The following is a 55,856-nucleotide window of genomic DNA, read 5'->3' as shown; positions in this document are numbered from 1 at the left end:
AGATGCCGCGCAGCAGGCCAAGCTGCGGTCGTGGCTTGAGACGTGCAGAGGCGTGTACAACTACGCTTTGCGCGAACTCAAAGACTGGATTGCTTCCCGTAAGTGTCCCATAGACAGATGCTCACTGGAGAAGGAGTACATCATTCCTGCCGATGAGCCATTCCCGTCTTATCATCGTCAGCAAAATAACCTACCCAAAGCAAAGAAGCAATTCCCGCATTTGGCCAAGGTGCATTCTCAGGTCTTGCAGGCTACGATTCGCAGGCTGCATGATACTTGGGAGGCATTCCAGAAGCGGGGATATGGGTTTCCCCGTTTCAAGAAACAAGGCCAATTTAAGTCTTTTGTGTTTCCCCAGTTCAAGGACAATCCCATCTCCGGCAGCAGTATCAAGCTACCAAAGATAGGAAAAGTGCCTATCAACTTGCATCGTCCTATCCCAGATGGGTTCAAGGTCAAGCAGGTGAGGGTACTGTCCAAGGTAAGAGGGACGCAATGGTATGTCGTCGTTACCATCGAATCGGACATATCGGTTCCCGATGCTCCGGTTCACGGTCGTGCGATTGGGATTGATCTGGGATTGGAACGGTTTTTGACGGTTTCAGATGGTAGCTTCCAGGAGCGACCCAAGTTTTTTAGGTCGATGCAACGCAAGCTGAAATTGCTGCAACGCAGAGCGGCACGAAAACAGAAGGGGTCACGAAACTGGGAGAAGGCACAAATCAAAGTTGCCAGAATGCACCATCGGATTGCGAACCGTCGTAAAGATTTCCACCTGAAGACGGCTCATAAGCTTTGTGACCAAGCGCAAACCATCTTTGCAGAAGACCTCAATGTCACAGGCTTGACACGGGGAATGCTGCGAAAAGGTTGTGTTGATGCCGCCTTTGGACAATTTCTGTCTCTGTTGGAATGGGTGTGCTGGAAACGTGGAGTGTACTTCGCTAAAGTCAACTCCAACGGGACTAGCCAAACCTGTCCCAAATGTTTTGCTACTGTCAGCAAAACGTTGACAGCAAGGGAGCATCATTGTCCTGAGTGTGGGTATCGAACTCATCGTGACCATGCAGCAGCAGAAATGGTTTTGCATCGTGGACTAGAGAATGTAGTAGCCCAGGGACTCTGGGGAACGGAAACAGCCTGCCAAGTCGTTCTGTCGGGGGTCTATGACCTAGATAAGTGGCGTGGGGCAGGAATGCCTAACCGTGAGGTTAGGAAGCCCGCGCTGTACCCGTAGGGTCAGCGTCGGGAGGATGTCACTCTCTGCTTCGCTTTCCCCAATGTCTTCTCCCCATTCACTGGCGACCTTGCTATCTGATCCAGGGGATCCCTTGCCGATCCAGACTCCATCAACGGTCTCGGAATTGGCCGGAATCTTAAAGGAGTGCCAAGGGCGGAAAGTGCTGCCGCTGGGGCAGGGGAGCAAGTGGGGCTGGGCCCACTCTGTGGAGCCGGTGGATCTGGTTCTCAGCACACGTGGCTTACGCCGGCTCATCGACCATGCAGCCGCCGATCTCACCGTTACGGTGGAAGCCGGTATGACTTTGGCGGAACTGCAACCCATTTTGGCGGAGCGGGGGCAATGGTGGCCGGTGGATCCCCTCTATCCGGAGCGGGCTACCCTGGGGGGCATTATCGCCACTGCCGATACGGGTTCTCTGCGCTGGCGTTACGGCGGGATCCGCGACTTGCTACTGGGCATAGCCTGGGTGCGGGCGGATGGGGAGGTGGCCAAAGCGGGCGGGCGGGTTGTCAAGAATGTTGCTGGCTATGACCTGATGAAGCTGTTCACCGGATCCTTGGGCAGCCTAGGAATTTTGACCCAGGTGAGCCTACGGCTTTACCCGTTGCCGGCAGCTCAGTCTGCTTTGCTGGCCATAGGATCTTTGCCGGAGCTGGAGGTCCTGTGTCAGCAGGTGCTGACCGGCCCGGTTAACCCTGTGGGGGTGGATCTCTGGCTAAGGGCAGAGGGATCCCAGGTTTGGCTCAGCTTTCATGGATCGGAGCGAGCAATCGCCCAACAGATGGCCCAAACGCGGCGGCTGGCCCCTGCAGGGCTGACTTTGCAGGAAGTGAATCCCGGCTCTCTGTCCCTGCCTCAACCCGGCTCAGGGGCGGTGCTGGCCAAGTTCGGGTGCCTGCCCAGTCAGAGCTTGGCAACATTGGAGCAGTTTCAAACCCTATTCCCTGGGGCTCAGGTGCAACTGCACCGAGGCTGTGGGCTAGGGCGGGCTTGGCTGGTTCAGCCAGAAGTGGGATCCCTAATGCAACTGCAACGCTACCTCAAGTCCGCAGGCGGATTTCTCCTGCTTCTGGAGGCGCCGCCAGCTCTGAAGAGGGCTCTTGCCCATGACTTTGGCCCGGCTGCCAGCCTAATGCGCAAGCTGAAGCAGCACTTCGACCCTGCCGGCACCTTTAGCCCCAGCTTGATATAAACATCGCCCTCGCCACCGCTGCTTCCTCGGGATCCCTCTGGCCAAACGTCTTGTTCCGGTGCATGATAGATCTATAAGAAATTGAAACATTTCTTAACATCATTTCTCAGTATCTCAGCGTCAAAGCTAAGAGAGGGATCAGCATGAGCATCGAGTGGCAACGGATACTCCGCGTTGGGGTGGGCTTTTGCCTTGGGCTGTTGATTGCGGTGGGCGGGGGATCCCTGACCTGGGCGCAACCTGCCCTGCCGGTGGTGCCGATGGAGCTGCCTCAGCCGCCCGTGCCGGTCTTGGACTTGGCGGATCAGTTGACCAGCAATCAGGAAGCTCAACTGGCCCAGCATCTGAACAAGTTAGAGCAAGACACCGGCTGGAAGCTGCGGGTGCTGACTCAGTTCGACCAAACACCGGGTCGTCAGGTGAAGGAATACTGGGGCTTGAATGAGCGCAGCGTTCTGATGGTGGCGGATCCCAGGGGGGGCAACTTGCTGGCGTTTAATGTGGGGGATGCTGTGCGCGAGATCTTGCCACGTACCTTTTGGATTGAGCTGCAATCTCGCTTTGGCAACCAATTCTATGTGCGGGAGCACGGCACCCAACGCGCCATCCTGGAGACCGTTGATGTCTTGGATCGCTGCTTTCATCAGGGGGGCTGCCGTGTGGTGCCCGGCCTGCCTCAAGAGCAGTGGATCCTAACGCTGGTGACCTCGATTTTGGGCGGGATTGTCTTCGGGTTTGCCGGCAAGCCCCGCCATGCGGAGGAGCTGTTTAACTGGCGTTGGGCCTTGCTCATTTCTCCCCTGTGGTTTATTTTGTTCGGGGCCTTCGGTATCGGGCCGGTGGTCACACGCACGCAGGATTGGATCCCGGTGTTGCGCAACGTCTTGGGGTTTTTGGCAGGGGCTTTGGTGATCTACCTGGCTCCCATTGCTCGCCCGGCAGTGGATCAGCAGTAGCTGACTCGTGAAGTCGGCTGGGCGTCCTTCCCTGCGAGCCCCAGTTCGCAGGGGACAAATGCTAGAATCGGTGAGCAGAAATTGCTGGTGTAGCTCAGTTGGTAGAGCACTCGACTTGTAATCGAGCGGTCGTCAGTTCGAATCTGACCATCAGCTTTTGTTGCTATAGAGCTGGGCTCTGCCGTCTCCTCTCGCTGAAGCAGAACTCAGCTTCTACACTGGTGGTTAGATTGGCATTAGCGGGATCCCTGGGTCTTGTTGACAGGAGGCCAAGGCCGATCCCTGCTCAGTTTGGCATACCTACTCAGCCGATTGGGTTGTTCTCCTGATTCTCCTTGGATGTCTATGTCCGGTCTCCCAGCCGCTACGGTTCGTCGATTGCAAAAGCTGCCCCAGGTGCCCTCCGTGTGGGAAGGGGATCGCCACAAGCTCTCAGGATCGCCACCCATGGGATCCCAGACAGAGGGGGAGTGCATTCTTTGGGTAGATGGCGCTCAGGGCGTGGTACGGGCCATGGAAGTAGTGCCCGCCGATTCTGGCTTTGAGCCGATGGTGCGAACCTTGATTGTGGCCATGGAGCGGCCCCATGCTGCCTCACCTGCTCGCCCCCAGAAGATCATCGTGCGGGATCGAGAGGTGCAATTTTTCTTGCGCGGCATCCTGCACGAGCTGGACATCAAGGTGGAATGCCAGCCGGAATTGCCTCTAATCGATGAGATCCTGCAGAGCTTTGAAGAGGCCAACGAACGGATCCCTCCCCCTCTGCCGGAACACTATGTTGAGTTGCTGGCCGGCAAAGCCCTTACCCTCTGGCGAGATGCTCCCTGGGATTACCTAGAGGATCACCAAATCTTGGCCATCGACCTAGATCACTGGGACATCCAAACCCTTTATCTCTCGGTGATGGGGCGGTTGGGCATGGAGTATGGGGTGCTTTTTTATCGCTCGCTGCCCTCTCTTAAACAGTTTCGCCAGGATGCGGGCCAGCCGGATACTCCCGAAGAGATGGAGGAAGCCTTCCTCAGACAAGATTGTCTCTATCTCACATTCCAAGCTCGCAATCCTGAACTTAACGAACTGCCGGATCTGGACTTGGCAGATTTGGATCCTGAGGAAATTGAGCCGAACTTCGGCACCATTCACCCCCTGGAAGGCTTGCGCGTGACTTTGCAGGAGGATGAGGCGGCGGCCTTATCGGTGGCCCTGGAAGCCTTGCATCGCTTCTTCAAGCAGTACCACCGCAAGCTGGAAGATGACTTTCGACCCTATCAAGGCCGGTACCGCATTCCCAATCCCCAAGAGAAGGGGACAACCATTTCGGTGCAGGTGCGCACCCTGCCGGACGTGGCCGAAGAGCTGCTGCAGCTGGAAGGGGAGGAGGAAGAACCTGCCCAAACCCTGCTGCGGGATGATTTGGTGCCCGAGGGCGCGCAGATAGGTCTGGGGGTCTTGCCGTGGACAACGGTGGAAATGCTGCGTCGCACGGGGCAATGGCATCCCCTCCCCCAAAGCAAGCTGGTGAAAAATGGAGAAGGGCTGCCGGTGGTGATTGTGCGCACCTCTCGATCAAAAGCAAAGCAGCTCATCGAGAATTTGCGTGGGGAAGGTGGGCCGCAAGGCGTTTGTTTCAACACAGGGGTGGATCCCTTCGATGGCGATCGCTACGACTTGGAAATTGTGCAAACGGGCAATCGCGATCTGCACCTGTTTGGAGAGTTTCCCGAAGATGATCCCGTTCACTCCATGGCTCGCAAGCGCTGGGAGCGGCGTTGCCGGGATACGGGTGGCTATTGCGGCTTGGTGGTGGCGATGGGGGTGAATTCTACGCGTCCAGAGCTGCAAGTGCGCCACATTCTGGCCTTGTTTGAGATGCAGGCTTTGAACCCAACGGGACTGGGACTGGGGCCGATGGTGCGGATTAGCCGACAATTGCACTTGCCTTGACCGTCCAGATGGAGGCAGGTTAGGTGCTGCTGGTAACCTGAGCAACTTTCTCCCAGCCGGGATCCCCTCTTTCTATCTCTGGCAGGTTTACCGGGCGGTGATTCGGTTTTTCCAGGGATCCACGCTATCTTGGCTCTGGTTCTCTCCTGGGTGCTGACCGGCAAAATAGCTCGACAAAGCATCTCGACAAAGCATCTCGACAAAGCATACAGTGGCCCTATCATCTGGGGGCTCTGGTATTGACCCTCAGTTTGTGGCAAGTGCTTGGAGTTTAGGGCAAGGGATCCCAGGTATCCTGCCGCCGCAGAGTAGCTTGTCGCAGCCGGGCCAAGTTGGCCGATCCGGTGCAAAAGGCAGCAATACGTAGCTCCTCGATCACGGCACGAAAGGTGTCCACCACCGCCTGCATCTGTCCTTGGGAGACGGCGTGTAAAGCGGGGGCGGCCATACCCACCACATCGGCTCCCAGACGGATAGCTTTGGCCGCGTCGATGCCATTGCGGATGCCACCGCTGGCCACCAGGGGTAAGTCCGGCAGCAGGCGACGAATTTCCAGCAGGGACAAAGCCGTTGGGATCCCCCAATCCCTAAAGCTGTGGGCGATGCGTTTCTTGAGAGCATCTGGTTGGCGATGGGCCTCCACCTCGCTCCAACTGGTGCCGCCCGCTCCCGCCACATCTAGGGCCGCCACACCGCATTCGGCCAGCCGCTGGGCTACCTTAGCACTGAGGCCATTGCCCACTTCCTTCACCACCACGGGCACCGGCAACTGCGCCACCAACTGTTCGATGCGGCCATACAATCCACGCCAGTCGGGATCCCCTTGGGGTTGAACCGCCTCCTGGAGAGGATTGAGGTGCAGAATCAATGCATCCGCCTCGATCATCTCCACCGCCCGTCGCGCCTGCTCCAACCCATAGCCGTAGTTGAGCTGAACGGCACCCAGGTTGGCCAGCAGCAAAATATTCGGGGCCACTTGGCGCACCTGGTAAGTCCGGGCCAGCTCTGGATGTTCCAAAGCTGCCCGCTGGGATCCCACCCCCATGGCAATGCCCAACTGTTGGGCAGCGGCGGCCAGTTGTCGGTTTAGCTCATGGGCAGCCTCTGTTCCCCCCGTCATGCTGCTGATGAGCAGGGGTGCCTGTAGGCGTTTTCCCAAGAATTCGCAGCTTAGGTCGATCTCCGGCAACAGCAGCTCCGGCAGCGCCACATGCTCAAAGAAAAACCGCTCAAAGCCGGTGCGGATCCCTTTGGCAGCCACATCCTGCTGCAGAACAATGTCCAGGTGATCCTGTTTGCGCTCGGAAATGGGGGGTAGAGAATCGGCCATCATGTCAGCAGTGCGGAGCACCTTGGTCTTGGTAGAGATTGTCAGTCTATAACGCCGCGCGCTGCCAAAAGCGAACAGCATTGCCCGTTCGCGCTAGCGGGACGGAGTCCAAGGTGACTCGCTATCTACTGGGACAGCAGTGCGGTTCCCGGTAGGGTGCCGGAGGCATAGCACTGTCGCGTCAGCGGTGCGGAGCACTATGATGTGGGCGGGATCCCAACCGGACAGCCATGCAACCCTTGCACATCTTGCTGGCAGAAGGCAACCCTCATCTGTGCAGCTTGCTGTGTTGGCATTTGCAACAGGCCGGACACCAAGTTTGGGCAGCAGAGACCCTTCGCCAGGCAAAGACCCTGCTGCAACACCAGCCCATTCACCTGCTGATTTTGGATGCGGAGCTGTCCAACCGCGGCGGGCTGCAATTGTGCCGGTGGGCCCATCGCCAATGTGATCTGTTAATTCTGCTACTCTCCCACCGGGGATCCGAGGCGGATATCATCGCCGGCCTGGAGGCAGGAGCGGACGATTACCTCACCAAGCCCTTCAGTATGCAACTGCTGGATGCCCACCTTCTAGCCTTGGCTCGGCGGCGACAGCGTCATATTCCTCCCACCTTTCTGCAGTATGGGGATCTCAAAATTGACCTGGTGCAACGGCGCGTCGCCTTGGCTGGGGAAGAGATCGACCTCACGCCCCAGGAGTTTAGCCTGCTGATGGTGCTGGTGCAGGCGGACGGGGATCCCGTCTCTCGTCTAGAGCTACTAGAGCGAGCATGGCCGGATTCCACCGATAACCCTCGCACCGTCGATACCCATATCCTCTCGTTGCGCAAAAAGCTGGAACGGGATCCGCGCCAGCCCAGCTTGATCCACACAGTGCGCAATGTCGGCTACTGCTTCGGTCTCAACCCCCCGCTGCCTCAGGAACAGAAAACCGTTTCAGTGGCTGCAGGCGTTTCGGGATCTGGGCCTCAGCGGCAGCGTCGTGGAGTCGCAGCGTCAGGGGAGGCACCTGCAAATCAATCAATCAAATCCCGCTAGGCAGATTGCGCAGGATCCCAGTCGGGATTGCTCAGTTGCAGCAGAGACCGGCGCACCCGCTGCTCCAGAGCCAGGTTGTGATGTTGGCGGCTGACCTGCAAAGCTGCCTGCAAATCCGAAAAAGCTGTCGCTTTATCCCCCATATTCCAGTAGGCCAGCCCTCGTCCGTACAACCCATACTCGTCGGAGAGGTCGATGCGGTTCATGTCCGCTTCCAGGCGAAAGGCCCGCTCGTAGTCGTCCAAAGCAGCTTTGATCTCCCCCAGCGCATAGAGAAGGTTGCCCCTGATGTAGAGAACGTTGGGCTGTTGGGGTTCTATTTCTAGGCTGCGGCTGAGGTCGGCAATGGCCTCGTCAAAGTAATCACCACAGGCGTAGGTCACCCCCCGCTGGTAGTAGTGGGCTGGGCTGGGATCCCAGTCAATAGCCTGCGACCAATCGGACAAAGCCGCCTCCCATTCGCCCAGGTAGCTGTGCAAACGGGCCCGCTGGGAATGGGCAAGCGCTGAGGTGGGATCCAAGCGAATGGCTTCATCCAGATGAGCTAGGGCCAAAGGCAGGGATCCCTGTTGCATGAGCAGGTTGGCCAAGCTGAGGTGGTGGGGGACATTGGGGTGTAGGCGCACCAGCTCAGCAAACTCCGCCGTTGCTCCCTGGAGATCCCCCTGAGATTGACGAATCAGCCCGCGATAAAAATAGGGTTCTGGTCGCCGCGGGGCCAACCGGATCGCCTGGCCGAAATCCTCCAGGGCCTGGGGAACTTGGCCGAGGGCAAAGTAGGCTTCTCCCCGCAAAATGTAGGCGTTGGCCAGGCAGGGATCCCGTTGCAGAGCCAAGCTGAGCTGTTCAATAGCCCCCAGCAAATCCCGGTTCAGCCACCGTTCTCGACCACGGTTGTAGGCCAAGATGGCCGGACGGGTAAAGGCAGAGATGGCGGCTGCACCCACCAGGCCCATCACTGCCAAAAGACGATCCTGCCGCCAGCTGGCCATGCTCCCCAGCAACAGGGCAACCGCAATCAAAAGGCGCAAACCGGCAGAGTCGTGGGCTCTGAACATACTGCTCTGCACCGCTGTTACGAGCGTATCCTGTTTTTTTAATCTGCTCGCGAGCTTCTCTCTGATTCTGCCCGATTTGGCAGCGAAAAACGCCGAACAGCTCAAGCCCAAAAAGCTCCCGTAGCTCACTTGGATCAAGAGTAGAAAGGGGATCCCCGTGCTCCTCCCAACCCTTTAGCTTGTGGGGGTGTGGGGGTAGCTAAGCCCCGCACTGTACCCGTAGCGTCAGTGTCGGGATACAGAGACCCCCACATGGTGTATGATGAGAGTAGTTGCACAAAACGGCTTTGCCGGAATCTGGTGCAGCTAGGCGGTGGGACATCCCGTGTCTGCTCGCAGAGGGTTCTTGCGTAGGCTCCCCGATGAAGCGAGAAGCCCACACTGTACCCGTAGGGTCAGTGATGGGAGTATGTCACGCCCAGAGCATCAACCGCAGCTCATAGGGATCGTGCATATCGGGGTGAAAGGGCAGCAAGCGGATGGCTAACCCTTGCAAGCCGCTGGCCTCATAGCAAATCTGGCCGGAAAAGATGGCCCGATCCTCCAGCGTCTCCACATAGCGCAGGGAGATTGCCTGTCCTTTCTGAATCTGGCCATCATCCTTGACCGGCCCCTGATAAGCTTGCACAATCACATCCTGAGGTTGCAGGGATCCCAGCCGCACTTCCACCGTCACGGTGAGGGGATCCCTGGCCATCACCACTTGGTCATCCTGTGCCAAGGCAAGGCCGGCAGCGGCAGCTTTCTTCGGGGTTTCGATCTGGACGTTGAGAACCTGGATGTTGTACCAATGCTCCTGCAGGTGGTTTTGCCAACGAACGAACTGGCGGGCCGACTCGAAGTGGTCACGGCGCATGCGGTCGAAGTAGTTGCTGAGAGGAATGTAGGCTCGCTGGACGTACTCCAACACCATGCGCTGCGTGCTGAACTGGGGGCAATTGAGGCGAATCGCCTGCTTCATGCGCTGGATCCACTGATGGGGTAGGCCATCGCTGCCGCGCTGGTAGAAGAGAGGGGCAACCTCTTGTTCCAGCAGGTCGTAGAGGGCATTCGACTCCACCTCATCTTGATAGGCGCGATCCTCATACTCCTCACCGCGGCCAATGGGCCAGCCGGTCTGGTAATAGTCAGCCTCGTCCCACCAGCCGTCCAAAATACTGAGGTTCTGTCCACCGTTGGCTGCCGCCTTCATGCCACTGGTGCCGCTGGCCTCCCGGGGGCGCAAGGGGTTGTTCAGCCACACATCCACCCCGGCCACCATCAAGCTGGTGACATACATGTCGTAGTCCTCAATGAAAACCAAGCGCTGGCGAAACTCCGGCTGCCGCGACACCTGCACGATCTGGCGGATCAGCTCTTTGCCGGGTATGTCGCGGGGGTGGGCCTTGCCGGCAAAGATAAACTGCATCGGGTACTGAGGATGGTTGAGCAAAGCCTTGAGCCGTTCCAGGTTGTGGAACAAAAGGGTGGCCCGCTTGTAGGTGGCAAAGCGGCGGGCAAACCCAATGGTAAGCACCTCCGGGTTGAGGGCCTCAGAGGCCCGTTGGATCTCAGCCGCTGAGGCAGCCCGTTTCTGGAGCTGTTCCATCAAGCGCTCGCGGGTAAAGTTAATCAGGCGGGAGCGGCTGCGCTCGTGGGCCCGCCACAATTCCCCATCCGGAATCCGATCCACCTTTTGCCAGAGGGGATCCGAAGGAGGAGCCTCTGCCCAATCCGGCCCCAGGTAGCGGTCGTAGAGGGCTTGGTTCTCCTCCCCCACCCAGGTGCGGACATGTACCCCGTTGGTGATGGAAGTAATCGGCACTTCTTCCAGCGGGATCCCAGGCCACAGCCGGCTGAACATCTTGCGGGAAACCGCCCCATGCAGCTTGCTCACACCGTTCACAAAAGAGGCCATGTTGATGGCCAGCACTGCCATGCTGAAGGGAGATTGGAAGTCGCCGGTATTTTCCCGTCCCAAAGCCAAAAAGCGCTCCCGGCTCAGGCCCATCTGGCTGTAGTAGAAGCCGAGGTAGTAATCGATCTTGTCGGGCGGGAACAAGTCAATCCCGGCGGGCACCGGCGTGTGGGTGGTAAACATCTGGCTGGACTTGGCCACCTGCCAGGCCTCTTCAAAGCTCAGCCCCTGCTCCACCATCAACAGGCGAATCCGCTCTACTGCCAAAAAGGCGGAGTGCCCTTCGTTCATGTGGTAGACGGTGGGATGGATGCCAAGGGCGCGCAAAGCCCGCACGCCGCCGATCCCCAGCATGATCTCCTGGTGGATGCGCAGATCTTGGTCGCCACCGTACAGCTCATCGGTGATGTCTTGGTCGTACTGGCTGTTGGGCTCGATGTTGGTGTCCAGAAGATAGAGGGGCACCCTCCCCACCGTCACCTTCCAAATGCGGGCGAACACCTTGCGGTTGGGATAATCCACCTCAATGCGAATTTCGCGGCCCTCCGCATCTCTCTGCAGCTCCAGGGGCATGTTAAAGAAATCGTTAACTGGGTAGCGTTCCTGCTGCCAGCCGTCGGGGTTGAGGTACTGGCGGAAATACCCCTTTTGGTAGAGCAAGCCCACACCCACCAGGGGCAAGCCCAGGTCGCTGGCCGCCTTGAGGTGATCCCCGGCCAAAACCCCCAAGCCGCCTGAGTAGAGGGGCAGACAATCGGCCAAACCAAACTCGGCCGAAAAATAAGCGTAGCACTCCCCTTCCACCGCTTGGGCCGAACGATACTTGCGGTACCAAGTGTCTTCCTGCAGGTAGCTCTGCAGTTGTTGGCTGGCCCGTTCCAACTGGGCCAAAAAGCCGGGATCCTCCGCCAACTCATCCAGCCGTTCCTGCCGAATCCGGCCCAGAAGAGCCACCGGGTTGTGGCTGCAGGCATCCCACAGATCCGGATCCATGCGCCGGAATAGGCTGCGGGTTTCTACGTTCCAACTAAAATGCAGGTTGTAAGCCAACAAGCGCAGACTTTCCAGCGGAGTAGGCAGGTAGGGAGTGACCTTAAACGTGCGTAGCGGCTTCATAAAGACTGGGAGGAGCGTTGTTTCCACTGTCAGGCTACCTTGCCCTCAGGCTGAGGGCGTGGCTTTTTAACTTGAATGTCGATTTGTAATCCAGTGGATGCCGAGCTGTAATCCAACGGCTGCTCGAACTCCCTCAGGGCTCTATTTGGGATGGATCCGACTGCGCCCCTGGCCGATACGATCGCTGCCATTGCCACTGCGGTAGTGCCTGAACAGGGCAGCGTGGGGATTGTGCGCCTTTCCGGGTCACGAGCCCTTCCCATTGTCCAAGCCATCTTTACCCCTGCCCGCCGCAACGCAGTCTGGGAGAGCCATCGGCTCCTCTACGGCTGGATCCGCGACGAGAAAGGCCAAATCCTAGACGAAGCGCTGGCTGTTTGGATGCAGGCCCCCCGTTCTTACACCCGCGAAGATGTGGCAGAGCTGCATTGCCACGGTGGCATCATGGTGGTTCAGGCCACGTTGCAACAATGCCTGCGGCAGGGGGCGCGGTTGGCCCAGCCGGGGGAGTTTAGCCTGCGCGCTTTTCTGAATGGCCGCATTGACCTCACCCAGGCCGAGAGTGTGGCCGATCTGGTGGCGGCCCGCTCCCCTCAGGCGGCCCGGATGGCCCTAGCAGGCTTGCAGGGTAAGTTAGGGGGATCCATTCGCGCCCTGCGCCAGGAGCTGCTGGGTTTGTTGGCAGAAATTGAGGCTCGCCTCGACTTTGAAGAGGATCTGCCCCCCTTGGATGTTGCCGCTTGGCAGGCCCGGCTCCAAGCTATACAAACCCAGATCCAAGCTCTGCTGGCCACAGCAGAACGGGGACAACTGCTGCGCACCGGGGTGAAGGTGGCCATTGTCGGGAGGCCCAATGTGGGCAAGTCCAGCCTGCTCAATGCTTGGTCAGGACAGGATCGGGCCATCGTCACCGATCTGCCCGGCACCACCCGCGACGTGGTGGAATCCCACCTGGTGGTAAAAGGGATCCCCGTTCAACTGCTGGACACTGCCGGCATCCGCGCCACCGAAGATCCGGTGGAACGGCTGGGGGTGGAGCGCTCCCAACGCCTAGCCCAGGCTGCCGATGTGCTGGTGCTGGTCATCGACGCCCAAGCGGGCTGGACGGCTGCCGACGCCGCCATCTACGAGTCGATCCGCCATCGCCCCCTCATCCTGGTGATCAACAAAACCGACCTCGCCCCGCCAGAGGGGATCCCTCTCCCCCCCGAGATTGCCCACCGCGTCCCCGCCGTTGCCGCCCAAGGGAAAGGGATCCCGGAGCTGGAAGAAGCCCTGGAGCAGCTTGTCACCCAGGGACGTCCCCAGCCCAATCTGGAGATAAGCCTGAACCAGCGGCAGGCCGCTGCCCTCCAACAAGCCCAAGCCAGCCTGGAACAGGTGGGGCAGGCCATCCAAGCTCAGCTCCCCCTGGACTTTTGGAGCATCGACCTACGGGGCGCCCTGCATGCCCTTGGCCAGATCACCGGCGAGGAGATCTCGGAATCAGTGCTGGATCAGATTTTCAGCCGCTTCTGCATCGGCAAGTAACTCTATAGACTCCTCCTAACTCATACTCATTTTGAGTTTGTGTTACTATGGGCTCAGTTGGGAAGCCGAAGCGGATCCCCGATAATGGAAACACAATTAGGAGATTAGGCATGGTTACCGCCGAGAAAACCCGTTTGTACCCCACCCGGATCGACTTGCCGGCAGAGGCCCGCACGCAACTGGTGGAGCTGCTCAACCAGTCCTTGGCAGACACGTTGGATCTGAAGACGCAGGTGAAACAGGCCCACTGGAACGTTAAAGGCATGCACTTCATCGCCTTGCACGAGATGTTCGACACTTTTGCCAGCACCCTGGAAAACTACGTGGACATGCTGGCGGAACGGGTTACGGCGCTGGGGGGCATCGCCCGCGGCACGGCTCGCATCGTTGCCCAAACCTCCACCTTGCCGGAGTACGATCTGGCCGCTGAAGAGGGTCGGGATCACCTGCAGGCTTTGGCAGCCCGTTACGCTCACTATGCAGCTTCCGTCCGCCGCAACATTGACCGCACCACCGAACTGGGGGATGCCGACACAGCAGACCTGTTCACCGAGATCTCGCGCCAGATTGACAAAGATCTTTGGTTTATCGAGGCTCACCTGCAGGCGTGACGCCAGCGAGGCCAGTCACAGGCAAGTGGATCAAGCAAAATGGGCGTTAACGTTCCCCTCCTGTATTTGGTGGCTCTGGCCAGTATCCTCGGCGTGGCGGGCTTCTTTGTCCTGCGGGAGGTGCTGCGGGTACGGGCCCAGGAAAAGGTCATCCGTGAGCTGCAGCCCCGCCTGAGCAAAGGCAAGGGATCCCCGCAGGAGCACTACGAGTTGGGCAGCGTCTATTTGCAAAAAGGCCTCTACGACCAGGCGGTTGCCCAGCTCAAAAAAGCCCTAGAAGTGGCCGGGGAGAACATTCCCCCCGTCTGCAACGCCCTCGGTTTTGCCTACTTCAGCCAGGGGCAGTACGACTTGGCCATCCGTTACTACAAGGATGCCGTGGCTGCGGATCCCGGTTATGTAACTGCTTGGAACAATCTGGCCCATGCCTATGAGAAGAAAAATCTCTATGGCCCAAGCCTGGAAGCTTACGAAACTGCCCTGAAGTTGGATCCCCGAAATGCCATTGCTAAGCGGCGCTCGGAGTCTCTGCGCAAACGGTTGCAGCCCAGCCCCTGAGGATCCCATCTGCAATTCCATCCGCAGAAATACTCTTGACCGCAGCACAGTTGTCCATAGGAGTTGGCTCTAAAGACTCCATCCTGCCTGTGCAGGCACTTCCTTATCCTCTCAAAAGAAGATTGATAATACTGAAATCTTGAGCGCAAATGTAAGATCCGGTATCGTGTTGCCTGGGCTGGTATTATGTCTTAAATAAAACGAGAGGCCATTTCATGGATTCGCAATCGGTAGCACCTGTGGTTTTGGTGATCCTGGATGGCTGGGGTTATCGGGATGCTCTCGATGGCAACGCGGTGCTGGCTGCGGAAACCCCTGTCCTGGATAGCCTTTGGGCTGCCTATCCCCACACCCTGCTGCAAGCTTCGGGTCGGGCCGTGGGCCTGCCGGCAGGACAGATGGGCAACTCTGAAGTCGGGCACCTGACCTTGGGGGCAGGGCGGGTGGTGCCGCAGGAATTGGTGCGCATCAGCGACGCGATAGAGACAGGATCCCTCTTCCAGGATCCCTTGTTGATGCAAGTTTGTCGCCAGCTCAGAGAGCGAGGGGGCCGTTTTCACTTCGTTGGCCTTTGCTCCGAGGGGGGGGTTCACTCCCACATCGACCATCTCTATGGGTTGCTCAAGCTGGCGGCCCAGGCTGAGATTCCGGCCTATGTCCACGCCATCACCGATGGCCGCGACACTTTGCCCCGCGATGGTGCCAGGGTTCTGGCCGCCCTGGAAAAAGAGCTGCAATGGCTGGGCAATGGCGTCATCGCCACCCTGAGCGGACGCTACTACGCCATGGATCGGGATCGCCGTTGGGAGCGCACCCAAAAGGCCTACGAGATCATGACCCAAGACGGCCCTGGCCGTGGACAAAGCGCCGCGGAGGTGATGGAAGCTTTCTATGCCCAGGATCTCACAGACGAGTTCATCCCGCCCACCCGCCTGGCTCCGGGGGCTGTGCAGCCGGGAGATGCGGTGCTTTTCTTCAACTTCCGCCCAGATCGCGCCCGCCAACTTACCCAAGCCTTTGTCTGCCCAGACTTTTCGGGTTTTCAACGCCCCTTGCTGCCGGCTCTCACCTTCATCACCATGACTCAGTACGAGGCGGATCTGCCGGTGCAGGTGCTGTTCAAGCCCCAGAACCTGAATCACCTGCTGGGCCAAGTGGTGAGCGAGGCCGGCCTCAAGCAATTGCGCATTGCCGAGACGGAAAAATACGCCCATGTCACCTACTTCTTCAACGGCGGCATCGAGCAGCCCTTCCCCGGCGAAGATCGCATCCTGGTGCAAAGCCCGCTGGTGACCACCTACGACCAGGCGCCGGAGATGTCGGCAGTGGAAGTGACCGACAAGGCGATAGAGGCCATCGCCCGCCGCGAATACAGCCTGGTGGTGCTCAACTATGCCAACCCCGACATGGTAGGTCACACCGGCAACTACGAAGCCACCATCCGCGCCCTGGAAACGGTGGATCGCTGTTTGGGCCGGCTGCTGGCGGCAGTGGTAGATGCGGGAGGCACTACTTTGATCCTGGCGGATCATGGCAATGCAGAGCTGATGTGGGATGAGAACGGCAACCCCTGGACGGCCCACACCACCAACCCCGTTCCCTGCATTCTGGTGGAGGGGGAAAGGCGCAAAATCCCCGGCTGTGGCGGCGATGTCAAGTTGCGCTCCAACGGCACTTTGGCTGATGTGGCCCCCACCCTGCTGGAGATCTTGGGCCTGCCTCAGCCCCCCGAAATGACAGGACGTTCGCTTTTGCAGCCGGCAGAATACACCATCCTCCAGCGGCAACCCAGTCCTGTGGGGCGGTAGGTGCCAGGGATCCCTTACTCCGTCACTGGGATCCCTTCTTGGGCCAGCCATGCTGTTAGCTCTCCCCAGTTGCGATAGACAGCCAGAACCCGTGAGCGCTCGGGGTGATAGGGGGCAGCCAAGCGCTCCAACTGCAAAAAGCGGGCCTGGGGAGGGATCACCGCCGCTTCGGGATCGGGGGGAGTGGGTCGGCGCAAGGAGCTGCTGTAGCCGCGGTAGATCAGCACCAGATCAGACTCTCCCTCGCTTTCCACCTCAACCCGCAGCACCTCTTGCGGGTGGTCTTGGCTATAGCGCTCCAAGGCCAAGGGCCAAGGCAGGGCCCTCATGCTTCCAGTTCCCCCTTATCAGTTCCGGGTCGCAGCCGCCAGACAAAGTAGAGGCTGTAGAGCAGGTAGGCCACCAGCCCCCAGGCCCCCACGCTCCCCAGCAGCTCCGGCGATACATTGGGATGGAAGATCTCCCGAAACCCCAGCGGTGGCCCAAACCAAGCCCGGCACTCCTCTGGCAGAGAAGTGCGGAAAGCACAGGGCACAAAGGCCCCCGAAAAGAGGATCCCGGCCCCCATATAACCAGTCAGGCCCCACCGCCAGAGCAAAAAGGCTCGCGCCGCCCAGGTTCTCGACTGCTCGAGAGCAGCACTCCAGTCCCGCCAAAACCAAAGACAAACCAAGATCAACAGCCGCGCCATTGCTCCACTGAGAAAGCTGACGGGCAGGCCCCCAATCATCAGGTACACCGTCACCGCCAAGAGGCTCGATACCCGCCAATAAACGATCAATAGCTGAATCAAGGGCCGCAACCCCACCGCAAAAGCCCAAATCAGCAGCAGCAATGGCATCACCACCGTCAGCGCCACTGCCAAGCGGTAGTCCAGCCAGATTGCATCCACCAGCCAACTCTGGGGAGTCATCCTCACCCTCTGCCACTCCTGCCCCTTAGTATATGAAACCTGGGGGATCCAGGACGGGACACAGAGAGTTACGGAATGTTAACGCCTGCTGACCATCCCCAGCAAAACTTTACACCAGACAGCTTTCAGAAAGTTTTCCATTTTGCCGCTACCGATCCCCGAAAGTGGTAGATTCTTAGCTAGCTCCTCAGAGGAGCATGACTCTAGTCAATAATAAGCTCAACTATACTGAAAATAGTGTATAATATGTTCAGTACAGATTACTACCAGTTGATCTTTCTGTTTACTTTCGAGTCTGCCAACATGGTAGCCAAAGCAAAGCAGAAAATTGGTAGTAAGACGACACGGAAACTGCGCTTTGGGTATTCTACTCAAAGCTTTGCGGGATACCGCCATTCTGTTTGGAAACAAACAGAATGCTATCGCTGCATAGTTGAACAGTGATGTTCAGCAGTGTTCAGCGTAAATGTATCAGTATCCCTGTCGTTCGGAAGGCCAGCTGCCTGTCTGAGCGACCAGCGGAGTCTCCTTCAGACCTTGGCCCAACTTAATCTCATTAAGTATTGTTACTTAATCGTGTTATCTTGGGTTAAGGTCAAACCTTGAGAGGCATGACCTCAAAACCATGGCCCGTTCTTCCAGACTCCTCTCTCACAGTTCTACCCGTTGGAAGGCGACCCAGTGGAAGCCCAGACCACTGCCTCCCTTGGAGAATGCACCTCCTTCTCCGAAGCGGGAGGAAGAGACAGGGGATCCAGTTGCGTCAGAGCCACCCCTTGCCCTGGGGAAGCCCGATTTGGCGAGGAAGGTGAAGGGTGGAGCTAGGGGGGCAGCAGTTGCTGGCAGCGGGAGCTATGAAGCGCTGCAGCTGTGGCTGGTGCTGGTTACCTTGGGGGTAAGTCTGGCCATTGCCGTGGGAGTGGCCCTGGTTTACTCTCTGGGGGTAGCTGCCAACTACTTGCTGGGGGCGGTTGTTGGCGTGGTTTATCTGCGCATGCTGGGCCGCGGCGTAGCGGAGCTGGGCAAAAGCCGCAACCGTTTGGGGGTGACGCGTTTGGCTCTGTTTGTCGGGCTGATCGTTTTAGCCACTCAGGTGAAGTCTTTACAGATATTGCCCATTTTCCTGGGGTTCATGACCTACAAGGTCACCCTGCTCATTCATCTTGTCCAGACCTTGACCCGTTCATCTTCTTCTGTGTGATGCCCATGAACCTGTCCTTCTCCTCTCCTCCTCTTTTGGCAGAACTCGAGGTCGGCCATCACCTTTACTGGCACCTGGGCAAATTCACGGTTCACGGGCAGGTTTTGATCGCCAGCTGGATCGCCATTGCCCTGATCTTGACGGTGGTCATTTTGGGCACCCGTCAACTGCAGCGGGAGCCGGCTGGCCTGCAAAACTTTGTCGAGTATGCCCTGGAATTTGTGCAAAGCATTGCCCGAGCCCAGATTGGCGAGAAAAACTTCCGGCCCTGGGTACCCTATGTCGGCACCTTGTTCCTGTTTATCTTTGTCTCCAACTGGATGGGCAACCTCTTCCCGTGGAAGCTGATTCCTCTGCCGGAAGGGGAGTTGGCCTCCCCCACCAACGACATCAACACCACTGCCGGGTTGGCGCTGCTCACCAGCATCATGTATTTCGTGGCCGGCATCAGCAAGCGGGGGCTGTCTTACTTCAAAAAGTACATCGAGCCTACCCCGATTCTGCTGCCCATCAACGTTTTAGAAGATTTCACCAAGCCCCTTTCCCTGAGTTTCCGTCTATTCGGCAACATCCTGGCAGAAGAGCTGGTGATTGCGGTGTTGGTGTTGCTGGTGCCCTTGTTTATCCCCGTGCCGGTGATGGTTCTGTTCCTGTTTACGGGGGCAATTCAGGCTTTGATCTTCTCAACCCTCTCGGCAGCTTACATTGGAGAGGCGCTGGAAGGTCATGGAGGAGGGGATCACCGTGATTGAGGCCGCTGTTCGGTCGATCCACCTTGGCCCTTTTCGGGAAAATCATCTCAAGGGGGTCAGCGCAAGGGATCCCTTCTCTGGTAAGGTTTGTTGGGGCCGACAAGTTATGCTGAAGGCCGCCGACAAAGGGGTGAGCGAGGTCGATTTACTGAGCCCGGATCATCCCAAGGCTGAAAAGCGCTGTTGCTTTTGTATCGATGGTTTGTGAATGACAAGGAGCATCTCATTATGGATCCGTTAACCTCTGCTGCTTCTGTTTTGTCTGCTGCTCTGGCCATTGGCCTGGGATCCCTGGGTCCCGGTCTGGGTCAGGGGAATGCTGCCGCTGCCGCCATGGAGGGGCTGGCCCGTCAGCCCGAAGCGGAAGATAAGATCCGCGGCAACTTGCTGGTCAGCTTGGCTTTCATGGAAGCTTTGACCATCTACGGCTTGGTGGTGGCGCTGGTGCTTTTGTTCGCCAACCCCTTTGCTTAACTCTCATTGGGGGCGGACTGCATTGATTTACCCATCCGCCCGCCCCCTCACCCAGCTCCATCTCAGACTCAGTTCCTGTTGGGGTTGCAACGTCATGTTCTTTCCAACCTTGTTGGCTGTTGAAGCGGCTGAAAAAGGTGGTCTTTTCGATCTGGATGCCACCCTGCCCCTGATTGCCATTCAGTTTTTGCTGTTGGTGGCAGTGCTCAACTCCCTCTTCTATGAGCCGGTTACGCGGGCTATCGACAGCCGCAACGACTACATCCGCACCACTCAAGCGGAAGCCCAAGAGCGGTTGGACAAGGCGGTGTCGTTGACCCGACAGTATGAGTCTGAGATCAGCCAGGCCCGCTTGCAAGCCCAGCAGGTGATCGCTGAGGCAGAGGCTGCAGCTGCTCGCATTCGTTCCGAGAAACTGGCTGCCGTGCAGGCAGAGATCCAGCAGAAGCTGGAGGCGGCGCGGCTACAGGTCGAGCAAGAGAAGCAGGCAGCCCTCGAACAGCTGCAGCAGCAGGTGGATGCCATTGCCGCCCAGATTACCCAGAAACTGTTGGGCAGTGCTCGTTAGATCGCTGGTTGGAAGTACTTTTGGAGGAGCTTGCGATGCCTGTGTGGAGTTGGGTGGCCGGTTGGATCTTGGCTGTGGCCGAGACCACGGAGCTACTCCCAGAAGCCAAGGCAGGAGAGGGGGATCTCTTGGCCAAGATTCTCGAGAGCAACCTGATCAACATCGCGATCATTCTCACCTTGCTGTTTATCTTGGGTCGCAAAGTGGTGGGAGAAGCCCTGGCCAAGCGGCGGGAGGGGATCCTAGAAGAACTGCGGCAAGCGGAGCAGCGCAAGCGGGAAGCCATCGAGAGGCTGGCGGAGGAGCAGCAAAAGCTGGCCCAGGCTCAGCAGGAGGCTGAACGTATCCGCAAGCAGGCGGAAGCCAACGCCGAAGCCCGTCGGCAAGAGTTGTTGGAGCAGGCGGAGCGGGAAGTGGAGCGGCTGCGGGCCAATGCTGAGAAAGAGTTGTCCAGCGAGCAGGAGCGGGTTTTTCAGGAGTTGCGTCGGCAGATCGTTCGCCAAGCCCTGAGCAAGGTGGAGCAGGAGTTGCCGCAGCACCTCAACGAAGAGGTTCACCGCAGCCTGATCGAGAAAGGGATCCAAATGATTGCCCGCTAACTCTCAAGGAGGAGAAAGGTATGATCAGCAGCACAATGGCTGAGAAGGTGGTGGATCCCTATGCCGAGGCTCTCATTGCTCTTGGGTCAGGCCAGGGATTGCTGGACACTTTTGCCGCCGATATGCGCTTTATTGCCGAGGTTTTGCGGGCTACGCCGGAGCTGGGCCAGTTTCTCGCCAACCCGGTGATCAAGGCCGAGGCCAAAAAGAACCTGCTGCAGCAAGTATTTGCCGATCAGATCCACCCTCTGCTGCTGAATGCGCTGAAGTTGTTGACCGACCGCCGCCGTATCATGTTTCTCGGGACTGTTTGCCGGCGCTTTTTGGATCTGCAGCGGAAGCTCCAGAACATCGTCCTGGCCGAGGTGACGACGGCGATACCCTTGACGGAAGCTCAGCAGCAGTCAATTCGCGAGCGGGTGATGGACTTCACCCAGGCCAGCGGTGTGGAGTTGCAAGCCACTCAGGATCCGGAGCTGCTGGGAGGGGTGGTCATCAAGATTGGATCCCAGGTGATCGACCTCAGCTTGCGTGGACAGTTGCGCCGGCTGGCCTTGCAGTTGGCCTAAGTTGTTTTTTGAGGATCCCTTCCCGTTACCTTGAGAGGACTGCTATGCCTACCATTCGCCCAGACGAGATTAGCACCATCATCAAACAGCAGATCGAGCAGTACAACCAGGAAATGCAGGTCTCCAACGTGGGGACAGTTCTGCAGGTGGGGGATGGCATTGCCCGCATCTACGGTTTGGATAAGGTGATGGCCAGCGAGCTGCTGGAATTTGAGGATGGCACCACCGGTATTGCCCTCAACCTGGAAGAAGACAACATCGGTGCCGTGCTGATCGGCTCCGGGCGAAATATCCAGGAGGGATCCACCGTCAAATCTACGGGCAAAATCGCCAGCATCCCCGTGGGGGAAGCCCTCTTGGGCCGCGTGGTGGATCCCCTGTGCAACCCCCTCGACGGCAAAGGCCCGATCCAGTGTACGGAGTCTCGCCTGATCGAATCTCCGGCACCTGGCATTGTCGATCGCCGCTCTGTGTACGAGCCCCTGCAAACCGGCATTACCGCCATCGATGCCCTGATCCCCATCGGGCGGGGGCAGCGGGAACTGATCATCGGCGACCGCCAAACCGGCAAGACCACCGTTGCGGTGGACACGATCCTGAACCAAAAAGGGCAGGATGTGATCTGCATTTACGTGGCCATTGGTCAGAAGCAGAGCACCATCGCCCAGGTGGTGGGCATCCTGACCGAGCGAGGGGCTATGGACTACAGCATTGTGGTGGCTGCCGGCGCCGATAGCCCGGCCCCGTTGCAGTGGCTGGCCCCCTACTGTGGCGCCACCATTGCTGAATACTTCATGTACCAGGGCAAACACACCCTGGTGGTCTATGACGACCTCTCCAAGCAGGCGGTGGCTTATCGGCAAATGTCGCTGCTGCTGCGCCGTCCACCCGGTCGGGAAGCTTATCCTGGGGATGTGTTCTACCTGCACTCGCGGCTATTGGAGCGAGCCGCCAAGCTGAGCAGCCAACTGGGAGAGGGATCCATGACGGCGCTGCCGATCGTGGAAACCCAGGCCAATGACGTGTCGGCCTACATTCCCACCAATGTTATCTCCATCACCGATGGGCAGATCTTCTTGGAATCGGATCTGTTCAACGCTGGCATCCGCCCGGCCATCAACGTCGGGATTTCCGTCAGCCGCGTCGGCTCGGCAGCTCAGACCAAGGCGATGAAAAAGGTGGCTGGCTCCATCAAGGTGGAACTGGCGCAATACCGCGATCTGGAGGCCTTTGCCCAATTTGCCTCTGACCTGGATGAGGCTACCCAAAAGCAACTGGCCCGCGGCCAACGGCTGCAGGAGTTGCTGAAGCAGCCACAGTACTCTCCCCTGTCTCTGGATCAGCAGGTGGCCATTATCTATGCGGGGACGCGAGGCTATTTGGATGACATTCCGGTGGAGAAGGTCTCCAGCTTCAAACAGGGCCTTTTGGCTTACCTGGGCACCACCCATCCCAAGTACGGCGAGATCGTCCTCTCCACCAAGCAGCTCACCGACGAGGCAGAAGAAATCTTGAAAACGGCCATCACAGAGTTCAAGCAGAGCTTCGTGGCCAAGGCGGCCTAGGGTGACGCGGATCTCTCCTGGCCCGGATCCCTGTCGACCACCAAAATAGAGGGAGTAGGTTATGGCAAACCTCAAGCGCATCCGCGATCGCATCAAGGCGGTGAAAAACACCCGCAAAATTACCGAGGCCATGCGGCTGGTGGCAGCAGCTCGGGTGCGGCGCGCCCAAGAGCAAGTGATGGCCACCCGTCCCTTTGCCGACCGACTGGCCCAGGTTTTCTATCGGCTGCAGACGCGGCTGCGACTGGAGGATGTCAACTTGCCTCTGCTGAAGCAGCGGCCCATCCAGACGGTGGGGCTGTTGGTGGTGGCCGGGGATCGGGGCTTATGCGGAGCCTACAACGCCAACGTGATTAAGCGCACCGAGGAGCGGGTTCGCGAGCTGCAGGAGACAGGGCAGCAGGTGCAGCTTTACCTGGTGGGCCGCAAGGCGGTGCAGTATTTCCAGCGGCGCTCCGCTCCCATCGCCAAGACCTACGTGAATTTGTCGCAGATCCCCACGGCGGCTGAGGCTGCCCAGATTGGGGATCAGCTCCTGGCGGCCTTCTTGTCGGAGAAGGTGGACAAGGTAGAGCTGCTCTACACCCGCTTTGTCTCTTTGATCAGCTCCCGTCCGGTGGTGCAATCCCTGTTGCCCCTCGATCCGTCGCGGTTGGCCACTCAAGACGATGAAATTTTTCGTCTTTTGGTGCGGGGCGGAGAGTTTACTGTCGAGCGCAGCAAAGTCATCGCAGCGGTCTCGGCCCCACCTCAGGACATGATCTTTGAGCAGGATCCCGTGCAGATTTTGGATGCACTGCTGCCGCTGTACCTGAACAACCAGTTGCTACGGGCCTTGCAGGAGGCGGCGGCCAGCGAATTGGCAGCTCGCATGACGGCCATGAACAACGCCAGCGACAATGCCAGCGAGCTCATTCGCACGCTGGGTCTTGCCTACAACAAAGCTCGCCAGGCGGCTATTACCCAGGAGATCCTGGAGGTGGTGGCCGGAGCGGAGGCCTTGTAGGGTTCTCAAAGGAGATCCCCTGAGGAGCCGAGGTTGCGTTGCCGCGCCATCTGGGAGTTGAGCAGAACCACCGGCAAAATCCCCACTAAGACAATGGCCAAAGCCGGTGCCCCTGCCTCCGCGAGACGCTCATCGGCTGCCAAGCGGTAGGTTTGCACCGCCAAGGTGTCGAAGTTGAAGGGCCGCAGCACCATCGTGGCCGGCAGCTCCTTCATCACATCCACAAATACCAGCAGCATGGCCCCCAAGAGGCCACCGCTCATCAAGGGCAAATGCACCCGCCAGAGGGTACCCAGGGATCCCTGTCCCAGGCTGCGGGCTGCCTCATCCAAACTGGGGGGAATGCGCAGCAGCGTGGCCTCAACGGTGGCCAAAGAAACGGCCAAAAACCGCACCAGGTAGCCGAACACCAAAGCCGTGAGGGTGCCACTGATCACCAGGCCAGGTGGCTGTTGCAGCACCACCTGCCGCAGGTAGCTCAGCAGTTGATCCAACCACCCTAGGGGAATCAGAACCCCCACTGCAATCACCACCCCAGGCAGCGCATAGCCCAGAGAAGACAACTGCACTGCCAGCCGCAGGCCCCACGGGGATCCCGCCCGTCCTAGCCCCTGCATGCGCAGCCCGTACAGCACCACCACCGACACGGAAACGGCAATGACAGCCGTGATGGTCGATAGCAGAAAGCTGTTCTGGGCGTAGCTCCAAAAGCGGCGACCCAGCTCCCCCTGGCGCAGGGTCATATTGAGCAGAATCAAGGCCGGCACGACGAAGCCCAGCCCAATCGGGATCCCACAGGCTAGCCAAGCCCCCACCGCCCGGATCCCTTGTAGGCGGTAACGGGTTGGGGTGGGTTTGAACCCTTGGCGATAGTAGCGCGCCCGCCGGCGGGAGACCTGCTCCATCGTTATCAGCAGCAACACCAGCAGCAACAGCAGCGCCGAAAGCTGAGCCGCCGCCACCAGATTGCCCAGGGCCGTCCAGGTGCGGTAGATGCCGGTTGTAAAGGTATCTACCCCGAAATAGCTGACGGTGCCGAAATCGTTGAGGGTTTCCATCAAGGCCAGCAGACAGCCGGCCACGATCCCCGGTCGGGCCAGCGGCAAAGCCACCTTGAAAAAGCTGGCCCAAGGCCCGTAGCCCAAGGAGCGGCTTACCTCTAAGCAGGCCACCGATTGCTCCTGAAAGGCCAGCCGGGCCGAGAGGTAAACATAGGGATAGAGGGTGAGGATCAGCAGCAGGATCGCCCCCCACAACGAGCGAATGTTAGGGAACCAGTAGTCGCCGATCCCCCAACCTGTTACCCGCCGCAGCCAGATCTGGAAACCGCCGGTTACCTGCAAAAAATCGGTGTAGGCGTAGGCCAACACATAGGTGGGGGCCGCCAGGGGCAGCACCAACATCCACTCCAGCCAGGCCCGCCCCCAAAACTGACACATGGTCACCAGCCAGGCAGTGCCACTGCCCACCAGGATGACCCCCGCCGCCACCCCTGCCATCATCACCAGGCTATTGCGCACATAAAGCCCCAAGACCGTATCGGCCAGGTGCTCCCAAACCTGCCGCTCGTCCGCAAAAAGGCTGAGCAACACCGTAAGGACAGGAACGAGAATGAGACCGCTGAGGGTCAGAGTCAGAAGCGCCCAGCCGTTCAGAGGAAAGAAGCCACTTCCCGGCAGAGATTTGCTCAACAACTTCAACCTCATCTCTTTGTCCATCTCAACAGGCGGGAGCTACCTCTTGAGCAACTCCTGGGGAAGAAAAGGGGATCCTCCAGGGATCCCCAACCAAGTTTTCTCTCAAAACAAGCTCTTGGGCAGCTTAACGAAATAAACGATGTTCTCGTCTTGCTTGTTACCAAGGTAAGGCATAGTTTTTTCTTGAACCGCGCCCTTTTCCGAGACGATGCCAAAGTCGTCGTCGTTAACTATCGCTAGGGTAGTTGAGTTGAGAATGGCCAACCCCTCGGGCTTGTCGTGGGGATAATTGGGGATCGACATAATGTCAAATACTTCTTCTTTGTTTTCTGTGTTCAAAAGCAGATCCCGCTTTGGAACAGGAGCCTTTTCGGGAAGGTTTTCAATTGCCTTTGCCGGGCTATTGGTGTAGAAAGAAGCTAAAGAAAGCAGGAGCAAGAACAAGCCTGCTGTTCGCAGTTGTTTCATTTGGCAAACCTCCAGAAGCTTTTGAAAAAGAAAGACAGGACGCCTGAGCGGCCTCGAACGGAAGCAACGCCGTCCTAGAGTATCGACGCTTGGCCAAGAACCGTCAAGCTGCTTAACGTTCACGGCGTCAAGCAATGAAAGGCTGCACTCAGGGCCTGTCCTGGAGGCCTGATCTACTTCCAACCGGCCCGATCCATTACCTTTAGGGCATCAGGGGTGACGCGGCCAATGCTGGCAGCGTTGATCGTATCTTCCTTAAAGGTGCCAAAGCTGGCCACCAACGAGTCGATCTCAGCCCCAGGCAGTACCGGGTACTCATTGTTGCTCTGGGCAAAAATGGCCTGCGCCTCTGGCCCGGAGAGAAACTCCAAAAATTGGATGGCCGCTTCTTTGTTGGGAGCTGTTTTCAGAATGCCGGCCCCGCTGATGTTGACGTGGGTGCCACGATCCTGCTGGTTGGGGAAGAAGACGCCGATTTTCTCGGCTACGGCGCGCTCTTCTGGATTGTCGGATTTGATCAAACGCGGCAAATAGTAGGTGTTGGCCAAAGCCACGTCTCCCACCCCGGCGGCCACGGCCTTGATCTGATCTATGTCTCCCCCTTCCGGCGGACGGGCAAAGTTGGCCACCAAGCCTCGGGCCCATTGCTCCGTTTCCGGGATCCCGTGGGCCAAGATGATCGAAGCCGTCAAGGATTGGCTGTAAACGTTGCTGGAGGAGCGGGTGAGCACCTTGCCCCGCCATTTGGGGTTTGCCAAGTCCTCATAGGTGGACAACTCCTTGGGATCCACCTTGTCTTTGTTGTACATGATCACCCGCGCCCGCTTGGTGAGGCCAAACCAGTACCCCTCTGGATCCCGCAGAGACTCGGGAATATTTTTGGAGAGCGTCTCCGACTGGATGGGTTGAAACCAGCCCTCGTTCTGAGCCCGCCACAACCGGGCAACATCCACCGTCATGAAGATGTCGGCGGGGCTGTTGGATCCCTCGCTGCGGATGCGCTCGATGATCTCATCGGCTTTGCCCTGCACCCAATTCACGGTAATGCCCGTTTTCTGCTGGAAAAGTTCGTACAATTTCTCGTCTGTGCTGTAGTGTCGCGAGGTGTAGAGGTTCACTTCCCGATTGGCGCCATGGGCCGGACGCAGAAGAGACCCTGCTGCCAGAGCCGCAGAACCCAGCGTGGCTCCACTGACAAATTGCCGTCGCGATAAGCGCATACCCAACTCCTAAGTTCAAAAACATCTCAAGAGACACAGCTCCACCGGCCAGGCTCTCTCTGAGAAAGCACCGGAAAGCCAAGCCCAAAGGACAAAGACAGTCCCCGCAAGCCTCACTCTGTTGGCTCTTATCTTGGGCCAACCTTATTGAGACTTTTATTCAAGAACTTTGCCTTGAGGCAATGATAGGAGATCTCAAGTACCAGGTCAAGCTCTTGGGAGTTGTTCTCACTTCTCACCCTTTGGGATGAAACTGGGTGGCTTCCCCTTGTCCTCGACAGCGCCTGAGATGGCCAGCAACGCAGCCGGTCTTGTTGAGCAACGGGTCTCTACCCAGGGCTTTGCGGTCAGCGGTATTGACAGCACTCGCGAAAGCTGAAGAGGCTTCGGGTATAAAGGGAGCAGGGTAGATGACAGAGCTATGGTGAGCTCCCTTTCGAGATCGCCTCATGCACAGGTGCAAGAGAATAGCAGGGATCCAGGTGTCTCTATCCTGGTCTGCGGCTACAACGATTTGGTGGAGCTCACTCTCCAAGCCCTAGAAGCTTTTGGACATCGCGCTGTAGTAGTTGCTCCCGATCTGCCCCCTCATTTGGAAGAGCAGTGGCAATACCTACAGGCGGATCCCCGCCAGCCGGGGGTGTTGCAGCGGGCTGGGATCGAGCGGGTCAAGGTGGCGCTGCTGCTGGAGGACGATGACCAAGCCAACTTTGAGCTGGCTTTGCTGATTCGAGATCTCAATCCACAGGTGCGTGTCGTCTCCCGTCTGTTCAACCACAGCCTTGCCCGCTATCTCGACTCGGCTTTGCCGCAGCATTTTTCCCTATCGGTGGCGGCTTTGGCTGCCCCGGCTTTTGCCCTTAAGGCCGTTTCCGACGAATTTGTTGGCTACTTTGAGCTGCCCCAGCTGGAAGCCCAGCCGGCCACGCTTCCGCCAGAGCTGGCAGATCCGGCTTACTTTGTCTCAGACCGAGAGACCACCCTCTGGAACGTGGTAGAGCTGACCATCGGATACAACTCCCGCCTGCTGCATATGCCCCTCTCGGAGCTGGAGGAAACTTTTGGGGCGCGGGTGCTGTTTCATTACCCGGTGGATGGGCTTTCTGACTTTTCCAAACAGCGAGTTTTCGACGACTTTGACCACGAGGCAGAGCTGCTGGAGGGGGATCGCGTTTTGGTCATTTGCGATCCCAGAGCCTACCTGCAACTGTTGGAACGCAACGGGCGACGGGGCTCCTCACGGGCACAGCGCTGGGCCAGCGGCCAGATGCAGGACAAGCGACAACAACGGCAAGGCAGGTCGTTGGGGCGGGGATCCCTTGGGTCTTGGCTGCGCAGAGGAGTGCAGGGACTCCTACAGGTCAAGCCCATCGTGCGCACCCTCACCTTCACCTTGGGGGCCATGCTGGTGCTGGGGGTGATCAACTTCAGGATGATCGGCAAACCCCTCATCGATGGGCTTTTGCTGACGATCGTGGTGCTGACAGGGGGCTACGGGGATATTGAGGCTTTTCAACAGCCGGAAACACCGCTGGGGGTGAAGGTGCTGGCGGTGATGATGACCTTGGTGGGGGCTGCCCTGGTGGGGTTGATTTACGGCTTGGTGACCGACAAATTGGTGAGCAGTCGCTTTGGCTTGGGTCGGGCTGCCCGTATGCCCAAAGAGGATCATGTGGTGATCGCAGGGTTGGGGCGGCTGAGCTATTTGGTGCTGCAGTTGTTGCGGCAGATGGGCTACGAGGTGGTGGTGGTGGATCCCAATAGCGAGAACCCTCTCTTGGAGGCAGCGGAACGGGAGGGAGCGGTGGTGGTTCGTGGGGATTATGCCCTGGCAAGCACGCTGCAGCAGGCTCGCATTCAAGGCAGCCGCTGCCTGATCTGCACCACCCCTGACGATCTCACCAACCTGGAGACGGCCCTGACGGCCCACAGCCTGCAGCCGGGGATCCGCACCATTTTGCGGGTTACCGATCCCGAATTGGCGGCTCGCATGCAGCGCCACATGCAGACCCTGGGGATCAGCTACAGCGCTACCGGGCTGGGGGCACGGGCTTTTGCCACCGCAGCACTGGTGGGATCCGTCTACGGCACCCTGGCTTGGCAGGGGGAAACTCTGCTGGTGACGCTGCTGGAGGTCTCGGCCGATTGCCACTACCTGGGGCTATCCTTGCGCCAACTGGCCCAGGACTATGACCTGGTGATCTTGCTGCATCGCTCCCGACCGGGGAAACCCTGTGTTTTTCCCAAGATCTGGCAAAAAGAGGGCAAGACCCTGTTGAAAGAAGGCGATCAACTCTATGTGATGGGAACGGTGGGATCCCTGATTCGCTTAACCCAAGGACGGCCTCTTCCCCCAGAGCTGTATCAGGTGCGCCTCCTAGAGTATCGCAACCCCTATTTTGAAGATGAGATCCTCTCGGCTTTATCGTTCTACGCACGCCTGCCCAAGACGGCCCTGAAACCCCTATTGGGCTGTCTGCCGGCGGTGGTGAGCCCGCCCCTTCCCCGTGACAAGGCGATCAAGTTGGCCCGCCAACTGCGCAAAATGAGCACTGAAGTGCAGGTGTTTGCCCAGGCGCAGCCTGCCCATTGGATCCCTGCAGCCATGAACGAAAACAGCGAGAGTAATCTGAATTGATTTGGACACTGTTCTGTTTATTGGTCTATTCTGCACTCCGTAGTCCAAAACATCTCGTTATGGGCAGTTGGACATTCAGGAGATAGGCTTTTCGGCTGCAAGTCGCACAAAGCGATTTTGGTTGTAGAGCTGCTGAGCCACCACCGCAAAACCCACCCTCTCCAACAACCACGCCAGGTCTTCGGCGCTGAAGCGATTGTGCTCGTAGAAGTGGGTAAACTGATCCAGCAGCGTTTCCAAAGGCGTGTCCGACTGGAAGAGTTGGGCCTCTGTATCGGCATCGAAGTAGAGGCTGAGCGGGGCGCGCACCCAATCCACCAGCAAAAATCGCCCCCCCGGCTTGAGCAGACGCAACACCTCCTGCAACAAGCGCAAGGGCTGCACCATCTCGTGCAACACCACCACTGCCTGAGCTGCATCGATGCTGTTGGCCGCAAGCGGCAAGTGAGGGTCGTGCAGGTCGGCCTGCAGCAGCTGGATTCCAGGGATCCCCTTCAAATCTGCCGCCGCTCGCTCCAACATGTAGGGCATCACATCCACCCCGATGAAGTGTCCTCCGGGATAGCGTTGCGCCCACTGACCCAGAGCAAACCCCGGCCCGGTTCCCAGATCCAACAAGCGCGGTGCAGGAGGCAGACAGGGCTCGATGTGCATCTGCCAGAACTGCCAAAACGCCTCGTTAAAGCGCCCAGGAGCTGTTGCCAGCATGCGCTCGCAGAAGCTGGGGCCACGGTGGTGCTGGTAGAGAAGCTGAAAGGTATCGAGGCCGGTCTGGGGCATGGCTGAAGATTGTTGAGAAAATTGCTAGAGGGATCACCAGAATTCGCTGATGGGCTGAAAAGAGCATCGGGGGATCCCCAAAAGTAAGGCCTAATGTCGGCCTAACGAGCAGTGGGAGCGCTGGAAAAGTTGGCAATGCCGGTCTCCAGGTCGCTAAAGCAGGTCAATACCTTTTCCATAGAGGTGAGGTTGAGGACGAGGGCCACATTTTCCGGCACGCAACAGAGGCTGAGGTTGCCCCCAGCAGCACGGCACTTGCGCAAAGCAGAGATCAACACCCCCAGCCCAGAGCTGTCCATAAAAGTGACCGACGACATATCGATCAACATATTGGTGTAACCGAAATCTAAAACCTGCTGGAGCAATTGCCGAACTTCTGAGGCGGCCTTGGCGTCAAAACGACCTTCCAGGGGCACAATTGCCAGTTTTTGCCCTTGCGGAGTCTCAGCAGTACGGATGCGCAGCTTGAAATCCATCGTTTCCAGTGAAGACCTCATGCCCCACCTTAACACCATCCGCTACCGCCCACCAGGAAATCTTGTGAAGATCCCCAGGGACAGCGCGGCTCCCTCCAAAAACATCTGCCCTCTCGCCCCCAGCTCCTCTCCCAACAAGCCAGAGGGAAGCCGTGTAAACCCATGAAGTAAGAGCCGCCCCAGAGCTTAGCAGGAACTCCATCCCCCGCAGGGAAGGGATCCGGCCTCGGCCACCCATCTCAGGTTCCAGCCAGATCTACCTACAGCATGGGCTGCAGGGTTAAAGCCTCCGAGTCTATGGAGGGAAGGGACATGTGCAAACGGGGACGGTGCATGGAGAGCAACTGGGCCAGGCGCTTGCGCAACTCGGTGCGGGGCACAATCGCGTCGATGAGCCCTTGGGCCAGCAAATATTCGGCGGTTTGGAAGCCTTCGGGAAGCTTGCCCTTGCCAATGGTTTGCTCGATTACATTCGGCCCGGCAAACCCCACCTGCACGCCTGGCTCGGCCAGGATCAAATCTCCCAGCATGGCAAAGCTGGCAGTTACCCCGCCATAGGTGGGATGGGTGAGCACGGAGATGAACAATTGTCTGGCGTCGCGGTGCCTTTGTAGGGCGGCTGAGGTTTTGGCCATCTGCATCAGGCTGAGGATCCCTTCCTGCATGCGGGCTCCCCCCGAAGCCGAAAAGAGGATCAAGGGCAGGTGATCGCAGGTGGCCCGTTCCGTGAGGCGGGCGATCTTCTCGCCTACCACCGAGCCCATGCTGCCGCCCATGAAGCGAAAGTCCATCACTCCAATCGCCACCGGGATCCCTTCCAGGCTTCCCAGCCCTGTCAGGACGGCATCCTTGAGCTGGGTGCGCTCCTGGTAGGTGGCCAAGCGCTCGGAGTAGGGCTTTTGGTCGAAAAAGTGCAGGGGATCCGTGGGAGCCAGGTGTTCGTCCAGGGGCTGCCAGGATCCGGGATCCAAAAGCTGTTCCAGACGCTCTGGGGCTGTAATGCGGTGGTGATGCCCACAGCTGGGGCAAACTTGCCAGTTTTGCTGCAGATCCTTTGTGTAGGTCAGGGTGTCACAGGCAGGACACTTTTGCCAGAGGCCATCGGCAATTTCTCTCACCTGACGCTCTTTGTCGAAGGGGCTGCTACCTGTCAGGTTCAGAGAGGTTTGTCTGCGCCGCTCCGCAAACCAATCCAGTAGAGACATAGCTGTTGAAATATCCTCCCTACTCAGGGATGTTGAGAGCCCTGCCGGTGAGCTGCGAAACACATCTCAACGTTCTCAAGCTATCAAAGAATCGCCCAACTGAAAATAGAGACAACAGCAGGCAATGGAGACTCGGTGGCAGGTGCTGACCACAGGGGATGGATCCCTGACCTTTTTCTCGGAAGAGTTTGGACAGGCTTTTCACAACGTCAGTGGTGCCGCCCAGGAGGCTTTGGAGAAGTTTGTCCGCCCTTGCCGGCTGGATCGGCTGCCTTTGGAGCGGGATCCCGCCCAGCCCATTTGCCTTTTGGATATTTGCTTTGGCTTGGGCTACAACTCCGGCCTTGCCCTAGAAACCATTTGGCAAATCCGGCCCCACTGTTCTGTAGAAGTAATCGGCCTAGAGCGATCCCCGGAAGTGCCTCGCCAGGCTTGGCAGGCGGGGGTGGGATCCGACTGGAGCTTTGGGCAAGAATGGCAACACTGGATTGAACAGGGATCCTGGCAATCGGAGCGCTGGCGCGGAACGCTGCTGTGGGGCGATGCCCGCCAAACTCTAATGCAGGTGCCGTTGGGATGGGCAGATGCGGTGTTTTTGGATCCCTTCTCCCCTTCGGTTTGCCCAGAGCTGTGGACGGTGGATTTCCTGCGGGCCGTGGCTGAACGGATGCGACCAACCGGCATTTTGGCCACCTATTCCTGTGCAGCGGCGGTGCGAGCGGCTCTGTTGGAAGCAGGGCTTTTCATCGGCTCTACCCCCCCGGTAGGTCGTCCTTGGCCGGGGACAGTGGCCTCGCCCCAACCTGACCACCTGCCGCCTCTTTCCCCCATGGAGTGGGAGCACCTGAAAACTCGCGCTGCCGTGCCCTACCGGGATCCCACCTTGAAAGGAGATAGAGCGCAAATCCGTCTGCAACGCCAACGGGAACAGCAGGGATCCCCTTTGGAGCCCACTTCTGCTTGGAAACGCCGCTGGCCTGTGCAAGCCTAGGTTGTGTTGATCTTTCATTTGAGCCAAAAGAGAGCACTGACGAGATAGAGAAAACTCAAGAAGTTCCTGGCCAATTTGTCAAAACGAGAAAATAGATGCCGGTACTGCTTTAACTTATGAAAAAAGCATTCGATTAAATGCCTCTCTTTATACAGATGCTTGTCATAATGCCGCTGCGTCTTTCTATTCCTTTTAGGCGGAATAACCGCTTGAGCTTCCCCTATCTTCTCAATCAACTTATCCGCATCATATCCTTTATCCCCAATTACTTTGGTATCCTTTCTCTGCCAGCCCTCTATCAATTCTTCCCCTTGAGTAATATCGCTCTTTTCTCCGCCAGTTATTCTCAATTCCAGCGGATTTCCCAACCCATCTACACTCACATGAATCTTGGTGCTGTATCCCCCTCGGCTTCTCCCCAAAGCTTGCTCCCCTTTTTTCCGGCAGCACAGGAGTGCGCTCGAACCATGGTTGAATCAATAATGAGATGCTCTAAATCAGGGTCGTCAATAAAATACTTGAACATCCGTTCCCACACTCCAAAACGACTCCACCGGTGGAATCTTTGATAGATGGTGTACCATTTGCCATATCCTTCTGGGAGGTAGCGCCAAGGAGCACCGGAACGGGCTATCCAAAGAACTGCTTCAATAAACTGTTTGCAGTTTGCTTCTTTCCCAATGTTAACTCTCTCTTCTGTCTGTAAAAAAGCCAATATCTTCTGCCATTTGTTTTCATCTAAAAAAACCAACTTCATCCTCTTTCCTCTATAAACTATTCTCTCTATCCTAACATAAGATCAACACGACCTAGAGAGTGGCGTTGCCGGAGTTCAGATCTGGACAACTTTTCCCAGGATTGCTGCCCGAGTGTATCCAAGACACCTGCGCTATTCCCGTACCCTTACGCAGGCCATCATTTCTTGACAAAGTTAAGCTGAGATGAAACTTCTCTGCTGTCAACTGCCATGTCTTCTGAGGAGTCCCTCCCGCTGACGCGAGCAACCTCTGCCGGTACGCTGATCGCCCTCTGTGCTGAACAGCACCGCGTCATCCTGCAGTTTTTGACTCGCCTGTCTCGAGCGCCGGAGTTGGATCTGGAGCAGCGACGCCTCTGTGTACAAAGGTTGCGACAGCGCCTCTCCCGCCACATTCAACTGGAGCGCCATGTTCTCTACCCCCTGCTCAGGTCGGCTCTCCAGGGGGATCCCCACCTTAGCGACCAAATTGAGCGGCTGGAGCAACATCTGCGGGATCAGATTCCAGAGCTGACGCGCTTTTTGCACCAATCAGAGCGCACCCCGCAGCAGGTGGATCCTTCTGCTGCCCTTCACTTCTATCGGCAATTGCGGGCTCAGTTTGATCAGGAGGAGAAAATCTTGCATCCCCTCTTTGCCCAGCATGTTTCTCCCGAAGCAGAGCAGCAGCAGTTGCGTCTGTTCCGCAAACGCCTGCAAGCCAGCGCTGCTTCCAATCGCTCTGCACATAGCCGTCGCGTTGCTTTGAATGAGCTGGAACGGCAGGCGATAACCCGCCCTGTCTTGCCCAACGAGCGTCTCTGGTCGCTGCAGGGCAACACTGTGCAAATGTCCGCTCCCTAGTCGACGACGGTCTTGTTGTTGGAGGCTAGTGGTGGTATTTTTGCTGCAATCGGCTCCCTGACCCCAAAACCATGCAGCCCTGGGATCCCGAAACCTACGTCGATCAAATGGCCCAACTGCTGCAACTGCCCCTGCATCCTGAACACCGAGCAGGGGTGATCGAAAATTTTGCCCGCTTTCTGCCCATTGCTCAACAGGTGCTGGAGTTCCCGTTGCCGCCGATAGTTGAGCCAGATCCCACCTTTGACCCTCAGCCATGACCGGGGATCCCCATCTTCTCGGCAGCGCCGACGCGGTCTCTATTGCCAGGGCTGTCCGCCAGGGATCCGTGAGCGCCCAAGCGGTGGTGGCCGCCTGTCTGGAGCGGATTCGCCGGCGGGATCCCCAGCTCAATGCCTTTACAGCTGTCTTGGAGGAATCGGCCTTACAAGCGGCGGAGCAGGTGGATCGACAGGTGGCTCAAGGGATCCCTGTAGGCCCGTTGGCAGGGGTGCCTTTTGCCGTCAAGAACTTATTTGACGTGGCCGGCCTCACCACCCTGGCTGGCTCGGCGATCAACCGCGAGAATCCCCCGGCCATCCAAGATGCAACGGTGGCGGCTCGTCTCAAGCAGGCAGGGGCAATCTTGGTGGGCACCCTCAACATGGACGAGTACGCCTACGGCTTCGTCACCGAAAACAGCCACTACGGCCCCACCCACAACCCCCACGATCTCAACCGCAGTGCGGGGGGATCCTCCGGCGGCTCGGCAGCAGCGGTGGCAGGAGGTTTGGTGCCCCTTGCCCTGGGCAGCGACACCAACGGCTCGATTCGGGTACCGGCCTCTTTGTGTGGCGTCTACGGCCTCAAGCCCACCTATGGCCGTCTGTCGCGGGCAGGGGTGGCTCTGTTTGCCGCCAGCTTTGACCACGTGGGCCCCTTGGCCCGTTCGGTGGCCGATATTGCCCTCAGCTTCGATGTCATGCAAGGGCCGGATCCCCAAGATCCCGTCTGTACCCGGCGTCCTGTAGATCCCACCTTTGGGCAATTGGGGCAGGGGATCGAGGGCTTGCGCATCGCGGTGGCGGATGATTACTTTGCCCGAGGGGCAGAGCCCCCCATCTTGGCCGGGGTAGAAAAGGTGGCCCAAGCCCTGGGGGCCCGCCAGACTGTGCGGATCCCGGAAGCCCAGCGCGCCCGTGCCGCCGCCTTCCTGATCACGGCTGCTGAGGGAGCCAACCTGCACTTGCCCAACCTGCGAACTCGCCCCCACGACTTTGACCCGGCCACCCGGGATCGCTTTTTGGCCGGAGCCCTGTTGCCTGCCAGTTGGATCTTGCAGGCGCAGCGCTTTCGCCGCTGGTATCGCCAGCAGGTGCAGGCCATTTTTCAGGAGATCGATCTATTCATTGCCCCCACCACCCCCTGCTTTGCCCCCTTGCTCGGCCAAGAGAAGATGGTGATCGATGGGGTAGAGGTTCTCACTCGGCCCAACCTCGGCCTCTACACTCAGCCCCTCTCGTTTATCGGCCTGCCGGTGCTTTCAGTGCCGTTGCGCGAGAGCGGATCCCTGCCCTTTGGCGTACAACTGGTGGCCGCCCCCTATCAAGAAGCCAAACTGCTGCGGGCAGCCGCCTATTTGGAGAAGCTAGGGATCCCCAATGCCCAGCCGGTCTGAGCCATGAAGAGCCCTGCTTTTGCAGCGTATCTAGCGTTAGGACTCGCGGGCATCCTCTTGTAGACACTAAATGTGTAGATAAACATTTTGCGGTCAAGAGAATGATTGCCTTGGGGGAGAAGCTCTAGTCTCCGTATGGCCCGTGGGCAATGTCTGAAGCTGGATTTGGGCAGACTCTTTGGCCTTGGCTCGCAAGAGAGATTGGGGCACCGGATATTAAAGTAAAATTAAGCCCCCAGTTGTTGTATCAAATGCCTCCTTCTCCAGGCTTGGCCAATAGAATGAACAGCATAAAATAGACACGGCACCCCCACCTGGACTCTATAACCCTATGGATCATCCTGATTCTGTGGCTCGGCGCTACATGAAACTGTGCGAGGCCTATCTCTCTCTCAACGAAGCCTTCGACAAATTGGATCAGTCCCACAGCCGCCTACAGCACTACATCAAACGACTCCTTGGCTATTTCAGTGCTGCCCAACAAGCTCTGGTTCAACTGCCGCTCTTGCAACAGCGGATTGAGCAGAGCGACCGCTGGATGAACTCCTTGCGAGAAGAACTGCAAGCCAAAGAGGCCCGGCTTGGCGAGCTAATCGCCAACTACGACCAAGTCTGCGGCGAGCTGGACTCTACCAAAGCAGAACTGTTGAGCGCTCAAGCGCTGATTGAGAAACTGGAAGCCGAAAATGCTCAGGTTTTGGAACGCTTGAGTCGGCTCACCAACATGGAAGAGGAAATGGCAAACTTGGCGGAACAGCTGGCCCAAGCGAACGAAGCTCGTCAGCAGATGGAGGCTCGAAATCGCGAGCTGGAGCGAGCTTTGGGAGACCGGGATCAGCACATTTACAGCCTGCAAGAGCGATTGGCACAATTGGAGCAAGAGATGGCCTTCCTGAAAGCTCAGCGGGATGAGGCCCAGCAAGCTGCACAACTGGCTGTATCTCGCGCTGAGCAGGCGGAAGCTAGGCTGAAGGTGCAAACCGAACAAGTTCAGACTTTGCAAAATAAGCTCCATCAAGCCGAGGAGCAGCTGGCCATGGTAACCCTGAACGAGCTGGAGCTCCTGCTCAGCCATAACTCGATGAACCTCTTGCGAGAAGCGGGGCAGGCTGCAGAAGTAGATGCCCAGGTGCTGGCAACCGTACCGACCTCTCTGGCCGAGGCGGAACACATTCTGCTGGAGATCGACCAGTTCATTCAGTTCATTTTGGCCTGCTCGGAGCCCATGAAGTCGCAGGCTGCGTGACATACTCCCGACGCTGTAGCTAGCTTCCCGCAGGGTTGCTACGCACACAGCGCGGGCTTCTCAGTGACCCCTGCTATCGCTTCAGACATTTCCTGAGCTTAAGGACTACGTCCCGCTGACGCGAAAAGGACGGGATGCCCCACCGCCCTGTAGAGTAGTGCGTAGTGACTAGTCACTAGTCACCAAATTTTCGGGCTGGAGGCCCGCACCATAGCCGCAGGCGTGGTGTCGGGAGGAAAGCCCTCCTCCATATAGGTTTGCTGGTCAAAAGTCTGGATAAACTACAATAAGCCCATGAGCCAGACTATATCCGTACGTTGCAAGCTGATAGTCCCACAAGAGTTGCGTCAAGAAATTGACCGCACTTTGCAGGGCTTTGCGAATGCTTGCAACCAGATTCTCGATACCGCCAAACAAAAGAACTGCTGGAACACCGCTAAGCTGCACCACTTGGTCTATCGGCCGGTAAGGGCAGCAACGGGGCTGAAAGCCAACCACGTCTGTCAGGCGCTCCGTCGGGTGATTAGCAATGCCAAGGCGGTGAAGCAAGTCCACAAGTTTCGCCCCACCAGTCTGACTTTGGACGCGCGTACTTTTAGGTACCGAGAGTCTGAACAGACTGTTGGTGTGACTCTGTTGAGCGGGCGAGTCTGGCTCAAACTCAAGATCGGTGGCTACCAGATAGCGCTCCTGCGGGGGCAAACGCCCACCAGCGCTACTCTGTCCAAGACCAAGCAAGGGGACTACTACATCAACATTGCTGTTGAGCTGGATACTCCCCCGACTGGCAAAACTCCAAAGGTAATCGGAGTTGACTTGGGCAGGCGGGATATCGCCACCGCTAGCAACGGACGCTCTTGGAGTGGAGAGCACATCCAGGCCGTCCGTGACCGGTTCAGCCGTGTACGCGCCAAGGTTCAATCCAAACGCACTCGCAGCTCTAGGAGACTGCTGAGAAGGCTCTCTGGGAGAGAACGGCGCTACCAGACATGGCTGAACCATAACATCAGCAAAACCTTGGTCAGGGATGCCCAGGCTATTGGTGCGGCACTGGCTTTTGAAGACTTGACAGGCATCAGAGATTGCCTGAATCAGAAGTCTCGAAGTAAGGCTGAGCGGCGCAGGACTAACAACTGGGCGTTCTACCAGCTCAGGATGTTTGTAGCCTACAAGGCTGCCATTGCTGGGGTGCCTGTGGTACTGGTTCCGCCTGCCTATACCAGTCAGACCTGCCACAAATGCCTGCACATCCACCCTGAGCGGGGTAAGTCCTACCGCAATGGTAAGTCGTTCAAGTGTGGACACTGCGGGTGGGAAGGGGATGCTGACCATAACGCTGCTCAAGTAATCTCTCTCCTTGGGGCGACTGTAAACTCGCCTGAAATTCCGAAACTTAGCTGTCCTCTGGGGCCGCTAGGGATTGGGATAAAGCCCGCACCCTGCGCATAGCGCGGGTGTCGGGTAGTTTACTAGCCTTTTTATTGCTTCATGGAGTGGGGTGACGGCTTCGGTTTTGCGTGGGTATGTTGACCCTGCGCATACAGCGCGGGGCTTCTCGGCGGTTTAGCTAAAATAGGCTAGAGAGCAGCTGCAAGACTCCGCAGGGTTGCAAAGCAACACCCCAATGGGGAGATGCCCATCTTCTCATCACCAGAACAAACTCTACCCTGCATCCTTTGAGCGGGCCAACCCAACTGAAGCTGACAACTTGAGCGCATGAAAGCCGTAGTCATGAGTGTGCCCGGCGGGCCAGAGGTTCTGCAGCTCCGAGAAGTACCTGAGCCCCAAATTCGCGGCGAGCGGGAGCTGCGCATCCGTCTGAGGGCAGCCGGCGTCAACCCCATCGACACCAAACTGCGGCAACGGGGCACCTTCTATCCAGAGGAGATGCCCGCCATTTTGGGGTGTGACGGTGCCGGCGTTGTGGAAGCCGTGGGATCCGGAGTTAGGCACTTTACAGTGGGAGACGAGGTGTACTTCTGCCACGGGGGTCTGGGCAGGCAGGCGGGGAATTACGCCGAGCTGATCGTGGTGGACGAGCGTTTTGTGGCTCCCAAGCCCAGAACTCTGAGCTTTGCGGAGGCTGCTGCTGCCCCGCTGGTGCTGATCACCGCCTGGGAAGCGCTTTACGACCGGGGGCGTCTCCAGGCCGGCCAAAGTGTGCTCATCCACGGGGGAGCGGGTGGAGTTGGCCATGTGGCCATTCAACTGGCCCGTCTACGGGGATCCAAAGTGGCCACCACCGTGAGCACCCCGGAAAAGGCAGAGTTTGTCCATTCCCTAGGCGCCGGCTTGCCCATCTTCTACCGGCAGACAGACTTTGTGCGCGCCGTTTTGGACTGGACAGGGGGAGAGGGGGTGGATCTTGCCCTAGATACCTTGGGCGGCAAGCTATTGGAGCAGACCTTCCCCGCAGTGCGCGTGTACGGAGATATCGTCACCCTGCTGGCCCCGGCCCCAGAGATCGACTGGCGGGTGGCTCGCGACCGCAACTTGCGGGTGGGATTTGAGCTGATGCTCACCCCGATGCTGAAAAGCCTGACCAACGCCCAACAAAATCAGGCGGAAATCCTCAGGCAATGTGCCCGCCTCATCGACCAAGGCCAACTGCGGATCCAGCTCAGCCACACCTTTCCTCTGGCCGAAGCGGCTGCCGCCCACCGGTTGCTGGAGCAGGGATCCGTTCTGGGCAAAATTGCCTTAACCATCCCCGAGTAGGCATGCTGGAGAAAGCCCGTTGAGGATCTGCCCATGGTTGCTCCTCTCACCCCCCACCTGCTGGAGAACGAGAGCTTCTACGAAAATGCCCTCTGCTGGCTGGGACGACCGCAAACGGCCTATCGGCTGTTGAGCGAAGCGGTTTTTCCTGCCATCTCCTCTTGGGTGCGGGGGGAGGTGGACAGCCGTTCTTTCAACCACTGGCAACTGGAAGATGTGCGCACCTTTCTGTATCCGGTGGTGGCTCTGGGGGATCAAGAAACCCTTGTTCTCTCCAGTGAAGCCCTGCTCCTCTGCGGCATCGGCAACTATTACAACCCCTGTGACTTGGCCATTGTGGTGTTTGTGCAGCAGCCCCAAGAGCTGTTCAGCCAACTGATGCAGCGCATTCGCCGGGCCGAAGCCACTATCAGCCGCGGGCCAGACGTGCGCATGCTCTCGGAACAGGTAAACCTGGCCAAGCGCGGACAAGACTACATCAACACCAAATATCTGGTCTGGCCCTACGCCCTTTCCAGCGCTGCTCAAGATACGCTAATTCAGCAGGGGATCAGCCTCATCCGTCTTTCCCCCCAAGAAGCCGCCTTGCCCTTTAAGGAATAGGTGGAGGACAATCTGCTCTGTCGGCGGAAGATAGGGATCCCCGTCCAAGCCCTTTTTCCATCTCTATCGTTTTTCATGGTCGATACCCACCTGCCCCCCTTGATCCAAGCGATGCTGGATCCCGCCTTCTACCCTCATCCGGTACAGGATCCCATTCGGCTTATTCAAACCCACATTTCCTATATTCTGCTGACAGGCGACTATGCCTATAAAGTGAAAAAGCCTTTGGACTTTGGCTTTTTGAACTTCACCACTCTGGAGAAGCGACGCCACTTTTGCCAAGAAGAGCTGCGCATGAACCAGCGCGGTGCTCCCGGCCTTTATCTGCAAGTGTTGCCCATTGTCCAGACCGATGGCCGATTTCAGTTCAACAGCAGCGGCGAGCCCATAGAATACGCTCTGCAAATGCGGCAATTTCCCCAAGAGCAACTGTTCAGCAACCTGTTTGAGCGGGGAGAGCTAACGCCGGCCTTGATGGAGGAGCTGGGGCGGGTGGTGGCGAGGTTTCACGCCCAAACCGAGACCAACGATTACATCCGCAGCTTTGGCCGGCCAGAACGGGTGCGAGAAGCCTTTGACGAGAATTACGCCCAAACCCAGCGCTACGTCGGCGGCCCACAAACGGCTCAGCAATATCGAGAAACCCAAGCCTACACCGATCGCTTTTTTGCTGAGCGGCAGGAGCTGTTTCAACAAAGAATAGAACAAAACCGCATTCGTGAATGCCACGGAGACCTGCACCTAGGCAACATCTGTTTTTGGGAAGGGAAGATCCTGCTTTTTGATTGCATCGAGTTTAATGAAGCCTTCCGCTTTGTGGATGTCATGTACGACATATCCTATGGGGTGATGGATTTGGATGCCCGCCATCGCCCCGATCTGGGAAACGCCTATTTGAACACCTACCTGGAAGAAACCGGAGATTGGGAAGGGTTGAAGATCTTGCCTATTTACCTCAATCGGCAGGCCTACGTGCGGGCCAAGGTCACCTCTTTTTTGCTGGAGGATCCCACTGCAGCAGAGGAAGCCAAGGCCACAGCCTTTAGCACCGCCGCCCGCTATTACCGTCTTGCCTGGGAATACACCCTCCCCAAGCGGGGGCAGTTGTTCCTGATGTCGGGATTGTCGGGATCCGGCAAAAGCACGGTAGCCCGCCACTTGGCCCGTCAGCGGGGAGCCATTCACATTCGCTCCGATGCGGTGCGCAAGCATTTGGCCGGGATCCCTCTGCGGCAACGGGGGGGGCCGGAGGTTTATACCCCGGAGATGACCGATAAAACCTACCGCCGCTTGGTGCAGTTGGGAGTAGAGCTGGCCCAGGAAGGCTACACCGTGATTCTGGACGCCAAGTTTGACCGGCAAGCCCTGCGGGGGATGGCCATTGATCAGGCCCAACGCCAAGGGATCCCACTGCGCATCCTCCACTGCTACGCCCCTGAACCTGTTTTGCGGGAGCGCCTGCAACGCCGCAGCCCAGCTCCTCAACCCCTCTTGGCCCCAGCCGGCTGCATCGATGGAGATCAGCAGCACTCTGCCGACATTGCTGATGCCACCGCCGAGATGCTCTCCCAACAGCAGGCCCACTGGCAGGATTTTTCCGATTCGGAACGGCCTTTTTTAAAGGTTTTGGATACCAGCCAAGATTGGCCATCTCAACTTCAGCAGGTCTAGATCTCGACTCAAACTGCACAAAGTCGAGAGAATTAACATCAGCAAGATGGATTTTGCCGTTTCTGGGTTAGAGAATGGCAGCAGCTTTTTTGGGCAGGGATCCCTTTCCAAAGTAGAGGTCAAAATTGGGTCTAAAGCCCTGCCCTATCGCTACGCAGTTCGCCCTGGCGGGCTGTAGGCTGGGGAGCAGGGGGGCTTTCCAGGCCTACCCTTTTCCCATCCCACTCAACCAGAACCAACCCCGTGCAGGAGGATCCAACAGTGAGCGATGTAACTCCAGATGACCTTCGCCTGATGCTCCTGTTCGAGGGCTTTCCTCCTGAGAGGCTAGAGCCGCTGGCCGGGCAAATGTCGTTGCGCTCCCACCCAGTCAATCAGGCCATCTTGTTACAAAATGACTGGGGTAACGCCGTTTATTTCATCCTGGAAGGGTGGGTCAAGATTCGCACCCATGATCTCGAAGGCCGGGAGATCACCCTCACCATTCTTGGTCCAGGGGAAATCTTCGGGGAAATGGCTGCTTTGGACGAAGCGCCTCGTTCTACCGACGTTGTAGCCCTAACAGCCACCAAAGTCAGTTGTCTGTCGGCCCAACACTTCCTGGCTTTTTTGGCTTCTGATCCTCAGGCCGGCATCCGCCTTGCTCAGCTCATGTCGCGCCGCTTACGGCAGATCAACCGTCGTCTGCAGTTGCGCGAGGCCAGTAGTACGGCCCGTGTTGCCGATATCCTGCTGTTTTTGGCCGAATCCCGTGGCCGGGTTAGCCGAAGTGGCGTAGAGATCCCCAACTTGCCCCATCGGGAGCTGAGCAGCCTAAGTGGCCTAGCCCGGGAAACGGTCACTCGCGTCCTGTCCAAGCTGGAGCAAGAGGAGCTGATCCGCCGGGATCGCAACCGAGATGTTCTCTGCATCCCCCAGATGGAGGCTTTGGAGAAATTGATTGGCTAAATTGGGGGCGCCACCAGTTGTCAAAACCCCCCTCGACATCGTAAGATAGTAGGTCTAGAGCCGGGATAGCTCAGTTGGTAGAGCAGAGGACTGAAAATCCTCGTGTCACCAGTTCAAGTCTGGTTCCTGGCATCTGGTATGAGTATGCTGAGGCGGGCTTGGGTCAACGACCTAAGCCTTTTTGCTATGTCGGTCTGGGGAGTTCTGCTCTTCTCTCTTCACGTGTATGCACATATAGCCACACAGCTTCGGGACTGAAGAAAATTGTTGTAGGAATCCTCACCTCAAGCATAGGCAAGTTATAATCCCGGCAGCCTCTGTGGAGATTGCTCTCTTATGTCTGTAAAGCTCCTGCCTCAGTGTGAGAACTTGAAAGAGCAGGTTGAAGCTATCCTGCAACTCTGGCATCAGGATTCCACTTTTTCAGGCAAGCAAGATACCACTCGGATTCAAGCTTCCCTCAGCAAAGCTATTTCTCCAACCTTCGAGATTGTCTTTGCCGGTGCTTTCAGTGCTGGCAAGTCTATGCTAATCAATGCCCTCTTAGAAAGAGAGCTTCTCTACAGCGCCGAAGGGCACGCCACAGGGACAGAGTGCTACATCGCCTACGCAGAGCCAAATGCGGAGAGGGTAGTGCTCACTTTTCTTAGCGAGCAGGAAGTGCAAGAACAGATGACCGCCTTCTGCGCTTTCCTAAACTTGGCTCCGTCACTCAGCAGGCTGGAAGACACTGCACTGAATCCCCTGAAGGAGCGTGCTGAGGCTATTATTCAGCAGGAGGGAGGTAAAAGCAAGTCAGAGCGGGCAAAGCAGGCGGATGCCCTCCGCTTGTTGATTACAGGTTTCCAGCAGAACCGGGACAAAATTCACCCTACCGAGAACAAAGTCTTCTCGATGGAGCAGCTCAACTTCGGCAACCTAAGGGAAGCTGCGGGTTTTGCCCGGCGCGGTGCCAATAGCGCAGTTTTGCGAAAAGTCGAATACTACTGCCATCACCCCTTACTGGAAGATGGAAACGTTATTGTCGATACTCCTGGGATCGATGCTCCAGTCAAAGCGGATGCAGAGCGTACTTATCGAAAAATTGCCGATCCGGATACGTCCGCAGTTGTTTGCGTTCTCAAGTGTGCTGCAACGGGTGAGCTGACCAAGGAAGAGACAGAACTTATTGAACACATTCAAGGTAATGACAGCATCAGGGATCGCGTCTTCTATGTGTTTAACCGGATTGATGAGACTTGGTACAACGCACAACTAAAGCATAGACTAGAAAACATTATCGACCAGCAGTTTCGTCAACTCCGCGTATTTAAGACAAGCGGCCTTCTCGGCTTCTATGGTTCCCAGATCAAGGCAACTACCCCCGAGGATCGATTTGGACTGGATACAATCTTTTCAGAAAGCATCAAAGAATTGGGTGGTGAGGAAGAAACGCCCCAGTTTGTCAGCGAGTTTAATAAGTACTGCACGTCAGGTAGGTTGGTTGGATCCCCGTTCCGCCCTTCTGTACATGGGTACGACACACCCATAAATAACTACGTTCGGATTCTGAGGGAGTGGGGAAAACCTTTGATTGAGTATATGATTAAAGATAGCGGTATTGAAGACTTTCGGGCTGGGATCACTCGTTATTTAACGGAAGAAAAGCGGCCACAGCTATTTTCCGCGCTGGCCGATGATTTGCAACCTCTCTGCATCGAGATGAGGAAGTCCTATCTAGATCTCTACCGAGACATTGATAGCCAGCCCAAAGAGATTGACAGCATGATTTCCTATGAGCTGACGCTGATCAATCAGCAGCTAGCCAGTATTGGCCGAGAGTTTGACGAGCATATCCAGACAGTAGTCAATAAAGTTATTAACGGAGAAAACAAAGAATTTGAGAACGATTTCCGTAAATTGCAGGCTAGGATGGTACGGAGGCTAGATGAGCTTTTGGATACTTTTTCGTTGGACAATGTTTACAGTCAAGCCGTTCGCATCCGTCCTCGCAACTCCACAGCTCCATTCTTAGCTGTATTGGTCGAAGCCTTTTATTATTTGTCCAACCATCTAGAGGACATCCTGGTAGAATCAGCCAGCACGCTTGTAGAGAACTTCTTTCGTCGCCTTGTTGATGAAGTTCGCAGCTCGAGCTACTACAGGCAGTTGTTTCGCCTACTGGGATCCGATGGGGACTTAGAGAAAAAGCTTCTTTTGGTTAAGGAGGTAACCTTGAGTTCTCTTGTCAATGGTGCCCGAAAAGAGTGCGACCGCTACCTCAGAGAAAGTCCCCGCTTCTACGACGAAGGAACATTCTCGATCTACCAGTTTCGAGAAGTCCTAAAGCAAACCAGCCAATCTTATGACATCTCTGCTATTCGCGACGCAGAGCCTGGAATCCGACAATTACTTAAGCTTGACTTCGAGCCGAAAATTAACCAGACAGTGCGTTCTAGCTTCCGACAAGAGACCAACAATACTCTAAAAACTCAGCTATTGCCGGTTGCCAAGCAAGTAGCCGATGAGATTTTGCAAAAGTACCCAGAAGCAAAGCAGTTCATGGAAGCAACTCTCAGAAAAGAGGCTGAAGAGAAAATTGCGCTTAACCAACAGCGGCTGAAAGAACTGGAGGCAAGCATAGACAAGTACAACCAAGCTGTTTCTGGGATCAACCTCTGCTTGCAAGCTTTGGGCCTCAATCGCGAGATGCTGCCCTTGATTACTCGTCCTGAACCTTCCTCTGTTGGTGAGTCAGTTCAGATTTTGGCAAGTCTTCCTGAACAGCAAGTAGGTGACAGCAATGCAAGCGAAGCAGTCGCTCTTGGTCGTTCTACACCCATAGACGAGAGTTTTCCAGAGTTGGATAGCATTCTCGATGATTTGAGATAGAGCGGCTTGTCTTTGTTTTTGGCCTTTCACTTGATCCAGATAAAGTCATGGGATCCAAATCGATACCTCTACAGCAGCACCCAGAAGGGATCCTCTCTGTAAGGGAGAAAACTTTCAAGGTTGCCAACTTGGTCAAAGCAGCCCAAGAGGACTTGACCAAGAAAGAAGAGCTGCATCGCTTGTTCATTGCGGCCTTGAGATCCTCAGGGATCCTGCCGCCGGAAGACTTGCTCAACATTGCCAGTAGCCTTCTTGCTCCCAAGCCAGAAGAAAAATTGTTGCAAGAAGCGAAGTGGTTTGGGCAGGGACTTGCTTGTCAGCTCTTGGTGCCAGGCAAGAAGGATTGGGAAAAAGGCAGAGTCAGATTGCGGATCATTGTAGAGTTTGAGCCAGAGGATACAGGCTCAGAGAGCAGCAGTGGATCCCCTCTGGATGACCTTCGCGAAAGTGAGAGCTAGCCTAAGCCAGAGAGACATAGAGGGGGTTGGGCAAGTGTCAAGTAATGATCAATCTCAGGAGTGCTTTGTTGAGCTAGATATTTTCCAAAATACTGTCATTGATATAGGAGGACGCCTAATCTACTCGCAAGAGTTTGCTCAGGTGTACTCAGAGATTGTTTATGAGAGTATCAGATCCTACTTATCCAGCAAACTTAGCGAAAAGGGAGTCTCGATTCTATGGAGCAACTTGAACGGAATAACTAACGTGAAAGGAATTCCTGCTAAACTCTTACGTCCTGGCTCACCGTGGATTGCTGGTAGAGTTAGGATGAGACTAGTGGTTGAGTTTGAGCCAGAAGAAACGGGATCAGGGAGCAGTAGATCGCCTTTGGATGACATTCGGGGAGATGTCAGTCAGTAAAGTCTGTTAGCAATAGGAGACAATGCCGTGGTCGATCCGATAGTTTTTAGGTCAGATGATAGGGAAACTGTCGTTGGAATTGGTGATCAAGTCTACCTTCCAAGTAGATTGCATAGTGCAATTATTAATTACCTTCTTTCAGATACTTTCCGGACAAACGGTTACCTTAAATCAAGAAAGGTTTATGCGGACATTAGAATGCTCGTGGATGGAATAAAATCTAGAGTCTTACAGCCCAGAAAGTCGTGGATCTCTGGCAAGATATCAGTCAAAGTTTATCTCGAGTTTGTTCCTGATGACCCATATAGAGATTCTGGAGATAGCGCTCCCAGAAAACTAGAGGATTCTATACTGGATGATTTACGGGCTGTTCAAGTTGTCTCTATGTCTTGAGGTCGATAAGATGACAAAAACATCCATTAATCTTAGCCAACTGCGAGACGGAGTTATCACTTTTATCAACGAGAACAATAAGCAGGAAGTCTACATGATTTCCAAGCTTTGCGATTCTATCAATTCTTATTTCCTGAGGTTTGACCAAATGGGAAGAGGACTAGACAGTTACTTGAGTTCGCGTGAGATACAGATAGAAACAGGTATTCCCTATGAAGATCAGGTTCATTTTTTCGATAAAGGAGTTCCATGCTTGATTCTTTCTCCTAAAACTAACGGTTGGCAGACCGGTAGAGTAAAAGTAAGAGTAGAAGTTACGATTGACTTTTATCCTGACAATCCTGAATTTCTGATAAAAGAACCCGACCAAGAGATATTAGAACCTCTAGATGAAAAGTCTCCACTGGACGATCTTCGCAGTATGGATGAATAACGATGAAAGAAAGAAAATCCGGCGAAAGGATTCTAATTCCAGCAGCCGTGCGGGAGTATGTTTTCCAAAGAGACGGCTTCCGTTGTCGCGGTTGCGGAAAGTCGCCCCCAGAGGTTCAGCTTCAGATCGATCACATCATCCCCATTGCCCAAGGGGGCAGCAACGACATCAGCAATCTGCAAACGTTGTGCAAAACCTGTAACCGACGCAAAAAGGATCGACGGGATCCCCGCTTTCGCCGTCACTTTGACTGGTAAGTTCTTAATCCTTTGCCCATTTTCTCTCTACAAAGCAGGAGAGCTTTCTGCCGCAAAAATAATGCTAGACAATAGGCGGGAAACTCAAAAACGGCATTCGGGTCAGGACTCCCGGCGCTGAGCCGACTTCAACTTCCAGCCCCTCGGCAGGATCGAATTTGGTGCGCACGTATCCCAATCCCAGGTACCCTTGGGAAGTTAGGCCTGCACTGGTCAGCAGCCCAATCTTTTCCCCCTGCCGCAAAATCTCTGTGCCAGGATGAGCTTCTCCTTGGAGGCGGATCCCCCACAAAGTTTGCCGAATGCGCTGGTAGGTTACCTGCTTGGCCAAGACTTCCTGGCCAACGTAGCAACCTTTGTCAAGGGAAACAGCTCGCCACAGGCCGGCTTCTAGGGGGTTGTAGTCTGAGGTCAGCTCTCGGTCGGCGGCGGGGCGACCCGCTTCTAGGCGGAGGACTTCCCACAGCTCAGGTGGGGCCAGCTTGGCTCCGGCTTGGAGCAAGCATTCTTCAAGAGCGACTTTCTGGTCAATGGTGCCCCAGAGGGTAAACCCCGGCTGGGCAAGACCCGTGCCACAAGCCAGATGGACAGGGATCCCCTGGATCTCCACGGCGCAGTGCTCATTGAGCCTGGTCGGAATCTCTTCTGAGCTCACCACTTGCTCCAGGAGAGCCTGACTCTGGGGGCCGAGCAACCCAAAACCAAAGGTCTGGTCCGTCTCATCTTTCAACTGTGCTCCCCGCACCAAAGGCAGCATACGCCCCAAACTCTGCATCAGCAGGCTGCGCCGCTGGGGCGAAGTCCAGATCCAGCAGTCTTCTTCTCCCGCGTACACTGTGGCCAGATCCAGGATGCCGGCGGTGGGGGTCACGAAAACCGTGTCGGCCCCCTGCCCTGGCTGGAGGGCCTTCAGATTTTGGGTGCTTCGGTTGTGCAGATAGTCCAAGCCTGGGGATCCCTTCATGCGCAAACGGCCCCACCCGGAGCGATCCAGAAGCAGGGATCCCGTGGAAACAGCAGCTAGAAGAGACATCGCTCACCCCAGAGATGGGCTTTGGTTTTCTTCTCTACCCTAGAATAGGCTAGTTCACCCTACCGTCTGTGGCAGACCCCCGGCGTACTGAACTGTGATTGAGGTTGAAGTCCACCAACAGTTGCGGCAGCTTTTGCGGCAGTCTCCCGAAGCCCTGTGGCCCCACCAGTTGACGATGGCTCGCATGGTGGCGCGAGGGTTGCGGTTGGGTCGCAGCACCTTGATCCAGGTGCCTGCTGGGGGTCAGCACCGCCTCAGTTATCTGCTGCCGGCCCTGATGTGGCCCAACCCCACCTTGCTCTGCGCTACAGCTCCTGTGCAGGCGCAAATTTTGGGGGAAGAGATCCCCTGGCTACAGCACACCCTGCAGTTGCATAAGCCTGTCCTGCAAAAAGACCGTTGGCCGGATCCCGATTTCCAGGGGTTGCTGTTGGTGGATCCCCTGGATTGGCTGCAAGCTCGCTTGAGAAAGGGATCCTCGCAAGTGCCGACAGGGATCCCTTTGATCCTCGACGGAGCCGAAGACCTAGAAGATTGGGCCTACCAGGCGCTAACGGTGACCCTGGAAGCCAGCCATTGGCAACAGCTCCGGCAAATCTTCCCTGCCGAGGCGGAGCAGCTCTCCCAGGTTCAGGTCAATTTGTCCCTGCAGCTTTTGCGGCGGCCTCTTTCCCGCTGTCTGCTTCATGCGGATGAACAGGTTCACCTGGATGCTGTGCTGTCTTTGGTGACAGGCTACCCCGGCTGGCTGCCGGATCCCTGGGATCAAATCCGCCGGCAGCTCAGCTCTGAGGGGGATCCCGTCTCCAAATGGATTTGGTGGGCCGAAACCGACCGAGAAACCGGTCGCCTCACCCTTCACCACAGCCCGGCGGCTCTGCAGGATTGGTTGGCCCCCATTTGGGCCACACAGCCGGTGGTGATTATTGGGGAAGCGCTGGATCTGGATCGCCAGGCGGAAACCTATCGGCGACGGTTGGGCTTGCCGGATCTGACGCCGCTGCGGTTTGCCTCAGGCGAGGGTTGGCCACGTTCTGGCGGGGCGGAGCTTTCCCTTTACTTGCCGCGCCTCCCCCTGCCCAACAGCCCTCTATTTCAGGATCACCTGCTGCAAGAGCTGAAAAAGCTGATCCCTCAAGCGCAGGGCTTTGTGGTGGTGTTGGTGTCGGATCAGCCTCTGCAGGCACAGGTGGGGGCGGCTTTGGCTGCCGAATTCGGCTCACGGGTGCGGGTAAACAGCCCGTTCCCCGGCGAAAAGGGCATTTTGGTCTGCGACTGGCCCTACTGGCTGCACCACAAGGCCGGCTTGCCTCGCCCGGAACTGATGGTGATCACCACTTTGCCCTTCCCTTCTGTGGAAGACCCAAGGGTGGCCGGACGGGTGCAATATCTGCAACGCACCCAGCAGGACTGGTTTCGTCAGTACCTTTTGCCGGTGGCTGCTGCCCAGTTGCAACGGGCCGTCGCGCCTCTGCGGCAAGGCTCTGATTCGGGAGAAGACCCCAGCTCCCCCACTCGATGGGTGGCTATTTTGGATAGCCGCATTATCGTCCGCAGCTACGGCGTCTCTCTTCTCAATGCCTTGGGGCCAACTTTGCGGGTCGAGCAGCGCAGCCAATTGTTCGTTTAGGGATCCCTGGGCCTCTTGCGCCAGTTGGTTGATGGTGATGGATTGGTTTTGCCTGAGCGACTGAGAGAAGGCTTGCTCAGCATAGAGGGGAGATTTGTATCCTAGAGAGCCAAAGTCAACTGGGATCCAAGCTATTCTGAGGGTGAATCACTCCTACTCACCTTCTTCTCATGATCAGTCCTGCTCTCAGCTCCGATACAGCACTGCGCACGCAAGCAGTTTGGAAGCCATTGCGGCAGGCCATTGTGGAAAGCTCGGGTTTTCGGGGATGGCTCCAGGGCCGGGAGTTGCCCACTCAGGAAGCAGAGCTGGATCAACTGGTGCATAGCTACCTCGAGCAAACCTTGTCTCACCTGGCCTATTAGGATCCCCAGAGTCCCAGCCAGAGGGGCAAGGTCAGCAAGGCGGCCAAGTACCCCACGGCCAAGGCAGTTACGGTAATTTCCCGATCCAAGTCGTATTCTTCCGTGAGCACCAGGGTGGCGATGGCGGGGGGCATACCGCTCTGCAGGACCAGCACCAGCTTGGCCAGAGGCGGGTAGGGGGTGAAGGCAAGGCCGATTCCCACCAAGAGCGGCACAATCACAATTTTGATCAAGAGGGCCACTCCGGCGGCAAGAAAGGATCCCCAGCGCTTCACCTGGGCCAATCGCATCCCCAGGATCATCAAGCTGAGCGGGATCATGCTCCAAGCAAAAGCCGCCAACCCTTGAGAGAGCCAACCCGGCAGAGGTTCGCGCGTCAGCAGCAGGCCCATCGCAAACGACCAGAGGGCAGGGGTGCGCAGAATGTGGAGGCCCACCTGCCAAGGTTGGGCATGGGAACTGCCGTGGCGGCTGGCCACCCACACGCCAAACCCGTAGGCCATGAAGAGAGTGCCCAGCAGATCGTAGAACAGGGCCCAGCCAAAGTAAGCCCTTCCGGCCACAGCCAAGCAGATGGGGTAGCCCAAATACCCGGTGTTCCCCAGGGTGGCGGTCAGGTGAAAGCTGCCCTGCTGTGCGCTGCTCCAACAGTTGGGGACATCCCCCACACCACGGTGCTGCCACCACAGCCAGGCGCTGGTCAAGGCAAACCCCAGCCCCACCGACAGCCAACAGATCAGAGGGGCGACCCAGATTTGGCCCGACAGATCCACCCCCTGCATAAACCCGACAATGCTGAGGGGCACTCCCACCCAAAACATGAATCGCCCCAAGGCGTGGGGATCCAGCCAACGCTTCCAGCCGCCGGGCAGCCCCTTCTGGAGAGCAAACCCCAGCAGCGTCCAGCCCAGCAAGGGAGGATAAACCTGAAAAAGGGTGTTGAGCACGCTCAAAGGGAAGAGGGAAGGGATCCCTAGGCAGGGATCCGCCGAGGTTCTTCACGCAGGGCGAAGATGCGTTGAATCACCTCTTCAACAACGCGGTCTGGGGTAGAGGCACCGGAGGTAATGCCGATTTGCACCGGCCCATCGGGTAGCCACCCTTCGGTAACTGTCGGGTCTTGGTGAAGGGGCTTGTGGCGGATGCGGTTGTTGGGTTGGATGCAGTCAGGACCATCGATATGGAAGGAGGGCAGGCCTTTGGCCAGGGCAATTTCCTGCAAGTGGGTGGTATTCGAGGAATTAAACCCCCCGATCACCACCACGACATCCAAAGGCTGCTCGAGCAGCTCGAACATGGCGTCCTGCCGCTCTTGGGTGGCATTGCAGATGGTGTTGAAGCTCATGAAGTGGTTGTCTAACTCCTGGGGGCCATATTTGCGCAGCATGGTGGTCTCAAACAGCTTGGCAATGGCGCGGGTCTCCCCTTCCAGCATCGTGGTTTGGTTGGCGATGCCGATCCGCTCTAGATCGCGATCCGGATCAAAACCGGGGGAAGTGGCCTTGCCAAAGCGCCGCCGAAATTCTGCCGCATCTCCGCCTTGCAAAATGTAGCGAGCGACCCATTCTGCTTCTTCCAGGTTCAGCACCACCAGATATTTTTCGGCAAAGGAGCTGGTGGCTACGGTTTCCTCGTGGTTGTACTTGCCGTGGATCACAGAGGTGAATTGAGCCGCGCGGTGCTTGTCCACTTGGTTCCACACGCGGGAAACCCAGGGGCAGGTGGTATCGACGATCTCATTGCCCTGCGACCGGAAAAACGCCATTTCCGAGGCACTCGCCCCAAAAGCAGGCCAGATCACCACATCTTGAGGCCGGATCTGAGAAAAGTCCTTCTTGCCGTCCGGGCCTTTCTCCACAAAGCGGATCCCCATCTCCTTCAGGTGCTGGTTTACCAAAGGGTTGTGGATGATCTCGTTGGTGATCCACAGTTGCCGATCCGGAAAGCGTCGCCGCGCTTCATAGGCATATTCCACCGCCCGTTCCACGCCCCAGCAAAAGCCAAAGGCCCTGGCCAGGTGAATGGTAATGTCGCCCCGCTGATAGCGGTAGGACTGGGCACGGATTTGCTCCACAAGGGGGCTTTTGTAGGTGGTTTGCAGCTCCAGTTGAGCCTGATCCTTGTGTTCTTCAAATCCCTTGGCAAAGTAGGTGCTGGATCCGCGCAGGGCTTTGCGCAGGGCCCGTGGGTCTTGGGGAGAGGGATCCGGGGAAGTGGGTTGGGAATGAGGCATGGTTACGGTTGGAGATACGCACTGATCAAGCAGACGGCGAAGGGATCCTTTCTCAGCTTACGCCCAGTCTCAGTCGGCGAGCTATTTCGGCACGCTTTCCTCAGGGCCACCGACAAAATCGTCCAGCAAGTCAACGGCGGGAGCGAAGCTGTTGAGCCAAAGCCAGAAAGCAGAGGGATCCCTTTGGCAATTGTGCGTTATTGGGGCGGTTGATCCTGCATTTCCAGTTGGCGCACCCGTTCCTGTAATTGGCGGGCGGTGGCAGAAAAGCTGCGCCCAGGCCAGAGGAGAGAGCCCAGCCCCACCGTCAACAGGCCCAAGCCGACGGCCGCGGCAATGAGAAATCCCAAAGGCAGCTCCACCGAGCGCCACATTAAGAAATGTACGGTCAGGGTGGTGGGGTTTTGCCCGGCCAGGACTGCCACTCCCAAAGCCAGCAGCAGTGTCAAGACCAAGTTGAACAGCAGTAACATCAGGGATCCCGTCGCAACAGTTCCATTCTGCCTTGTCTGCTGGGGGGTGGCTCAAGCCAGCACACTCCCGTCAGGTAGGATGGCCCCCCTGAGGTCAGCGCCGGTCAGCACTGCTCCGCCGATTTTTGCCCCGCTCAGATCGGATCCCTGCAGTTGTGCACGGGTTAGCTTGGCTTCCCAAAGGTAGGCACCGTGCAAGTTGGCTTCCCGCAAGTCGGCAAAGCTGAGATCCGCGCCGATCAAGTTGGCTTCCCAAAGATTGGCCCCGCGGAGGTTGGCCCCCATCAAGTTGGCCGAGCTGAGATCGGCGCCGCGCAAATCGGCTTCCTGCAGGTTAATGCCACTCAGCTTGCCAAAGGAGAGGTTGGCCCCTCTCAGATTCACCCCTTGCAAGTTGGAGCGCACCAAGTCCACCCCCACCAGGTTGGATTCTTGAAAGTTGCGCTCGCCAGAGGCATATTCTGTCAGCAGCTCGTCAGCAGTTGTCACTCGGGGCATGGCCGGATACTGCCATCCGTGCGTTAAGCTTAACAATTTCTGGCTGCTCAACGGGGTACTGATGACCGCTCCGAAAGACCTACGAAACGCTAACAAACACTTCCAGAGTGTTCAGTGCCTGTCGCGTCTCTGCTTTCTTCCTGCTTCCACGACTCGTGACTGGTAGTAAGCTTCAGGCTTACCACCCCGCTAGAGGAATCTCCACAGGCGTCTCTTTCCCCAGAGCTTGGGGTAGTTGAGCGCTTTAAGTAGCACTCAAAATACCACCGCACCAGGTTCAGCGCTGCATTGCGGTCGCGGTCTATCCCCAGACCACAACACGGGCAGCGAAATACCCGCTCGCTGAGTGGCATCTTCTGTTTGTGGCCACACCGTGAACACAGTTGGCTGGACGGATAAAACTTATCCGCCACCACCACCTGACAGCCGTAGAGCCGGGCCTTGTACTCTAGCTGTCGCCGTTCGCGATAGCGGGACGGAGTCCTTATGTCTGCCACCCGCTTGTGAGCTTTGCCGGTTGTGTTGATCTTTCATTTGAGCCAAAAGAGAGCACTGACGAGATAGAGAAAACTCAAGAAGTTCCTGGCCAATTTGTCAAAACGAGAAAATAGATGCCGGTACTGCTTTAACTTATGAAAAAAGCATTCGATTAAATGCCTCTCTTGATACAGATGCTTGTCATAATGCCGCTGCGTCTTTCTATTCCTTTTAGGCGGAATAACCGCTTGAGCTTCCCCTATCTTCTCAATCAACTTATCCGCATCATATCCTTTATCCTCAATTACTTTGGTATCCTTTCTCTGCCAGCCCTCTATCAATTCTTCCCCTTGAGTAATATCGCTCTTTTCTCCGCCAGTTATTCTCAATTCCAGCGGATTTCCCAACCCATCTACACTCACATGAATCTTGGTGCTGTATCCGCCTCGGCTTCTCCCCAAAGCTTGCTCCCCTTTTTTCCGGC

56 protein-coding genes and 2 tRNA genes (2 of these 58 running past the window's edge) are annotated in these 55,856 nt (G+C 57.1%); 39 read left to right on the top strand and 19 right to left on the bottom strand.

Features of this window, described 5'->3' with window-relative positions:
* The 5 genes from CYB_RS12845 to CYB_RS12825 all read left to right on the top strand — a co-directional run.
* Nucleotides 1-1,237 carry the 3' portion of an RNA-guided endonuclease InsQ/TnpB family protein gene (locus CYB_RS12845; RefSeq protein ID WP_011434239.1) on the top strand. Its footprint begins 26 nt before the window's first position, so only the last 1,237 of its 1,263 coding nucleotides appear in the window; the start codon falls outside the window, past its left edge; it ends in the stop codon at nt 1,235-1,237.
* A gap of 70 nt (nt 1,238-1,307) precedes the next feature.
* Nucleotides 1,308-2,435, top strand: coding sequence for an FAD-binding oxidoreductase (locus tag CYB_RS12840; RefSeq protein ID WP_238376807.1), 1,128 nt, complete (start codon nt 1,308-1,310; stop codon nt 2,433-2,435).
* Between the two features lie 260 nt (nt 2,436-2,695).
* Nucleotides 2,696-3,391, top strand: coding sequence for a TPM domain-containing protein (locus tag CYB_RS12835; protein WP_011434237.1), 696 nt, complete (start codon nt 2,696-2,698; stop codon nt 3,389-3,391).
* 83 nt (nt 3,392-3,474) lie between these two features.
* Nucleotides 3,475-3,547 (top strand) — tRNA-Thr (locus tag CYB_RS12830).
* Between the two features lie 189 nt (nt 3,548-3,736).
* Nucleotides 3,737-5,335 (top strand): DUF6930 domain-containing protein, encoded by a 1,599-nt coding sequence (locus tag CYB_RS12825; RefSeq protein ID WP_011434236.1) that lies wholly within the window; start codon nt 3,737-3,739, stop codon nt 5,333-5,335.
* Between the two features lie 271 nt (nt 5,336-5,606).
* Here the strand turns inward: CYB_RS12825 and fni are convergent, their stop codons facing one another.
* A complete protein-coding gene (fni, locus tag CYB_RS12820; protein WP_238376991.1) occupies nt 5,607-6,668 on the bottom strand; it encodes a type 2 isopentenyl-diphosphate Delta-isomerase in 1,062 nt (353 codons plus the stop codon).
* Between the two features lie 227 nt (nt 6,669-6,895).
* Here fni and CYB_RS12815 point away from each other — a divergent pair, with 227 nt between their 5' ends.
* The gene (locus CYB_RS12815) at nt 6,896-7,705 is read left to right on the top strand and encodes a response regulator transcription factor (protein ID WP_011434234.1); all 810 of its coding nucleotides are present in this window, start codon (nt 6,896-6,898) and stop codon (nt 7,703-7,705) included.
* Here the strand turns inward: CYB_RS12815 and CYB_RS12810 are convergent.
* Nucleotides 7,702-8,763, bottom strand: coding sequence for a tetratricopeptide repeat protein (locus tag CYB_RS12810; protein WP_011434233.1), 1,062 nt, complete (start codon nt 8,761-8,763; stop codon nt 7,702-7,704). The two genes, CYB_RS12815 and CYB_RS12810, sit on opposite strands and share 4 nt — an antisense overlap.
* A 412-nt stretch (nt 8,764-9,175) precedes the next feature.
* Nucleotides 9,176-11,776: an alpha-glucan family phosphorylase gene (gene glgP, locus CYB_RS12805; RefSeq protein ID WP_011434232.1), complete on the bottom strand. Its 2,601-nt coding sequence runs from the start codon at nt 11,774-11,776 to the stop codon at nt 9,176-9,178.
* A gap of 150 nt (nt 11,777-11,926) precedes the next feature.
* On the opposite strand from glgP, the gene mnmE reads away from it, so the two are divergent.
* The 4 genes from mnmE (at nt 11,927) to gpmI (ending at nt 16,283) form a co-directional block, all read left to right on the top strand.
* Nucleotides 11,927-13,306, top strand: coding sequence for a tRNA uridine-5-carboxymethylaminomethyl(34) synthesis GTPase MnmE (gene mnmE / locus CYB_RS12800; protein ID WP_011434231.1), 1,380 nt, complete (start codon nt 11,927-11,929; stop codon nt 13,304-13,306).
* Nucleotides 13,307-13,416: 110 nt separating this feature from the next.
* The gene (dps, locus tag CYB_RS12795; protein WP_011434230.1) at nt 13,417-13,917 is read left to right on the top strand and encodes a DNA starvation/stationary phase protection protein Dps; all 501 of its coding nucleotides are present in this window, start codon (nt 13,417-13,419) and stop codon (nt 13,915-13,917) included.
* 39 nt (nt 13,918-13,956) lie between these two features.
* Complete coding sequence (locus CYB_RS12790; protein ID WP_011434229.1) at nt 13,957-14,475, top strand: tetratricopeptide repeat protein; 519 nt, start codon at nt 13,957-13,959, stop codon at nt 14,473-14,475.
* A 215-nt stretch (nt 14,476-14,690) separates the two neighbouring features.
* Nucleotides 14,691-16,283, top strand: a complete 1,593-nt coding sequence (gene gpmI, locus CYB_RS12785) for a 2,3-bisphosphoglycerate-independent phosphoglycerate mutase (RefSeq protein ID WP_011434228.1) — start codon at nt 14,691-14,693, stop codon at nt 16,281-16,283.
* Nucleotides 16,284-16,297: 14 nt separating this feature from the next.
* On the opposite strand, the gene CYB_RS12780 is transcribed toward gpmI, so the two are convergent.
* Together CYB_RS12780 and CYB_RS12775 are read right to left on the bottom strand one after the other, a co-directional pair.
* Nucleotides 16,298-16,612: a hypothetical protein gene (locus tag CYB_RS12780; RefSeq protein WP_011434227.1), complete on the bottom strand. Its 315-nt coding sequence runs from the start codon at nt 16,610-16,612 to the stop codon at nt 16,298-16,300.
* Nucleotides 16,609-17,196, bottom strand: coding sequence for a DUF3177 family protein (locus CYB_RS12775; protein ID WP_011434226.1), 588 nt, complete (start codon nt 17,194-17,196; stop codon nt 16,609-16,611). Before CYB_RS12775 ends, CYB_RS12780 begins: the two co-directional genes overlap by 4 nt.
* A gap of 796 nt (nt 17,197-17,992) precedes the next feature.
* On the opposite strand from CYB_RS12775, the gene CYB_RS12770 reads away from it, so the two are divergent.
* From CYB_RS12770 to CYB_RS12730, 8 genes are all read left to right on the top strand, one after another.
* On the top strand, nt 17,993-18,397 hold the full coding sequence (locus CYB_RS12770) for a hypothetical protein (RefSeq protein ID WP_238376806.1): 405 nt from the start codon (nt 17,993-17,995) through the stop codon (nt 18,395-18,397).
* Nucleotides 18,398-18,402: 5 nt separating this feature from the next.
* Nucleotides 18,403-19,149, top strand: a complete 747-nt coding sequence (gene atpB, locus CYB_RS12765) for a F0F1 ATP synthase subunit A (RefSeq protein WP_011434223.1) — start codon at nt 18,403-18,405, stop codon at nt 19,147-19,149.
* 228 nt (nt 19,150-19,377) lie between these two features.
* Nucleotides 19,378-19,623, top strand: coding sequence for an ATP synthase F0 subunit C (gene atpE / locus CYB_RS12755; RefSeq protein ID WP_011430931.1), 246 nt, complete (start codon nt 19,378-19,380; stop codon nt 19,621-19,623).
* 94 nt (nt 19,624-19,717) lie between these two features.
* Nucleotides 19,718-20,191: a F0F1 ATP synthase subunit B' gene (locus CYB_RS12750; protein WP_011434221.1), complete on the top strand. Its 474-nt coding sequence runs from the start codon at nt 19,718-19,720 to the stop codon at nt 20,189-20,191.
* Nucleotides 20,192-20,226: 35 nt separating this feature from the next.
* A complete protein-coding gene (locus tag CYB_RS12745; protein ID WP_011434220.1) occupies nt 20,227-20,790 on the top strand; it encodes a F0F1 ATP synthase subunit B in 564 nt (187 codons plus the stop codon).
* Between the two features lie 20 nt (nt 20,791-20,810).
* Entirely contained in the window at nt 20,811-21,359 is a 549-nt protein-coding gene (atpH, locus tag CYB_RS12740) for an ATP synthase F1 subunit delta (protein ID WP_011434219.1), read from the top strand.
* A 44-nt stretch (nt 21,360-21,403) separates the two neighbouring features.
* On the top strand, nt 21,404-22,924 hold the full coding sequence (atpA, locus tag CYB_RS12735; RefSeq protein ID WP_011434218.1) for a F0F1 ATP synthase subunit alpha: 1,521 nt from the start codon (nt 21,404-21,406) through the stop codon (nt 22,922-22,924).
* Nucleotides 22,925-22,985: 61 nt separating this feature from the next.
* Nucleotides 22,986-23,930, top strand: a complete 945-nt coding sequence (locus CYB_RS12730) for a F0F1 ATP synthase subunit gamma (RefSeq protein ID WP_011434217.1) — start codon at nt 22,986-22,988, stop codon at nt 23,928-23,930.
* Nucleotides 23,931-23,935: 5 nt separating this feature from the next.
* Here CYB_RS12730 and CYB_RS12725 read toward each other — a convergent pair whose 3' ends face one another.
* The 3 genes from CYB_RS12725 to CYB_RS12715 all read right to left on the bottom strand — a co-directional run bounded on the left by CYB_RS12725 (nt 23,936) and on the right by CYB_RS12715 (nt 27,321).
* Nucleotides 23,936-25,636, bottom strand: coding sequence for an ABC transporter permease (locus CYB_RS12725; protein WP_011434216.1), 1,701 nt, complete (start codon nt 25,634-25,636; stop codon nt 23,936-23,938).
* A 93-nt stretch (nt 25,637-25,729) separates the two neighbouring features.
* A complete protein-coding gene (locus CYB_RS15250; protein WP_187147242.1) occupies nt 25,730-26,095 on the bottom strand; it encodes a hypothetical protein in 366 nt (121 codons plus the stop codon).
* Nucleotides 26,096-26,268: 173 nt separating this feature from the next.
* On the bottom strand, nt 26,269-27,321 hold the full coding sequence (locus CYB_RS12715) for a Fe(3+) ABC transporter substrate-binding protein (RefSeq protein WP_369791757.1): 1,053 nt from the start codon (nt 27,319-27,321) through the stop codon (nt 26,269-26,271).
* A gap of 451 nt (nt 27,322-27,772) precedes the next feature.
* Here CYB_RS12715 and CYB_RS12710 point away from each other — a divergent pair, with 451 nt between their 5' ends.
* Entirely contained in the window at nt 27,773-29,953 is a 2,181-nt protein-coding gene (locus tag CYB_RS12710) for an NAD-binding protein (RefSeq protein WP_238376805.1), read from the top strand.
* 75 nt (nt 29,954-30,028) lie between these two features.
* On the opposite strand, the gene CYB_RS12705 is transcribed toward CYB_RS12710, so the two are convergent.
* The 3 genes from CYB_RS12705 to accD form a co-directional block, all read right to left on the bottom strand.
* Nucleotides 30,029-30,733: a class I SAM-dependent methyltransferase gene (locus CYB_RS12705; protein ID WP_011434212.1), complete on the bottom strand. Its 705-nt coding sequence runs from the start codon at nt 30,731-30,733 to the stop codon at nt 30,029-30,031.
* Between the two features lie 101 nt (nt 30,734-30,834).
* Nucleotides 30,835-31,230 (bottom strand): STAS domain-containing protein, encoded by a 396-nt coding sequence (locus tag CYB_RS12700; RefSeq protein ID WP_238376804.1) that lies wholly within the window; start codon nt 31,228-31,230, stop codon nt 30,835-30,837.
* Between the two features lie 239 nt (nt 31,231-31,469).
* Nucleotides 31,470-32,414, bottom strand: a complete 945-nt coding sequence (gene accD / locus CYB_RS12695) for an acetyl-CoA carboxylase, carboxyltransferase subunit beta (protein WP_011434210.1) — start codon at nt 32,412-32,414, stop codon at nt 31,470-31,472.
* 124 nt (nt 32,415-32,538) lie between these two features.
* Here accD and CYB_RS12690 point away from each other — a divergent pair, with 124 nt between their 5' ends.
* Complete coding sequence (locus tag CYB_RS12690; protein WP_011434209.1) at nt 32,539-33,405, top strand: tRNA (5-methylaminomethyl-2-thiouridine)(34)-methyltransferase MnmD; 867 nt, start codon at nt 32,539-32,541, stop codon at nt 33,403-33,405.
* A gap of 14 nt (nt 33,406-33,419) precedes the next feature.
* On the opposite strand, the gene CYB_RS14590 is transcribed toward CYB_RS12690, so the two are convergent.
* Nucleotides 33,420-34,162 (bottom strand): IS5-like element ISSoc13 family transposase gene (locus CYB_RS14590; protein WP_076611515.1). Its coding sequence is split into 2 segments (ribosomal slippage): nt 33,420-33,844 and nt 33,844-34,162, totalling 744 coding nucleotides; the frame shifts between segments, so codons are not numbered across the junction.
* Between the two features lie 210 nt (nt 34,163-34,372).
* Between CYB_RS14590 and CYB_RS12675 the strand changes: the two genes are divergently transcribed.
* From CYB_RS12675 to CYB_RS12605, 17 genes are all read left to right on the top strand, one after another.
* Nucleotides 34,373-35,005: a hemerythrin domain-containing protein gene (locus CYB_RS12675; protein WP_011434208.1), complete on the top strand. Its 633-nt coding sequence runs from the start codon at nt 34,373-34,375 to the stop codon at nt 35,003-35,005.
* A gap of 71 nt (nt 35,006-35,076) precedes the next feature.
* The gene (locus tag CYB_RS12670) at nt 35,077-35,265 is read left to right on the top strand and encodes a DUF4089 domain-containing protein (RefSeq protein ID WP_011430915.1); all 189 of its coding nucleotides are present in this window, start codon (nt 35,077-35,079) and stop codon (nt 35,263-35,265) included.
* Nucleotides 35,262-36,662, top strand: a complete 1,401-nt coding sequence (locus tag CYB_RS12665; RefSeq protein WP_011434207.1) for an Asp-tRNA(Asn)/Glu-tRNA(Gln) amidotransferase GatCAB subunit A — start codon at nt 35,262-35,264, stop codon at nt 36,660-36,662. The genes CYB_RS12670 and CYB_RS12665 overlap by 4 nt, the downstream gene beginning before the upstream one ends.
* A 331-nt stretch (nt 36,663-36,993) precedes the next feature.
* Nucleotides 36,994-37,908: a hypothetical protein gene (locus tag CYB_RS12660; RefSeq protein WP_011434206.1), complete on the top strand. Its 915-nt coding sequence runs from the start codon at nt 36,994-36,996 to the stop codon at nt 37,906-37,908.
* Between the two features lie 294 nt (nt 37,909-38,202).
* Nucleotides 38,203-39,357, top strand: a complete 1,155-nt coding sequence (locus CYB_RS12655) for an RNA-guided endonuclease InsQ/TnpB family protein (RefSeq protein ID WP_011434205.1) — start codon at nt 38,203-38,205, stop codon at nt 39,355-39,357.
* A gap of 267 nt (nt 39,358-39,624) precedes the next feature.
* Entirely contained in the window at nt 39,625-40,626 is a 1,002-nt protein-coding gene (locus tag CYB_RS12650) for a zinc-dependent alcohol dehydrogenase family protein (RefSeq protein WP_011434204.1), read from the top strand.
* A gap of 33 nt (nt 40,627-40,659) precedes the next feature.
* The gene (locus tag CYB_RS12645) at nt 40,660-41,229 is read left to right on the top strand and encodes a hypothetical protein (RefSeq protein ID WP_011434203.1); all 570 of its coding nucleotides are present in this window, start codon (nt 40,660-40,662) and stop codon (nt 41,227-41,229) included.
* Nucleotides 41,230-41,304: 75 nt separating this feature from the next.
* Nucleotides 41,305-42,900, top strand: a complete 1,596-nt coding sequence (locus tag CYB_RS12640) for an AAA family ATPase (RefSeq protein WP_041437636.1) — start codon at nt 41,305-41,307, stop codon at nt 42,898-42,900.
* 46 nt (nt 42,901-42,946) lie between these two features.
* Nucleotides 42,947-43,078, top strand: coding sequence for a hypothetical protein (locus tag CYB_RS15570; RefSeq protein ID WP_011434201.1), 132 nt, complete (start codon nt 42,947-42,949; stop codon nt 43,076-43,078).
* Between the two features lie 116 nt (nt 43,079-43,194).
* Nucleotides 43,195-43,848: a Crp/Fnr family transcriptional regulator gene (locus tag CYB_RS12635; protein ID WP_011434200.1), complete on the top strand. Its 654-nt coding sequence runs from the start codon at nt 43,195-43,197 to the stop codon at nt 43,846-43,848.
* 59 nt (nt 43,849-43,907) lie between these two features.
* Nucleotides 43,908-43,980: transfer RNA gene (locus tag CYB_RS12630), tRNA-Phe, on the top strand.
* Nucleotides 43,981-44,184: 204 nt separating this feature from the next.
* Nucleotides 44,185-46,719 (top strand): dynamin-like GTPase family protein, encoded by a 2,535-nt coding sequence (locus CYB_RS12625; RefSeq protein WP_011434199.1) that lies wholly within the window; start codon nt 44,185-44,187, stop codon nt 46,717-46,719.
* A 47-nt stretch (nt 46,720-46,766) separates the two neighbouring features.
* Nucleotides 46,767-47,177 (top strand): KGK domain-containing protein, encoded by a 411-nt coding sequence (locus CYB_RS12620; RefSeq protein WP_011430011.1) that lies wholly within the window; start codon nt 46,767-46,769, stop codon nt 47,175-47,177.
* Complete coding sequence (locus tag CYB_RS15750; RefSeq protein ID WP_041436828.1) at nt 47,152-47,580, top strand: KGK domain-containing protein; 429 nt, start codon at nt 47,152-47,154, stop codon at nt 47,578-47,580. Before CYB_RS12620 ends, CYB_RS15750 begins: the two co-directional genes overlap by 26 nt.
* A gap of 27 nt (nt 47,581-47,607) precedes the next feature.
* Nucleotides 47,608-47,973 carry a KGK domain-containing protein gene (locus tag CYB_RS15745; protein WP_071818176.1) on the top strand — a complete coding sequence of 122 codons (366 nt, stop codon included), beginning with the start codon at nt 47,608-47,610 and terminating at the stop codon, nt 47,971-47,973.
* 10 nt (nt 47,974-47,983) lie between these two features.
* The gene (locus tag CYB_RS14150) at nt 47,984-48,406 is read left to right on the top strand and encodes a KGK domain-containing protein (protein ID WP_083757681.1); all 423 of its coding nucleotides are present in this window, start codon (nt 47,984-47,986) and stop codon (nt 48,404-48,406) included.
* A 2-nt stretch (nt 48,407-48,408) separates the two neighbouring features.
* Nucleotides 48,409-48,663: an HNH endonuclease gene (locus CYB_RS12605; RefSeq protein WP_011430012.1), complete on the top strand. Its 255-nt coding sequence runs from the start codon at nt 48,409-48,411 to the stop codon at nt 48,661-48,663.
* A gap of 64 nt (nt 48,664-48,727) precedes the next feature.
* On the opposite strand, the gene CYB_RS12600 is transcribed toward CYB_RS12605, so the two are convergent.
* A complete protein-coding gene (locus tag CYB_RS12600; protein WP_011434198.1) occupies nt 48,728-49,696 on the bottom strand; it encodes a YgfZ/GcvT domain-containing protein in 969 nt (322 codons plus the stop codon).
* A 94-nt stretch (nt 49,697-49,790) separates the two neighbouring features.
* Here CYB_RS12600 and CYB_RS12595 point away from each other — a divergent pair, with 94 nt between their 5' ends.
* Together CYB_RS12595 and CYB_RS12590 are read left to right on the top strand one after the other, a co-directional pair.
* Nucleotides 49,791-51,326, top strand: a complete 1,536-nt coding sequence (locus CYB_RS12595; RefSeq protein WP_011434197.1) for a hypothetical protein — start codon at nt 49,791-49,793, stop codon at nt 51,324-51,326.
* A gap of 170 nt (nt 51,327-51,496) precedes the next feature.
* Nucleotides 51,497-51,691, top strand: a complete 195-nt coding sequence (locus CYB_RS12590) for a hypothetical protein (protein WP_011434196.1) — start codon at nt 51,497-51,499, stop codon at nt 51,689-51,691.
* On the opposite strand, the gene CYB_RS12585 is transcribed toward CYB_RS12590, so the two are convergent.
* The 6 genes from CYB_RS12585 to CYB_RS14585 form a co-directional block, all read right to left on the bottom strand.
* On the bottom strand, nt 51,688-52,638 hold the full coding sequence (locus CYB_RS12585; protein ID WP_011434195.1) for an AEC family transporter: 951 nt from the start codon (nt 52,636-52,638) through the stop codon (nt 51,688-51,690). The two genes, CYB_RS12590 and CYB_RS12585, sit on opposite strands and share 4 nt — an antisense overlap.
* Nucleotides 52,639-52,664: 26 nt before the next feature.
* Entirely contained in the window at nt 52,665-53,924 is a 1,260-nt protein-coding gene (locus tag CYB_RS12580) for a 4-hydroxy-3-methylbut-2-enyl diphosphate reductase (protein WP_011434194.1), read from the bottom strand.
* A 197-nt stretch (nt 53,925-54,121) separates the two neighbouring features.
* A complete protein-coding gene (locus CYB_RS12575; RefSeq protein ID WP_011434193.1) occupies nt 54,122-54,397 on the bottom strand; it encodes a lipopolysaccharide assembly protein LapA domain-containing protein in 276 nt (91 codons plus the stop codon).
* 51 nt (nt 54,398-54,448) lie between these two features.
* Nucleotides 54,449-54,895 (bottom strand): pentapeptide repeat-containing protein, encoded by a 447-nt coding sequence (locus CYB_RS12570; RefSeq protein ID WP_041436825.1) that lies wholly within the window; start codon nt 54,893-54,895, stop codon nt 54,449-54,451.
* A gap of 89 nt (nt 54,896-54,984) precedes the next feature.
* Nucleotides 54,985-55,392 carry a zinc ribbon domain-containing protein gene (locus tag CYB_RS14430; protein WP_071818175.1) on the bottom strand — a complete coding sequence of 136 codons (408 nt, stop codon included), beginning with the start codon at nt 55,390-55,392 and terminating at the stop codon, nt 54,985-54,987.
* Between the two features lie 33 nt (nt 55,393-55,425).
* A protein-coding gene (locus CYB_RS14585) for an IS5-like element ISSoc13 family transposase (RefSeq protein WP_148202773.1) occupies nt 55,426-55,856 on the bottom strand; the annotation gives its coding sequence in 2 pieces (ribosomal slippage) (nt 55,426-55,850 and nt 55,850-55,856; 744 coding nt in all) (it continues 312 nt past the right edge of the window).

Source organism: Synechococcus sp. JA-2-3B'a(2-13) (genome assembly GCF_000013225.1).
Taxonomy (GTDB): Bacteria; Cyanobacteriota; Cyanobacteriia; order Thermostichales; family Thermostichaceae; genus Thermostichus.
The sequence above is the reverse complement of the archived record's forward strand: the minus strand, read 5'-3'. Positions and strand labels throughout refer to the sequence as shown.

Bases quoted from the DNA above. Each gene is read 5' to 3' on its own strand.
- CYB_RS12835 (WP_011434237.1), top strand. From the start codon at position 2,696: ATGGAGCTGCCTCAGCCGCCCGTGCCGGTCTTGGACTTGGCGGATCAG.
- CYB_RS12825 (WP_011434236.1), top strand. From the start codon at position 3,737: ATGTCCGGTCTCCCAGCCGCTACGGTTCGTCGATTGCAAAAGCTGCCC.
- fni (WP_238376991.1), bottom strand. From the start codon at position 6,668: ATGATGGCCGATTCTCTACCCCCCATTTCCGAGCGCAAACAGGATCAC.
- CYB_RS12815 (WP_011434234.1), top strand. From the start codon at position 6,896: ATGCAACCCTTGCACATCTTGCTGGCAGAAGGCAACCCTCATCTGTGC.
- CYB_RS12810 (WP_011434233.1), bottom strand. From the start codon at position 8,763: ATGTTCAGAGCCCACGACTCTGCCGGTTTGCGCCTTTTGATTGCGGTT.
- glgP (WP_011434232.1), bottom strand. From the start codon at position 11,776: ATGAAGCCGCTACGCACGTTTAAGGTCACTCCCTACCTGCCTACTCCG.
- mnmE (WP_011434231.1), top strand. From the start codon at position 11,927: ATGGATCCGACTGCGCCCCTGGCCGATACGATCGCTGCCATTGCCACT.
- dps (WP_011434230.1), top strand. From the start codon at position 13,417: ATGGTTACCGCCGAGAAAACCCGTTTGTACCCCACCCGGATCGACTTG.
- CYB_RS12790 (WP_011434229.1), top strand. From the start codon at position 13,957: ATGGGCGTTAACGTTCCCCTCCTGTATTTGGTGGCTCTGGCCAGTATC.
- gpmI (WP_011434228.1), top strand. From the start codon at position 14,691: ATGGATTCGCAATCGGTAGCACCTGTGGTTTTGGTGATCCTGGATGGC.
- CYB_RS12780 (WP_011434227.1), bottom strand. From the start codon at position 16,612: ATGAGGGCCCTGCCTTGGCCCTTGGCCTTGGAGCGCTATAGCCAAGAC.
- CYB_RS12775 (WP_011434226.1), bottom strand. From the start codon at position 17,196: ATGACTCCCCAGAGTTGGCTGGTGGATGCAATCTGGCTGGACTACCGC.
- atpB (WP_011434223.1), top strand. From the start codon at position 18,403: ATGAACCTGTCCTTCTCCTCTCCTCCTCTTTTGGCAGAACTCGAGGTC.
- atpE (WP_011430931.1), top strand. From the start codon at position 19,378: ATGGATCCGTTAACCTCTGCTGCTTCTGTTTTGTCTGCTGCTCTGGCC.
- CYB_RS12750 (WP_011434221.1), top strand. From the start codon at position 19,718: ATGTTCTTTCCAACCTTGTTGGCTGTTGAAGCGGCTGAAAAAGGTGGT.
- CYB_RS12745 (WP_011434220.1), top strand. From the start codon at position 20,227: ATGCCTGTGTGGAGTTGGGTGGCCGGTTGGATCTTGGCTGTGGCCGAG.
- atpH (WP_011434219.1), top strand. From the start codon at position 20,811: ATGATCAGCAGCACAATGGCTGAGAAGGTGGTGGATCCCTATGCCGAG.
- atpA (WP_011434218.1), top strand. From the start codon at position 21,404: ATGCCTACCATTCGCCCAGACGAGATTAGCACCATCATCAAACAGCAG.
- CYB_RS12730 (WP_011434217.1), top strand. From the start codon at position 22,986: ATGGCAAACCTCAAGCGCATCCGCGATCGCATCAAGGCGGTGAAAAAC.
- CYB_RS12725 (WP_011434216.1), bottom strand. From the start codon at position 25,636: ATGAGGTTGAAGTTGTTGAGCAAATCTCTGCCGGGAAGTGGCTTCTTT.
- CYB_RS15250 (WP_187147242.1), bottom strand. From the start codon at position 26,095: ATGAAACAACTGCGAACAGCAGGCTTGTTCTTGCTCCTGCTTTCTTTA.
- CYB_RS12705 (WP_011434212.1), bottom strand. From the start codon at position 30,733: ATGCCCCAGACCGGCCTCGATACCTTTCAGCTTCTCTACCAGCACCAC.
- CYB_RS12700 (WP_238376804.1), bottom strand. From the start codon at position 31,230: ATGAGGTCTTCACTGGAAACGATGGATTTCAAGCTGCGCATCCGTACT.
- accD (WP_011434210.1), bottom strand. From the start codon at position 32,414: ATGTCTCTACTGGATTGGTTTGCGGAGCGGCGCAGACAAACCTCTCTG.
- CYB_RS12690 (WP_011434209.1), top strand. From the start codon at position 32,539: ATGGAGACTCGGTGGCAGGTGCTGACCACAGGGGATGGATCCCTGACC.
- CYB_RS12675 (WP_011434208.1), top strand. From the start codon at position 34,373: ATGTCTTCTGAGGAGTCCCTCCCGCTGACGCGAGCAACCTCTGCCGGT.
- CYB_RS12670 (WP_011430915.1), top strand. From the start codon at position 35,077: ATGCAGCCCTGGGATCCCGAAACCTACGTCGATCAAATGGCCCAACTG.
- CYB_RS12665 (WP_011434207.1), top strand. From the start codon at position 35,262: ATGACCGGGGATCCCCATCTTCTCGGCAGCGCCGACGCGGTCTCTATT.
- CYB_RS12660 (WP_011434206.1), top strand. From the start codon at position 36,994: ATGGATCATCCTGATTCTGTGGCTCGGCGCTACATGAAACTGTGCGAG.
- CYB_RS12655 (WP_011434205.1), top strand. From the start codon at position 38,203: ATGAGCCAGACTATATCCGTACGTTGCAAGCTGATAGTCCCACAAGAG.
- CYB_RS12650 (WP_011434204.1), top strand. From the start codon at position 39,625: ATGAAAGCCGTAGTCATGAGTGTGCCCGGCGGGCCAGAGGTTCTGCAG.
- CYB_RS12645 (WP_011434203.1), top strand. From the start codon at position 40,660: ATGGTTGCTCCTCTCACCCCCCACCTGCTGGAGAACGAGAGCTTCTAC.
- CYB_RS12640 (WP_041437636.1), top strand. From the start codon at position 41,305: ATGGTCGATACCCACCTGCCCCCCTTGATCCAAGCGATGCTGGATCCC.
- CYB_RS15570 (WP_011434201.1), top strand. From the start codon at position 42,947: ATGGATTTTGCCGTTTCTGGGTTAGAGAATGGCAGCAGCTTTTTTGGG.
- CYB_RS12635 (WP_011434200.1), top strand. From the start codon at position 43,195: ATGCTCCTGTTCGAGGGCTTTCCTCCTGAGAGGCTAGAGCCGCTGGCC.
- CYB_RS12625 (WP_011434199.1), top strand. From the start codon at position 44,185: ATGTCTGTAAAGCTCCTGCCTCAGTGTGAGAACTTGAAAGAGCAGGTT.
- CYB_RS12620 (WP_011430011.1), top strand. From the start codon at position 46,767: ATGGGATCCAAATCGATACCTCTACAGCAGCACCCAGAAGGGATCCTC.
- CYB_RS15750 (WP_041436828.1), top strand. From the start codon at position 47,152: ATGACCTTCGCGAAAGTGAGAGCTAGCCTAAGCCAGAGAGACATAGAG.
- CYB_RS14150 (WP_083757681.1), top strand. From the start codon at position 47,984: ATGACAAAAACATCCATTAATCTTAGCCAACTGCGAGACGGAGTTATC.
- CYB_RS12605 (WP_011430012.1), top strand. From the start codon at position 48,409: ATGAAAGAAAGAAAATCCGGCGAAAGGATTCTAATTCCAGCAGCCGTG.
- CYB_RS12600 (WP_011434198.1), bottom strand. From the start codon at position 49,696: ATGTCTCTTCTAGCTGCTGTTTCCACGGGATCCCTGCTTCTGGATCGC.
- CYB_RS12590 (WP_011434196.1), top strand. From the start codon at position 51,497: ATGATCAGTCCTGCTCTCAGCTCCGATACAGCACTGCGCACGCAAGCA.
- CYB_RS12580 (WP_011434194.1), bottom strand. From the start codon at position 53,924: ATGCCTCATTCCCAACCCACTTCCCCGGATCCCTCTCCCCAAGACCCA.
- CYB_RS12575 (WP_011434193.1), bottom strand. From the start codon at position 54,397: ATGTTACTGCTGTTCAACTTGGTCTTGACACTGCTGCTGGCTTTGGGA.
- CYB_RS12570 (WP_041436825.1), bottom strand. From the start codon at position 54,895: ATGCCCCGAGTGACAACTGCTGACGAGCTGCTGACAGAATATGCCTCT.